Source organism: Corynebacterium sp. HMSC070H05, from assembly GCF_001837615.1.
GTDB lineage: Bacteria > Actinomycetota > Actinomycetes > Mycobacteriales > Mycobacteriaceae > Corynebacterium > Corynebacterium coyleae.
This window is the reverse complement of sequence record NZ_KV833317.1, coordinates 100,560-155,908: the sequence shown is the minus strand read 5'-3', so window position 1 is coordinate 155,908 and position 55,349 is coordinate 100,560. Positions and strand designations below refer to the sequence as shown.

General features: G+C 60.8%; 61 protein-coding genes and 6 tRNA genes. 41 read left to right on the top strand and 26 right to left on the bottom strand.

What is annotated here, in order from left to right:
• Positions 1-483 precede the first annotated feature (483 nt).
• The gene (locus tag HMPREF2617_RS12465; protein ID WP_167615820.1) at positions 484-720 is read right to left on the bottom strand and encodes a helix-turn-helix domain-containing protein; all 237 of its coding nucleotides are present in this window, start codon (positions 718-720) and stop codon (positions 484-486) included.
• Positions 721-1,353: 633 nt separating this feature from the next.
• Between HMPREF2617_RS12465 and HMPREF2617_RS11885 the strand changes: the two genes are divergently transcribed.
• From HMPREF2617_RS11885 to HMPREF2617_RS05815, 3 genes are all read left to right on the top strand, one after another.
• Complete coding sequence (locus HMPREF2617_RS11885; RefSeq protein ID WP_224213554.1) at positions 1,354-1,503, top strand: ATP-binding protein; 150 nt, start codon at positions 1,354-1,356, stop codon at positions 1,501-1,503.
• A 650-nt stretch (positions 1,504-2,153) separates the two neighbouring features.
• Complete coding sequence (locus HMPREF2617_RS05820) at positions 2,154-2,906, top strand: ABC transporter ATP-binding protein (RefSeq protein ID WP_070840302.1); 753 nt, start codon at positions 2,154-2,156, stop codon at positions 2,904-2,906.
• A gap of 18 nt (positions 2,907-2,924) precedes the next feature.
• A complete protein-coding gene (locus tag HMPREF2617_RS05815) occupies positions 2,925-5,468 on the top strand; it encodes an ABC transporter permease (RefSeq protein WP_070840303.1) in 2,544 nt (847 codons plus the stop codon).
• 3 nt (positions 5,469-5,471) lie between these two features.
• On the opposite strand, the gene HMPREF2617_RS05810 is transcribed toward HMPREF2617_RS05815, so the two are convergent.
• From HMPREF2617_RS05810 to HMPREF2617_RS05790, 5 genes are read right to left on the bottom strand one after another with little or no spacing between them, the layout of a single operon-like run.
• Positions 5,472-5,837, bottom strand: coding sequence for a FluC/FEX family fluoride channel (locus HMPREF2617_RS05810; RefSeq protein WP_070422609.1), 366 nt, complete (start codon positions 5,835-5,837; stop codon positions 5,472-5,474).
• Positions 5,830-6,180 carry a CrcB family protein gene (locus HMPREF2617_RS05805; RefSeq protein WP_083284794.1) on the bottom strand — a complete coding sequence of 117 codons (351 nt, stop codon included), beginning with the start codon at positions 6,178-6,180 and terminating at the stop codon, positions 5,830-5,832. The genes HMPREF2617_RS05810 and HMPREF2617_RS05805 overlap by 8 nt, the downstream gene beginning before the upstream one ends.
• Positions 6,181-6,198: 18 nt before the next feature.
• The gene (locus HMPREF2617_RS05800) at positions 6,199-6,573 is read right to left on the bottom strand and encodes a fluoride efflux transporter FluC (protein WP_070569137.1); all 375 of its coding nucleotides are present in this window, start codon (positions 6,571-6,573) and stop codon (positions 6,199-6,201) included.
• Positions 6,566-6,913 (bottom strand): CrcB family protein, encoded by a 348-nt coding sequence (locus HMPREF2617_RS05795; protein WP_070829378.1) that lies wholly within the window; start codon positions 6,911-6,913, stop codon positions 6,566-6,568. Before HMPREF2617_RS05795 ends, HMPREF2617_RS05800 begins: the two co-directional genes overlap by 8 nt.
• Before the next feature lie 10 nt (positions 6,914-6,923).
• Entirely contained in the window at positions 6,924-8,342 is a 1,419-nt protein-coding gene (locus HMPREF2617_RS05790; protein ID WP_070422606.1) for an alanine/glycine:cation symporter family protein, read from the bottom strand.
• Positions 8,343-8,457: 115 nt separating this feature from the next.
• On the opposite strand from HMPREF2617_RS05790, the gene pgm reads away from it, so the two are divergent.
• The 9 genes from pgm to HMPREF2617_RS05745 all read left to right on the top strand — a co-directional run bounded on the left by pgm (position 8,458) and on the right by HMPREF2617_RS05745 (position 13,867).
• A complete protein-coding gene (gene pgm, locus HMPREF2617_RS05785) occupies positions 8,458-10,083 on the top strand; it encodes a phosphoglucomutase (alpha-D-glucose-1,6-bisphosphate-dependent) (protein WP_070840291.1) in 1,626 nt (541 codons plus the stop codon).
• Between the two features lie 18 nt (positions 10,084-10,101).
• Complete coding sequence (locus tag HMPREF2617_RS05780; RefSeq protein WP_256365999.1) at positions 10,102-10,584, top strand: MauE/DoxX family redox-associated membrane protein; 483 nt, start codon at positions 10,102-10,104, stop codon at positions 10,582-10,584.
• A gap of 67 nt (positions 10,585-10,651) precedes the next feature.
• Positions 10,652-11,443, top strand: coding sequence for a DsbA family protein (locus HMPREF2617_RS05775; protein WP_070422604.1), 792 nt, complete (start codon positions 10,652-10,654; stop codon positions 11,441-11,443).
• A gap of 152 nt (positions 11,444-11,595) precedes the next feature.
• Positions 11,596-11,668: transfer RNA gene (locus HMPREF2617_RS05770), tRNA-Ala, on the top strand.
• A gap of 27 nt (positions 11,669-11,695) precedes the next feature.
• Positions 11,696-11,771 (top strand) — tRNA-Ala (locus HMPREF2617_RS05765).
• Positions 11,772-11,822: 51 nt separating this feature from the next.
• The gene (locus tag HMPREF2617_RS05760; protein WP_070422603.1) at positions 11,823-12,269 is read left to right on the top strand and encodes a methylated-DNA--[protein]-cysteine S-methyltransferase; all 447 of its coding nucleotides are present in this window, start codon (positions 11,823-11,825) and stop codon (positions 12,267-12,269) included.
• Positions 12,262-13,023: a fructosamine kinase family protein gene (locus HMPREF2617_RS05755; protein ID WP_070840290.1), complete on the top strand. Its 762-nt coding sequence runs from the start codon at positions 12,262-12,264 to the stop codon at positions 13,021-13,023. The genes HMPREF2617_RS05760 and HMPREF2617_RS05755 overlap by 8 nt, the downstream gene beginning before the upstream one ends.
• Before the next feature lie 47 nt (positions 13,024-13,070).
• Complete coding sequence (locus HMPREF2617_RS05750; protein ID WP_070483516.1) at positions 13,071-13,451, top strand: type II toxin-antitoxin system prevent-host-death family antitoxin; 381 nt, start codon at positions 13,071-13,073, stop codon at positions 13,449-13,451.
• Positions 13,451-13,867, top strand: coding sequence for a type II toxin-antitoxin system VapC family toxin (locus HMPREF2617_RS05745; RefSeq protein WP_070816477.1), 417 nt, complete (start codon positions 13,451-13,453; stop codon positions 13,865-13,867). Before HMPREF2617_RS05750 ends, HMPREF2617_RS05745 begins: the two co-directional genes overlap by 1 nt.
• On the opposite strand, the gene nadE is transcribed toward HMPREF2617_RS05745, so the two are convergent.
• On the bottom strand, positions 13,864-14,691 hold the full coding sequence (gene nadE / locus HMPREF2617_RS05740) for an ammonia-dependent NAD(+) synthetase (protein WP_070422599.1): 828 nt from the start codon (positions 14,689-14,691) through the stop codon (positions 13,864-13,866). The two genes, HMPREF2617_RS05745 and nadE, sit on opposite strands and share 4 nt — an antisense overlap.
• A gap of 132 nt (positions 14,692-14,823) precedes the next feature.
• Here nadE and ykgO point away from each other — a divergent pair, with 132 nt between their 5' ends.
• From ykgO to nrdE, 4 genes are all read left to right on the top strand, one after another.
• Positions 14,824-14,946, top strand: coding sequence for a type B 50S ribosomal protein L36 (ykgO, locus tag HMPREF2617_RS05735; RefSeq protein WP_038612879.1), 123 nt, complete (start codon positions 14,824-14,826; stop codon positions 14,944-14,946).
• Between the two features lie 321 nt (positions 14,947-15,267).
• A complete protein-coding gene (gene nrdH / locus HMPREF2617_RS05730) occupies positions 15,268-15,498 on the top strand; it encodes a glutaredoxin-like protein NrdH (RefSeq protein WP_070422598.1) in 231 nt (76 codons plus the stop codon).
• Positions 15,499-15,576: 78 nt separating this feature from the next.
• Complete coding sequence (gene nrdI / locus HMPREF2617_RS05725; protein ID WP_083279447.1) at positions 15,577-16,113, top strand: class Ib ribonucleoside-diphosphate reductase assembly flavoprotein NrdI; 537 nt, start codon at positions 15,577-15,579, stop codon at positions 16,111-16,113.
• Positions 16,114-16,124: 11 nt separating this feature from the next.
• Positions 16,125-18,290, top strand: coding sequence for a class 1b ribonucleoside-diphosphate reductase subunit alpha (nrdE, locus tag HMPREF2617_RS05720; protein ID WP_083284793.1), 2,166 nt, complete (start codon positions 16,125-16,127; stop codon positions 18,288-18,290).
• A gap of 63 nt (positions 18,291-18,353) precedes the next feature.
• Here nrdE and HMPREF2617_RS05715 read toward each other — a convergent pair whose 3' ends face one another.
• A complete protein-coding gene (locus HMPREF2617_RS05715) occupies positions 18,354-19,070 on the bottom strand; it encodes a FadR/GntR family transcriptional regulator (RefSeq protein ID WP_070422597.1) in 717 nt (238 codons plus the stop codon).
• Between the two features lie 122 nt (positions 19,071-19,192).
• On the opposite strand from HMPREF2617_RS05715, the gene nrdF reads away from it, so the two are divergent.
• The 3 genes from nrdF to HMPREF2617_RS05700 all read left to right on the top strand — a co-directional run bounded on the left by nrdF (position 19,193) and on the right by HMPREF2617_RS05700 (position 22,928).
• Complete coding sequence (nrdF, locus tag HMPREF2617_RS05710) at positions 19,193-20,182, top strand: class 1b ribonucleoside-diphosphate reductase subunit beta (RefSeq protein ID WP_210400822.1); 990 nt, start codon at positions 19,193-19,195, stop codon at positions 20,180-20,182.
• A 228-nt stretch (positions 20,183-20,410) separates the two neighbouring features.
• On the top strand, positions 20,411-22,111 hold the full coding sequence (gene ctaD, locus HMPREF2617_RS05705; RefSeq protein WP_070422595.1) for an aa3-type cytochrome oxidase subunit I: 1,701 nt from the start codon (positions 20,411-20,413) through the stop codon (positions 22,109-22,111).
• Between the two features lie 91 nt (positions 22,112-22,202).
• Entirely contained in the window at positions 22,203-22,928 is a 726-nt protein-coding gene (locus tag HMPREF2617_RS05700; protein WP_070422594.1) for a peptidyl-tRNA hydrolase, read from the top strand.
• Here HMPREF2617_RS05700 and HMPREF2617_RS05695 read toward each other — a convergent pair.
• Together HMPREF2617_RS05695 and HMPREF2617_RS05690 are read right to left on the bottom strand one after the other, a co-directional pair.
• Positions 22,918-24,876 carry an ATP-dependent DNA helicase gene (locus HMPREF2617_RS05695; protein WP_070422593.1) on the bottom strand — a complete coding sequence of 653 codons (1,959 nt, stop codon included), beginning with the start codon at positions 24,874-24,876 and terminating at the stop codon, positions 22,918-22,920. The two genes, HMPREF2617_RS05700 and HMPREF2617_RS05695, sit on opposite strands and share 11 nt — an antisense overlap.
• Positions 24,877-24,879: 3 nt before the next feature.
• The gene (locus HMPREF2617_RS05690; RefSeq protein ID WP_070422592.1) at positions 24,880-26,205 is read right to left on the bottom strand and encodes a nicotinate phosphoribosyltransferase; all 1,326 of its coding nucleotides are present in this window, start codon (positions 26,203-26,205) and stop codon (positions 24,880-24,882) included.
• A 94-nt stretch (positions 26,206-26,299) separates the two neighbouring features.
• Here HMPREF2617_RS05690 and clpS point away from each other — a divergent pair, with 94 nt between their 5' ends.
• From clpS to HMPREF2617_RS05640, 10 genes are all read left to right on the top strand, one after another.
• Entirely contained in the window at positions 26,300-26,599 is a 300-nt protein-coding gene (gene clpS, locus HMPREF2617_RS05685; RefSeq protein ID WP_070422616.1) for an ATP-dependent Clp protease adapter ClpS, read from the top strand.
• A 9-nt stretch (positions 26,600-26,608) separates the two neighbouring features.
• Positions 26,609-27,148: a DUF2017 domain-containing protein gene (locus HMPREF2617_RS05680; protein WP_070422591.1), complete on the top strand. Its 540-nt coding sequence runs from the start codon at positions 26,609-26,611 to the stop codon at positions 27,146-27,148.
• Positions 27,149-27,157: 9 nt separating this feature from the next.
• A complete protein-coding gene (locus tag HMPREF2617_RS05675; RefSeq protein ID WP_070483527.1) occupies positions 27,158-28,117 on the top strand; it encodes a P1 family peptidase in 960 nt (319 codons plus the stop codon).
• A 216-nt stretch (positions 28,118-28,333) separates the two neighbouring features.
• Positions 28,334-28,996, top strand: coding sequence for a rhomboid family intramembrane serine protease (locus HMPREF2617_RS05670; RefSeq protein ID WP_070840301.1), 663 nt, complete (start codon positions 28,334-28,336; stop codon positions 28,994-28,996).
• On the top strand, positions 28,993-29,811 hold the full coding sequence (gene murI, locus HMPREF2617_RS05665) for a glutamate racemase (protein WP_070840289.1): 819 nt from the start codon (positions 28,993-28,995) through the stop codon (positions 29,809-29,811). The genes HMPREF2617_RS05670 and murI overlap by 4 nt, the downstream gene beginning before the upstream one ends.
• A gap of 63 nt (positions 29,812-29,874) precedes the next feature.
• Positions 29,875-30,642, top strand: a complete 768-nt coding sequence (locus HMPREF2617_RS05660; protein WP_070840288.1) for an MBL fold metallo-hydrolase — start codon at positions 29,875-29,877, stop codon at positions 30,640-30,642.
• A 155-nt stretch (positions 30,643-30,797) separates the two neighbouring features.
• Positions 30,798-31,796: an Abi family protein gene (locus HMPREF2617_RS05655; protein ID WP_070840287.1), complete on the top strand. Its 999-nt coding sequence runs from the start codon at positions 30,798-30,800 to the stop codon at positions 31,794-31,796.
• Positions 31,797-31,841: 45 nt separating this feature from the next.
• Positions 31,842-32,570: a ribonuclease PH gene (gene rph, locus HMPREF2617_RS05650; protein ID WP_070422586.1), complete on the top strand. Its 729-nt coding sequence runs from the start codon at positions 31,842-31,844 to the stop codon at positions 32,568-32,570.
• Positions 32,564-33,163, top strand: coding sequence for an RdgB/HAM1 family non-canonical purine NTP pyrophosphatase (gene rdgB / locus HMPREF2617_RS05645; RefSeq protein WP_070840286.1), 600 nt, complete (start codon positions 32,564-32,566; stop codon positions 33,161-33,163). The genes rph and rdgB overlap by 7 nt, the downstream gene beginning before the upstream one ends.
• A 22-nt stretch (positions 33,164-33,185) precedes the next feature.
• On the top strand, positions 33,186-33,560 hold the full coding sequence (locus HMPREF2617_RS05640) for a hypothetical protein (protein ID WP_070772002.1): 375 nt from the start codon (positions 33,186-33,188) through the stop codon (positions 33,558-33,560).
• Positions 33,561-33,604: 44 nt separating this feature from the next.
• On the opposite strand, the gene HMPREF2617_RS05635 is transcribed toward HMPREF2617_RS05640, so the two are convergent.
• Positions 33,605-33,976 carry a DUF3817 domain-containing protein gene (locus HMPREF2617_RS05635; RefSeq protein ID WP_070422583.1) on the bottom strand — a complete coding sequence of 124 codons (372 nt, stop codon included), beginning with the start codon at positions 33,974-33,976 and terminating at the stop codon, positions 33,605-33,607.
• Positions 33,973-34,431: a hypothetical protein gene (locus HMPREF2617_RS05630; protein WP_224213568.1), complete on the bottom strand. Its 459-nt coding sequence runs from the start codon at positions 34,429-34,431 to the stop codon at positions 33,973-33,975. Before HMPREF2617_RS05630 ends, HMPREF2617_RS05635 begins: the two co-directional genes overlap by 4 nt.
• 98 nt (positions 34,432-34,529) lie before the next feature.
• On the opposite strand from HMPREF2617_RS05630, the gene HMPREF2617_RS05625 reads away from it, so the two are divergent.
• A tRNA-Leu gene (locus HMPREF2617_RS05625) sits at positions 34,530-34,614 on the top strand.
• A 23-nt stretch (positions 34,615-34,637) separates the two neighbouring features.
• On the opposite strand, the gene bcp is transcribed toward HMPREF2617_RS05625, so the two are convergent.
• A complete protein-coding gene (gene bcp, locus HMPREF2617_RS05620; RefSeq protein WP_070569037.1) occupies positions 34,638-35,123 on the bottom strand; it encodes a thioredoxin-dependent thiol peroxidase in 486 nt (161 codons plus the stop codon).
• An 80-nt stretch (positions 35,124-35,203) separates the two neighbouring features.
• Here bcp and HMPREF2617_RS05615 point away from each other — a divergent pair, with 80 nt between their 5' ends.
• Positions 35,204-35,479 carry a DUF3618 domain-containing protein gene (locus tag HMPREF2617_RS05615; protein WP_070820220.1) on the top strand — a complete coding sequence of 92 codons (276 nt, stop codon included), beginning with the start codon at positions 35,204-35,206 and terminating at the stop codon, positions 35,477-35,479.
• Positions 35,480-35,598: 119 nt separating this feature from the next.
• On the top strand, positions 35,599-36,246 hold the full coding sequence (locus HMPREF2617_RS05610) for a DUF305 domain-containing protein (protein ID WP_224213570.1): 648 nt from the start codon (positions 35,599-35,601) through the stop codon (positions 36,244-36,246).
• Here HMPREF2617_RS05610 and HMPREF2617_RS05605 read toward each other — a convergent pair whose 3' ends face one another.
• Entirely contained in the window at positions 36,247-36,822 is a 576-nt protein-coding gene (locus HMPREF2617_RS05605; protein ID WP_070422580.1) for a nicotinamidase, read from the bottom strand.
• Between the two features lie 92 nt (positions 36,823-36,914).
• Positions 36,915-36,987 (bottom strand) — tRNA-Lys (locus HMPREF2617_RS05600).
• 205 nt (positions 36,988-37,192) lie between these two features.
• Between HMPREF2617_RS05600 and HMPREF2617_RS05595 the strand changes: the two genes are divergently transcribed.
• A complete protein-coding gene (locus HMPREF2617_RS05595; RefSeq protein WP_070422579.1) occupies positions 37,193-38,392 on the top strand; it encodes a L,D-transpeptidase in 1,200 nt (399 codons plus the stop codon).
• A 34-nt stretch (positions 38,393-38,426) separates the two neighbouring features.
• On the opposite strand, the gene HMPREF2617_RS05590 is transcribed toward HMPREF2617_RS05595, so the two are convergent.
• From HMPREF2617_RS05590 to HMPREF2617_RS05555, 8 genes are all read right to left on the bottom strand, one after another.
• Complete coding sequence (locus HMPREF2617_RS05590; protein ID WP_070451154.1) at positions 38,427-39,287, bottom strand: siderophore-interacting protein; 861 nt, start codon at positions 39,285-39,287, stop codon at positions 38,427-38,429.
• A 146-nt stretch (positions 39,288-39,433) separates the two neighbouring features.
• Positions 39,434-39,509, bottom strand: a tRNA-His gene (locus HMPREF2617_RS05585).
• A gap of 46 nt (positions 39,510-39,555) precedes the next feature.
• Complete coding sequence (gene orn / locus HMPREF2617_RS05580) at positions 39,556-40,185, bottom strand: oligoribonuclease (RefSeq protein WP_070483541.1); 630 nt, start codon at positions 40,183-40,185, stop codon at positions 39,556-39,558.
• Complete coding sequence (gene cmrA, locus HMPREF2617_RS05575) at positions 40,186-40,992, bottom strand: mycolate reductase (RefSeq protein ID WP_070840285.1); 807 nt, start codon at positions 40,990-40,992, stop codon at positions 40,186-40,188.
• 10 nt (positions 40,993-41,002) lie between these two features.
• A complete protein-coding gene (locus HMPREF2617_RS05570; protein WP_070614490.1) occupies positions 41,003-41,323 on the bottom strand; it encodes a transcriptional regulator in 321 nt (106 codons plus the stop codon).
• Positions 41,320-41,745 carry a hypothetical protein gene (locus HMPREF2617_RS05565; protein WP_070614489.1) on the bottom strand — a complete coding sequence of 142 codons (426 nt, stop codon included), beginning with the start codon at positions 41,743-41,745 and terminating at the stop codon, positions 41,320-41,322. Before HMPREF2617_RS05565 ends, HMPREF2617_RS05570 begins: the two co-directional genes overlap by 4 nt.
• A gap of 39 nt (positions 41,746-41,784) precedes the next feature.
• Entirely contained in the window at positions 41,785-43,167 is a 1,383-nt protein-coding gene (locus HMPREF2617_RS05560) for an MFS transporter (protein ID WP_083291979.1), read from the bottom strand.
• A 317-nt stretch (positions 43,168-43,484) separates the two neighbouring features.
• Positions 43,485-43,558: transfer RNA gene (locus HMPREF2617_RS05555), tRNA-Arg, on the bottom strand.
• A 54-nt stretch (positions 43,559-43,612) separates the two neighbouring features.
• On the opposite strand from HMPREF2617_RS05555, the gene HMPREF2617_RS05550 reads away from it, so the two are divergent.
• The 5 genes from HMPREF2617_RS05550 (at position 43,613) to HMPREF2617_RS05530 (ending at position 49,170) form a co-directional block, all read left to right on the top strand.
• Positions 43,613-45,598 carry a bifunctional copper resistance protein CopD/cytochrome c oxidase assembly protein gene (locus tag HMPREF2617_RS05550; protein WP_070840284.1) on the top strand — a complete coding sequence of 662 codons (1,986 nt, stop codon included), beginning with the start codon at positions 43,613-43,615 and terminating at the stop codon, positions 45,596-45,598.
• A 157-nt stretch (positions 45,599-45,755) separates the two neighbouring features.
• Positions 45,756-46,376, top strand: a complete 621-nt coding sequence (locus HMPREF2617_RS05545; RefSeq protein ID WP_070569529.1) for a single-stranded DNA-binding protein — start codon at positions 45,756-45,758, stop codon at positions 46,374-46,376.
• Between the two features lie 80 nt (positions 46,377-46,456).
• Positions 46,457-48,127, top strand: coding sequence for an energy-dependent translational throttle protein EttA (gene ettA, locus HMPREF2617_RS05540; protein WP_070422571.1), 1,671 nt, complete (start codon positions 46,457-46,459; stop codon positions 48,125-48,127).
• A gap of 11 nt (positions 48,128-48,138) precedes the next feature.
• Entirely contained in the window at positions 48,139-48,543 is a 405-nt protein-coding gene (locus HMPREF2617_RS05535) for an acyl-CoA thioesterase (protein WP_070451147.1), read from the top strand.
• Positions 48,544-49,170 carry a DUF8185 domain-containing protein gene (locus HMPREF2617_RS05530; RefSeq protein ID WP_070840283.1) on the top strand — a complete coding sequence of 209 codons (627 nt, stop codon included), beginning with the start codon at positions 48,544-48,546 and terminating at the stop codon, positions 49,168-49,170.
• A 33-nt stretch (positions 49,171-49,203) separates the two neighbouring features.
• Here HMPREF2617_RS05530 and HMPREF2617_RS05525 read toward each other — a convergent pair whose 3' ends face one another.
• Entirely contained in the window at positions 49,204-49,617 is a 414-nt protein-coding gene (locus tag HMPREF2617_RS05525) for a globin (protein WP_083323220.1), read from the bottom strand.
• Positions 49,607-50,557 carry a mechanosensitive ion channel family protein gene (locus HMPREF2617_RS05520; protein ID WP_070569538.1) on the bottom strand — a complete coding sequence of 317 codons (951 nt, stop codon included), beginning with the start codon at positions 50,555-50,557 and terminating at the stop codon, positions 49,607-49,609. Before HMPREF2617_RS05520 ends, HMPREF2617_RS05525 begins: the two co-directional genes overlap by 11 nt.
• A gap of 71 nt (positions 50,558-50,628) precedes the next feature.
• Here HMPREF2617_RS05520 and HMPREF2617_RS05515 point away from each other — a divergent pair, with 71 nt between their 5' ends.
• Entirely contained in the window at positions 50,629-51,777 is a 1,149-nt protein-coding gene (locus tag HMPREF2617_RS05515; RefSeq protein WP_070772043.1) for a cystathionine gamma-synthase, read from the top strand.
• Here the strand turns inward: HMPREF2617_RS05515 and pepN are convergent.
• Positions 51,774-54,161, bottom strand: coding sequence for an aminopeptidase N (gene pepN / locus HMPREF2617_RS05510; protein WP_070840282.1), 2,388 nt, complete (start codon positions 54,159-54,161; stop codon positions 51,774-51,776). The two genes, HMPREF2617_RS05515 and pepN, sit on opposite strands and share 4 nt — an antisense overlap.
• A 33-nt stretch (positions 54,162-54,194) precedes the next feature.
• On the opposite strand from pepN, the gene HMPREF2617_RS05505 reads away from it, so the two are divergent.
• A complete protein-coding gene (locus tag HMPREF2617_RS05505) occupies positions 54,195-54,812 on the top strand; it encodes a mycothiol-dependent nitroreductase Rv2466c family protein (protein ID WP_070451254.1) in 618 nt (205 codons plus the stop codon).
• A gap of 5 nt (positions 54,813-54,817) precedes the next feature.
• Positions 54,818-55,294, top strand: a complete 477-nt coding sequence (locus HMPREF2617_RS05500) for a ribose-5-phosphate isomerase (protein WP_070451143.1) — start codon at positions 54,818-54,820, stop codon at positions 55,292-55,294.
• Positions 55,295-55,349: the final 55 nt, after the last annotated feature.

Sequence of the window (55,349 nt, the reverse complement as noted above, 5' to 3'; positions counted from 1 at the left end):
GACAGCTCCAGCTTTGACGGCTTTACCGTGATCGCGACGGCGGCAATCCCGCGTTAACGGGGATGGGATGTCGACGACACAGTGGCTGTGGCAGGGCCCTCGGGCGAGGCAGTTGAGGCCACCCTCGGCGGGCTATTGCAGAGTTCCAACATCCTGCAGTCGTTCGTAGTGTCGGACGAGGCGGCTGCGGCCACAGGCTTTCGGGGCTAGGGCCGTGTCTTCATGATCGGGGTGAACAACGACGGCACAGTTGACTAAGCGCAGCTGCGGGCGAACCTCGAAGATGCGGTCCGCCTGGATATTGTCGTCCAAGTCCGCTCGACCGAGGACATGACCAGGGAAGTTGCTGCCCTGATCGCTCAGATGCCGTTTATCCTCTACGCGCTGCTCTCCTTGGCAGTGGTCATCGCCGTCCCACACAGTCAGTGGAACCTGCTGGCGGTGGCCGCCCCTGCATTTTCCAGGGCCCACCATCAGCAAGCGTTACACCACACTAAGGGACGCAACCGGAGTTTCAGCCAGTAGCGCGCGTACTTGTGGTTCAAAGGCATCGAAACTCGTGGTCTTTGCCCGACGCGGCGGATATTGCGGAGGTGAATCCGAAGCGAGTGCTCGCTCGACAGTTTTCTTCGCGCAGCCAACCTCGTTGGCGATCTTACGTATCGATAACCCCTGCCCACGCAGATACCGGATCTGTGCCCATTGTTCCAAAGAAATCACCCATCCAATCTTTTTCGGATGGGCTACTTTTCGAGGAGCGTTTTGGGCTACTTTTCAAAGAGCGCTGATAGGCAGGAACATCGTCGGAGGAAATTGAAGCGGCACTGAAGGGTGGCAGCATACCCACTTCACTTCCAACAATCCGAGAAGAAGAGACCCCCACGCCAAGTGACGCCACGACCGATAGTTACCCGGATCCCATTCAGGTAACACAGGGAACCGAGGTTCCGGAATAAGATCGAACGAAACGAATGTCGTGGACACCCCTAAAGGAACTTAGAGAGAAACATGATCTATGTGGTTTTTGGTGCAGTGGTCGCGCTATTCATCTCCTTATGCATCATGGCAATCGGGTACCTAGTCCACCTTTCAGCTAAGCGGAAGGTGCTTTCTCCATACCGTTTCTTAGTCGTAATGGTTTTACTAGCACCCGTTTTTCTGATTTACGACATACGTAGCGATGAGATGTGTAGCGGCCTTTTCAATTATGCGGTCAGCGGTTACTTAATTACCGCAGTCATCATTAGTTCTCTGTGGCGCAGTATTGCGGATGGCCTCAGCGAAGCGCGAGAGTAGGAGCGGTCGCTAGGAGAGGGTGTTTATCCAGAGTTTCCCGCGAGGTATTTATACAAGGTGGTCCGTCCGATCCTCAGTCGGCGGGGCACTTCAAAGTCCACCCCGGATGCTGTCATCGCCGAGTCGATACTGAATCGGCTTGTCGTTGGCGCTGAGATCATCACGCTGGAAGGCCCGAACATGCGCCTCGAAGCCAATACGCAGTAGCGGCTCATAGTCAACGCCCGGGTGTTACCCGATACTCACCCGAGCGTTACTGGATACTCACCACAGTGTTACTAAATCCATGGTCCCAACACAATGTGGAGCGGAGAAGCGCGCCACCAAATTACCGACCGCCCATTGGTTGGTGTCGACCAACTTGTCCGCAATGCAGAGCAACAATGGCTGCTACTAGGTCATCGGCAACGGAATCGTTGGTCTGTACCCACTAGTCCGCAATGCGGAGTCAGTAACCGAACGGGTTTCACTATGCCGCTGCATAGTTGGTGCTTACCCATTAGTCCGCAATGCGGAGTGAGAAAGTCCGCAACTTGGTTGACGACAGCAGATTCGTTGGGGTTCACCCACTAGTCCGCAATGTAGAGTCAAGACTCGAACCTGCCGTAGACCCCAGCCTCGCAGTTGGCGAACCGCCATCAATGCAAAATGACGCCTGATCGGCTGCAGGTTCTTACACTCCGCCCAGGTCGGCGAAAGGTGTGATGTGCGGTTTTACTCTCCCGGTTCGTTTAGAGACCTAGCCGCAGCGGTTGAGGAGCCACAAACGGTGAAGTTGCTTGCTGGTGTGGTGGTCGTCGTAGAGAAATTTCACGAAATCAGCGATGTGGGGCCTGGGCCGTATAGTCGGCAAAGGAATGAATTGCCGCAGGGAGGATCACGTGAGCGTTGCAGCAGCACGAGCAGTCAACTTGAGAAAGTCTTACGGGCAGGGCGATACGGAAGTAGTGGCTCTTGATGGGGTGAACGTTGAGTTTCGGCAGGGTGAGTTCACCGCGATCATGGGCCCGTCGGGATCGGGCAAGTCGACGCTGATGCACGTGATGGCTGGGCTAGATTCGGCGACGTCGGGCGAGGTGTTTGTCGGCGGGACGGAGTTGTCGCAGTTGAACGATAAGGAACTGACGGCGCTGCGGCGTGACCGGTTGGGCTTCATTTTTCAGTCGTTTAACTTGGTGCCCACGCTGACAGCGGCCGAGAACATTCAACTGCCAACAAATATTGCTGGTCGATCGGTGGACCGGGAGTGGTTTGATGAGATCACCGAACGCCTTGGTTTATCGAAGCGACTGAGCCATAGGCCTGCGGAGTTGTCGGGTGGTCAGCAGCAGCGTGTGGCGTGTGCCCGTGCGTTGGTGTCGCGGCCGGAGATCATTTTTGGTGACGAGCCGACGGGCAACCTGGACTCTAACTCGTCGCGTGAGGTGCTGAGCATTTTGCGGACGGCGGTGGATCAGTATGACCAGACGGTGGTGATTGTGACGCATGACGCGAGGGCGGCGTCGTATGCGGATCGTGTGGTGTTTTTGCGGGACGGGAACATCGTTAATGAACTGCGCAACCCGGATATGGATGCCATTTTGGGTGTCATGGCGACGATGGAGGACTAGGGGCCAGTGAACTCCACGATGAATAAGGTGTCGCTGCGTAACCTTGCGGCGCACAAATTGCGGCTCGCGCTGACGGTGTTGGCAGTGGTGCTTGGTACGTCGTTCCTGTCTGGTGCGCTGATGTTCACCAACATGCTGTCGTCGACGTTCGACTCTGCCGTAGACACTGTGCTTGACGACGTCGACGCGGTGGTGCGTCCAGCTGAGGGCGAAAGCGCTTTAGACAAGGAGACAGTCGACGGCATTAGGGCGAATGGGGACGTTGACCGTGTGAACCTGATGGCCGATGAGTCGGTTGTTATCGCGACTGACAATGAGGTGGCGGTGCAGACGCGTCTCGGGTCCTCGCGGCTGGGCGTGTACTACGAGCCGCAGGACACGGTTGGCCGAACGGTCGAGGTGGTCGAAGGTCACGCACCGAAAGAGATCGGCGATGCGGTGATCAACGCCAATGGCGCGCATGAGTATGGCCTGCATGTTGGGCAAGAGTTGATCGTTGTGGACCGTGATGGTCGGAATACGGTGCGCATCACTGGGCTTATCGACGACCCCCTGGTGCAGGCCACCTCTCTACGCCTCGGGGTAACCGAAGAGACTTACTTGGACTATTACTCCTATGACGAGCGTTTCCCGGCGATCACTGTCGGGGCGAAGGAAGGCGTGGGGGCCGCGGAGGTTGTGGACAACCTGCGCAGCGAGTTTCCTGGACTGAAGATAGAGGCGGGGGAGAAGGTTGCGCAGGAAACGACGGAGCAGATTCGGGACGCTCTGAGCTTTGTTACGTACTTCTTGGTTGCGTTTGGTCTGGTTGGCCTGTTGGTGGGTACGTTCCTGATTGCCAACACGTTCTCGATGATCGTGGCGCAGCGCACGAAGGAGTTTGCGCTGCTGCGGGCTCTGGGGGCGTCGCGCGGGCAGATCACGCGGTCTGTGGCGCTGGAAGCGGCTTTGGTCGGGTTGTTGGGCTCGGTGCTTGGCGTGGTGGCTGGTGCCGGGCTGGTGTTGGTGATTCGTGCGGGGATGAACACGTTCGGCATGCCCCTTCCGCAATCGGGGATTGGGTTGTCGGTTGATGCGGTGGTGGTGCCACTGGTCGTCGGCACGGTGGTGACGGTGCTTTCGGCGCTGGCGCCGGCGCGGAAGGCAGGCAAGGTCCGGCCGGTGGAGGCGATGCGTGCGAGCGAAGCGGCGACGCCACAGCCGCTGTTGTGGCGCACGGTTGTCGGTGCGGTGTTGGTCGTTGTGGCGGTTGCCGCTGCGGGTTACGCAATGACGTGGGATGACGGTGCGACTCGCCACCGGGCGATCCTGGTTGGTGTGGCTGCGCTGAGTGTGATCAGTGGGTTGTTCCTTGCGGGGCCTGCACTGAGCCTTCCGGTTGTGCCGCCGTTGGGGCGCCTGATCGGGGCACCGTTCGGTGAGGTGGGCAGGCTTGCGTCGACAAATACGCGGCGCAACCCGCGCCGGACCGCAACGACGGCGTTCGCGCTGATGCTGGGGATTGCGCTGGTGACCATGATTGGCATGCTTGGCGCGTCGATGAAGCAGTCGGTGGATGACGTGGCCGCAAGCGAGGTCAATGCGGACTATGTGCTGATGGGCCCGGAGATGGGTTCTTTCCCGGTCCCGGGGGATCTGCCGGACAGGCTCGCTGAGGTAGACGGTGTGGGCAGTATCGCGTCGTATACCCAGGCACCGATCACGGTCGACGGAGAGTTTGGCTACCAGTTCGGGCCGGTTGGGATGACGGATGTGCTGCGCGGCGACCCGTCGGATCTCATCGACCTCAACGTCGTCGACGGCGACGTATCACTAACGGGTGACTCGCTGATCGCGCCGGATCACATTGCCAAAGAGCGCGGCTGGAAGGTCGGCGATACAGTCCAAGTGGCCGCACCGAGTGCTCCGGGAAAGACCGTCGACGTGACGGTTGCCGGCCTGTTTACCGGGTCGAATGTGTTGCAGATGTTTGTGGTGTCGGATTCGGCGGCGGCGAAGGTGTCGTCGATAAGCAATACGCGCCTGCTGATGGTGGGCGTTGACAGCGACGGCTCCACCGATCTGGAGACGCTGCGCGCGCGGCTGGAAGATGAGGTGCGCGGCGACATTGTGGTGCAGGTGCGCTCCGCGGAGGAGATGAGTGGCGAGGTCACTGCATTGATCGATCAGATGCTGTTCATCCTGTACGCGCTGTTGTCGCTGGCGGTGGTGGTGGCGGTGCTTGGCATTGTGAATACGCTGACGCTGTCGGTCATTGAGCGCAGGCAGGAGATTGGTATGTTGCGTGCGGTGGGCTCGCAACGCAGGCAGATCCGCACGATGATCCTGCTGGAGTCGGTGCAGATGACGGTTTACGGCGCGGCGCTCGGTGTGCTGCTGGGGCTTGGGCTTGGCTGGGCGTTCCTGACGGTGCTTGAGAGCCAAGGCTTGACGACGATTGCCGTACCCACCGGGCTCATCGCCACCGTCCTGGCTGCCTCGGTAGTGGTGGGGCTGCTTGCCGCCGTTTGGCCGGGCCAGCGTGCTGCGAAGACACCGCCACTGGATGCGATTGCGGAGTAGGGCTTAGCGGGTGGCGAACGACGCCACCTGCGCACCGATTCCGGCCGCGAGCACCGCGAACGCCGCGGTGCTTATCCCGTACTCGGCGGCGAGGCGGAACTTGCCGTCTTTAATCAACGCCCCGAGTTGGCGGGCCAACAGTGACAGTGTTGAAAGTGCGCCGGCAAACCCAACACCAACGGCGGTTTGCCACATGGAAGGCAGGAAGATTGCCACGCCGATGATGCCGGAGGCGGCGATGTTGGCAATGAAGGTTGCCATCAACAGGTTGTGCACGACGGCCATGATCGCCCAACGCACAAACCCGCCGAGCATGCCGCCGAAAAAGACACCGAGGACGGCGCCGAGCATCCACGTTGCATCAGACATGGTGCTTCACCCGTGACGCATCTCCGGCCATCCACGCCAATGTGGCAGAGACAAGCCCGAGCGTGATGATGAACGCCGCCCACAGCACCGACGAGTGGGATGAGGCCAATGCCACTGCGGAAAGGGTGCTGAACCCGCCGAGGAAACCCACGCCCCAAAACGGCCCCGGCGCGAAGTAGCCCATGGCGTAGCAGGCGGTGAGGTTCACTGCGAAGGTGACGGCTAGGGCGAGCGCTTCCGGGGTGGCGGGGTTGACCCAAATGAGCAAAATGAAGCGTGCAAGCGCCCCGCAGCCAGCACCGAGGGCAACGATGAGGCCGGTTTTCAGGGATGTTATCTGCACGTCTGTCCAGTGTAACCGTTAAGCGCCAAAGGCTCGAAGGCCCCAGCGCAGACCGAACCAGGCAGCCAGGATGCCGATCACGGCGGTAGACAGGCCGTAGCGCAGGGCCTCGCTGTGCTTTTTCGCCTTGATGAGCTCGCCGAGTTCTTTGGCAAAGGTGGACCAGGTAGACAGCGCGCCGGCGAACCCGACGCCGAGGGCTAACTGCCAGGCCACCGGGGTGGTGACGGCGAAGCCTGCGACGGTGGAACCGACGACGTTGGCGGCGAAGGTGGCGGCGTGGGCGTTGTGGATGATGCGGGACAGTGCGTAGCGGGCGGTGCCGCCGAACAGTGCGCCGGCGAAGACGGCGGCGAGGGTGAGGGCGAGGCTAAGCGCGGCGATGTTAAGCATTGCGGCGGCTCCTGAGTGCGTCGCCGGCGAACCACGCGCCGATGGCGGTGGCGTAGCTCAGCGCAATGATGCCGAGGGCCTCGATGGCCTGCGATTGCATCGCGGCTACAGAGACGGCGGAGTAGGTGGTTAAGCCACCGAGGAAGCCCGTGCCCCACAGCGGGCCGGGCTTGAACAGGCCCATGGCGAAGCAGCCAGCGATGTTCACCGCGAAGGTCAGGGCCAGGGCAGCGGTGGAGCCGGGGGCGGCGCCGAGGATGACGAGGTGTCTGACCACTGCCCCCAACGCCGCGCCGAGGGCGACGGTGAAGGTGGTGGTGAGGGTGTCGTCGATACGCATGGGCGCGAGCCTAGTGCCAATCCATCTTCTGGCGTTCAACGAACGCCGCGACCTCCTCCGGCGACTTCTTCAGGTGCGGATCCCACGCGAGGTACTCGCGGGTCTCGCGCACCACAATGCCGGACAGCAGGAGCAGACCGATCAGGTTCGGGATGGCCATGAGCCCGTTGGACAGGTCGGAGAACGTCCAGGCCAGCTCCAGCGACGCCACCGCGCCGACGAAGGACAGCGCGGTGAAGAACATGCGGTAGGGGATCGACGCCCACTCGCCGAACAGGGCGACGATGGCGCGCTCGCCGTAGTAGGACCAGCCCAGGATGGTGGAGAAGGCGAAGAAGATCAGGGCGACGGAAACGATCAGGCTGCCCCACTCGCCGGGAAGTGCCTGGCCGAAGGCGGAGGCGGTCATGATGGCGGCTTCCTCGCGGCCCATGTCCCAGGTGCCGGCGGTGACGATGACGAGGCCGGTGATGGTGACGACGATGATGGTGTCGATAAACGTCTGCGTCATGGAAACGAGAGCCTGGCGCGCCGGGTGCTGCGTCTTGGCTGCCGCGGCGGCGATGGCGGCGGAACCCATGCCGGATTCGTTGGAGAAAATACCGCGGGCGACACCGAACTGGATGGCCAGCATGATGCCGGAGCCGACGAAGCCGCCGGTGGCAGCGGTGCCGGTGAATGCGTCGGTGAAGATGGTGGCAATCGCGGCCGGTACGCGGTCTGCCATAAGTACCAGTGCGGTGATGCCGCCGCCGACGTAAATGACAATCATCAGCGGTACGAACGCTGCGGTGATCTTGCCGATGCCCTCAATGCCGCCCAGGACGGCAGCGCCAACGGCGAAGAAGATGATCACGCCGGCCACGTTGGCGCTGATGCCAAACGCGTCGTGCATGCCGGCGGCGATGGAGTTGCCCTGCGCGAGGTTGCCAATGCCGAAGGACGCGAAGATGGTGAACAGGGTAAACGCGGCGGCGAGGAATTTGCCGAAGCCGCCGCCGACACCAGTCTTCAGGTACTCGTGCGGGCCGCCCTGCTGCTTGCCCTTCTTGTCGGTGGTGCGGAAGCGCACACCCAGGTAGGCCTCGGAGTACTTCGACGCCATGCCGACGATGCCGGTGAGCCAGATCCAAAACAGTGCACCAGGGCCACCGATGGAGATCGCGGTGGCCACACCGACGATGTTGCCGGTGCCCACCGTCGCCGCCAGCGCGGTGGTCAGTGCCTGGTAGTTGGAGATGTCGCCCGCGCCCTCTTCAGCCTTATCGACGAACGCATGACGCGTCGCCCGACCCAGCGTGCGGAATTGGATACCGCGCAGCCGGACAGTGAGGAACAAACCAGTGCCCAGCAGCAGCGGAATGAGGACGAAAGGCCCCCAAACGATGGACGAGATAGTGCTCAAAATGTCGTTGAGGGTGGAAGCCATGCGGAAGAGTAAAGCATACGCATAGCCGAATAATATAAAACTGGCAGAGTTTAGATTCACGGACGATGATGGAGCTGTCCATACACACCCTCAGCCCGCAACAAAAGGAGCCCCCATGGCACACGAGCGCGCCGGCCAACCCGCCCGCGACGAGGACCTCATCGACATTGCCGAGCTGGTCACCGCCTACTACACCCGCGATATCGACCCCGACAATGTGGACCAGCAAGTGGTGTTCGGCACCTCGGGTCACCGCGGGTCGTCGTTAGATAATGCATTCAACGAAGCGCATATCTTGGCGACGACGCAGGCGATCGTCGATTACCGCCGCGGCGAAGGCATCACCGGTCCGGTCTACATCGGCCGTGACCCCCACGCCCTGTCGGAGCCGGCGATGGTTTCCGCGCTCGAGGTGCTCATTGCCAACGAGGTACCAGTGCGTGTCGACGCCGCCGGGCGCTACACCCCAACCCCAGCCGTCTCTCACGCGATTTTGACCCACCCCGGCGGAAGCGCCGACGGCATCGTGGTTACCCCATCGCACAACCCACCGCGCGACGGCGGCTTTAAATACAACCCGCCAAGCGGCGGACCCGCACCGGCGGAAGCTACGGACTGGATTGCGCGCCGGGCGAACGAATACGTCGCCGCGGGGCTCGCCGGTGTGAAGCGAGTGTCAGTCAGTGGCGTGCTGGACGAGCGTGCGGAGAAGTTCGGCTACCTCGATCACTACGTCTCCGACCTGGACAGCGTGGTGGATATGGACGCCATCAAGGCATCTGGCCTGCACATCGGCGCAGACCCGATGGGTGGGGCGAGCGTGGACTACTGGGGAGCGATCGGGGAGCGCTACGGGCTCAACCTCGTGGTGGTCAACCCACGCGTGGACGCCACCTGGCGATTTATGACGTTGGACACCGACGGCAAGATCCGCATGGACTGCTCCAGTGCAGACTCCATGGCATCGCTCGTGCATAACCGCGACAAGTACGACCTGGCCACCGGCAACGACGCCGACGCGGACCGCCACGGCATTGTCACCCCGGACGCCGGGCTGATGAACCCGAATCACTACCTCGCCGTGGCCATCGAGTACCTGTTTAGTCACCGCGACGGCTGGGCGAAGGACACGGCGGTGGGCAAGACCTTGGTGTCCTCGTCGATGATCGACCGCGTTGTCGCATCGCTCGGGCGTGACCTCGTCGAGGTCCCGGTTGGATTCAAGTGGTTCGTGCCAGGACTCGTCAGCGGCACCATCGGCTTCGGCGGCGAAGAGTCCGCCGGCGCATCCTTCCTGCGCAAAAACGGCAAGGTCTGGTCCACCGACAAGGATGGCCTGATCATGGACCTGCTCGCCGCTGAAATTACCGCGGTGACCGGCAAAACTCCGTCGCAGCGCTACGCCGAGCTCGAAGCGCAGTACGGCTCGCCTGCATATGAGCGTATCGACGCCCCCGCAAACCGCGAGGAAAAAGCCACCCTGAAGGCCCTGTCGCCCGACCAAGTGCAGGCGAGTGAGCTGGCGGGTGAGGTAATCGTCGCAAAGCTAACGGAGGCCCCAGGAAACGGCGCGGCCATCGGCGGACTGAAGGTGACCACCGAAAACGCCTGGTTTGCCGCGCGCCCCTCCGGCACCGAAGACAAGTACAAGATCTACGCCGAATCGTTCCTCGGCGCGGAGCACGTGGCGCAGGTACAAGAAGAAGCCAAGGCGCTTGTTTCTCAGGTGTTGGGCAAATAGGGGAGTAGAATCAGCCGAGTGAGCACAACGACAGCCGCGCCTGCAACGCGCGACACAAAAACACTGGTCCTGGACGTGTTGTCCGCGTTAGCGCGGTTCTACATGGCCTACATTTGGATCTCTGCTGGGTGGGCAAAAATTGGTGTCCACCTGGATACCGCCAAAACCATCGAGGCCTACGAAATCTTCACCCCAGCCTGGTCCGACTTGCTGGCCCATATCATCGGGCCGCTCGAGCTCGCAGGTGGTTTGTTGCTGCTGCTGGGCATCAACCTGCGCTGGTCGGGCAAGGTGTCCATCTACGTGCTCGTGCTGTTCATCATCGGCATGCTGTCCGCTTGGCAGCGGGGACTCGTTATCGACTGTGGCTGTTTCGACCCGTCCGCAGCCGGCGAAGGGGAGACGAATCTGCTCGCTACGGTGTTCCGCGATGTCATCTACATCGCCATCACAGGCTTCATGATGTGGCGCCCGTTTAAGAAGTTTGCAATTTACCCCTAAACTTGACCGTTGTACGCAGTACCCGTCCACCGCGCCGTGATCGCGGCGCCAACAACAGGAGACACGTGTGACCACACGCAAAGTGCAAAACCCGAACCAGAGCGGTAGCAAGGCCTTCATCTGGGCCGTCGTCGCTGTTATCGCGATTGCTCTGCTTGTCATCGGCATCATTGTCTACAACGGCAAGGCAAACCGCAGCGCTGCAAAGCAGGCGGAGATGATCGACGTCACCGGTATCAACGTCGAGTGGAACCAAGAAGAAGACATCATCCACATCACCGGCGAAAACAAGGATGCCAACAAGGCTGAACTTTTCGAAGACTTCTCCTGCTCCCACTGTGCAGACCTGCACGTTGCTACCGATGAGCAGATGCTGGAGAAGGTCCGCGCGGGTGAAATCAACGTGGACCTGCGCCCGATGACCGCACTCGATGGCGGCATGACGGGCCACTCCACCAAGGCACTGGCTGCCGAGCTGGCGCTGCTGGCCCACGGCGATTTCTCTTCCGCGTTCACCTTGCGCAACTTCCTGTTTGAGAACCAGCAGTCGGCGTACAACAAGTACGACGAGAACGGCTTCGCAGATCTGGCCGCAGACTACGGTGCAAGCGATGAGGCTGTGAAGGATATTCGCGACGGCAAGTTCATCGACACCGCGAAGCGTCTTGGCGACGACAACCGCAAGTACCAGGAAGACAAGACCGGCGAGGCATGGACCCCGCGCGTGCTTGTCGATGGCGAGGATGTGGAAAAGCTCGTCGATATTGAGGAACTCCGAGAGATCACGGGCAACCCGAACCTCGACGAGAAGGAGGACTCTCCGCGTGACTTCTGGCCGGAGGTCCTGGCCAGCCGCTAAACACAAAGACCAATATCGGCTTTTAGCCCCAAGCGGCCTGCATTTGCCCAGGTCGCATCCTGAAGCGGTGGCTAAAAGCCGATATCGCCTTTTGTGGGGGCTGGCGATTTGGCCGGGGGCGGGCTGGCCCGGTATATTGACCAAAGTTCCAAGGGGCTATGGCGCAGTTGGTAGCGCACCACACTGGCAGTGTGGGGGTCACGGGTTCGAATCCCGTTAGCTCCACTCCACAACTACATACCGTTTACACGCGGGGCTATGGCGCAGTTGGTAGCGCACCACACTGGCAGTGTGGGGGTCACGGGTTCGAATCCCGTTAGCTCCACCACGAAGGCTGTCCGACCGTTTGGTCGGGCAGCCTTTCTCGTATCGTGGGCCCATGGATACTTCAATCGGTCAGCTTGGGGTGGTGACCTCAGCAGGTGCCGTTTCGAGGGTGCTGTTGCCCGGGGATGCAGGGCAGTCGCGTATCGACGACACCGTCACCGCTGCCCTCGCCACCCAACAGATCGCCGAGTATTTCGCCGGGGAGCGCAGGGCGTTCGACGTGCCACTGAACCTGGATGGCGTGACCGAGTTCCGGGCTGAGGTGCTGCGGGCGCTCATGGAGGTCCCGTACGGTGAGACGACGACGTATGGGGAGTTGGCTCGGGCGGTGGGCCGCCCCAAAGCAGTGCGCGCAGTGGGAAGCGCCTGTGCGACGAATCCGCTTCCGATCCTGATCCCGTGCCACCGCGTGCTGCGCAGCGATGGCGCGCTTGGGGGCTACCGTGGCGGGACAGAAGCAAAACGTTTCCTACTGGCATTGGAGAGCATTGATGTCTGACACGTTTGTGAAGCACGGCAGCGCGCCAGGAGCGGCGGCAGCCGAGGCCGCGTACCTGCGCTGGCTGCGTGAGGGCTCGGCTGCCGTCGTGGAGGTGTTGGACCTTGACGAGGAGGCGAACACGCTGACCATCGAGCGGGTCGACAGTGCCCGCCCCACCAAAGACGCAGCGAGACAGGCGGGACGCGAGTTGGCGGCCATCCACGCGATGGGTGCGGATGCGTTTGGTGCGCCGGCAGACGGCTGGGAGGGGCCGAACTTCATTGGCACCCGCGAGCAGGCCTGTCGGCCAGAGAAACGGTGGGCGGTGTTCTATACCGAGCAGCGCGTCCTGCCGTTCGCGGAAAATGCGGTGCGTGCGGGCAACCTGAACCGGGAAGGACTGGAGACGGTGCGGCGCGTCTGCGACGCACTGGTGCGGGAAGACGGGGAGGCTCCCTTGGCGCGCATTCATGGCGACCTGTGGACGGGCAACCTGCTGTTTTCGCCAGAAGGTCCGCGTTTTATCGACCCGGCCGCGCACGGCGGGCACCCGTTGACCGACTTCGCGATGCTGGAGCTGTTCGGAGCGCCGTACCTCGACGCGATCGTCGGCGGCTACATCGACTCCGGAGGCAAGCTCGGACAGGATTGGCAGCGGCGCATCGCGATCCACCAGATGCACCCGCTTGCGGTGCACGCCTGGACACACGGTCCGTCGTACGGATCGGCGCTGGTGCGGGCGGCAGAAGAGTCCTTGCGGGTTGTTGGGTAGCACACTATCCTGCAATGTAAGACATGTAATACATCGGGAGGTGTCGCATGAACATCGAGGAACGCCTACAGGCGCTGTTAACGAGACAAGCCGACGGCACCACGGTGTCGATGCGCCAACTAAATCAGAAGACGCGTGCTGTGATCGACCGTGTTTCGAAGGAGGGGGTCACGTTGACCGTGACCGACAGGGGAGTGCCAATCGCGGAAATTCGGCCGGTGAGCCAGAAAACCGGACTAGATCGACTCGAGGAGCTTGGGCTGCTTGCGCAGAAGGGAAAAGTCTTCGAAGAAGGGTGGAGGCCCGCAGCGTCTGCAGTATCGCTTGAAGAGTGGTTGGAAGAAGAGCGCGGGGAAGATCGCTTAGAACGGGTGATGGCGGATCTGCAGGCTCTCGACTTGGCGCGTACCGAAAAGGGCGAAGGGTGATGACTGGGGTGGAGCCGCTTGTATATGTCGATGCATCTGTACTGATTGCCTCCTCTGGCAGGGAGGCGCATAGCGAGTGGGCTTTGTCTGTGCTCTGGGGAAAGGCTTTGGTGAGCTCGGCCATCGTGCGTGTGGAGTTAGCTCGTTTTGCGCATCGAATGGGCTACGGCGCCGAAGATTTGAGCGAATTGGAATCTAGAGTCTCGTTCCTCAGTATCGATGATCGCGTCATTGAGGCGGCAGTTGCAGTGAGTGGAGAAGCGAAAGCCTTGGACGCCCTGCATGTTGGGACTTGGGCAAGGATGCAATCACTAGGGCTGAACTGCCCATTCATTACGGCGGACCGGAAACAAGCAGCAGCTGCACTATCGGTAGGGGCGACGGTGGTTCACCCCTATGGTGGAGATCTGCTCTAGCTGCGCCACCAGGTGTCGGCAGGGCCCGGCGGCATGTGGCGCTTGTGCTGGCCGATGCGCCACAGGTGCTCGAGGCGCTTCTGGGCGTCGGCGGGGATGGTCTTGCCTTCGAGGTAGTCGTCGATGTGTGCGTAGGTGATGCCAAGCGCTTCCTCGTCGGGAAGGGCTGGGCGGTCCTCCTCCAGATCGGCGGTGGGCACCTTCTCCCACAGGCGCGGATCGGCGTCGAGGTGCTTGAGCATTGTCGCACCCTGGCGCTTGTTCAAGCCTGCCAGTGGGATGAGGTCGGCCGCGCCATCGCCGTGCTTGGTGAAAAACCCGGTGACGTTCTCCGCTGCGTGATCGGAGCCGATGACCAGCAGGCCACGCTCACCAGCGATGGCGTACTGGGCGATCATGCGCATACGTGCCTTGACGTTGCCTTTGTTGAAGTCGCCGAGTCCCTCCACACCGAGCGCGCCTGCGACGGCTCCGGACAGCGCGGTGGTGGCCGGCTCAATGTCCACGGTTACCGTCTCGTCCGGAGCAATGAACCGCAGCGCCAGTTGCGCGTCGTCCTCGTCGGCCTGCACGCCGTGGGGGAGACGGACAGCGACAAACTCGGCAGCCGAGCCAGCCTCGCGTCGCTTCACTACCGCGAGCTGGGCCAACTTGCCGGCGAGGGTGGAGTCCTGCCCGCCGGAAATGCCAAGCACGTAGCCTTTTGCGCCGGTGCGGTCGAGGTAATCGGCCAAGAATTGCACGCGGCGGTCGATCTCTGCGGCAGGGTCGATAACGGGGGACACGCCGAGTGCGGCGATGATCTCGGATTGCATAGCGCTCATCGTATATGGGAGGGGGATACGTGAGGGTTTTGATTCAGCGCGGGTGATGTGTAACATTTATCCCCGTGTTGCGACTCGGCAGTTCGCCGTGCGTCGCTAATTGCAGGTAATCCGAGCAGAAAGGAGCGCCCGATGAAGGTCCGCAAGTCGCTTCGGTCGCTGAAGAACAAGCCGGGCGCCCAGGTTGTGCGCCGCAACGGCAAGGTTTACGTGATCAACAAGAAGGATCCGCGCTTCAAGGCCCGTCAGGGTTAATTGTCGCGAGCAGGCGCCCCGTCACCGTGTGGTGGCGGGGTTTTTGCGTTCCCAAAAACAGGCGAAGTTCTAGGGCGGGATGAATCTATTTCGAGGAAATTACACCCGTGAAACAACAAAACTGTGTGTTGCGGATGAGCGTGCGGACTACATGTAGGTAATTCTGGGCACCTATCCTGGGAATATCACCCATGTAACTACTACATGTAGTAGCAGTTGCCCTTCTCAGCCCCAAGGTATAGTGTCTCTTGGTGTTGCCCCGCGGAGACGGGGACAGAAGAAAATCTCCCCAAAGAACCCGCAGAGAAGGGACCACAAGCGATGTCGATCACCGTTTACAGCAAGCCGGCGTGCATGCAGTGCAAGGCAACCGAGAAGGCGCTGAAGAAGGCCGGCCTTGAGTACACCACCGTCGACATTTCTGTGGACGAAGAGGCCCGCGATTACGTGATGGCCCTCGGCTATGTTCAGGCTCCGGTGGTTGAGGCTAACGGTGAGCACTGGTCCGGCTTCCGCCCGGAGCGCATCAAGGGTCTGCTCGCAGCGGCTTAAGCGTCGCGCGCATACCGGCGCCATGAGGCGCACAACTGGCAGTAGCCTTCTGAAATCTGCACAAGAAAGGTAGTGGCCATGCTGGTCGTCTACTTCTCCTCCGCCACTGAGAACACGAAGCGGTTTGTGGAGAAGCTCGGCCTTCCTGCGAAGCGGATCCCCCTGCGCAGAACCGATCCGGAACTCGTCGTCGACGAGCCATACATCCTCATCTGTCCCACTTACGGAGGTGGGGTGAGCGTGAGTGGTGGTAATTCCAGGCCGGTGCCGGCGCAAGTGATCCGCTTCATGAACAATGAGGGCAATCGCACCTTGATGCGGGGTGTGATCGCCGCCGGAAACTCTAACTTTGGTGCGGATTACTGCCTTGCTGGGCCGGTGATCGCTGACAAGTGTAAGGTCCCGTACTTATACAGGTTTGAGCTCATGGGCTCGGCCGAAGATGTCGCGCATGTGCGCAACCAACTGATTGAAAACGCTGAACGATTGGGTTTGCGTGGGGGACCGGAGGTCGTCGATACGCAAGCGCACGTGCAGCAGGCTCCGGATGAGTCGGAGCGATTGGCAAAACTGCGCGAAAAATACGCCGGTAAATACAAAAGAACTACGAACTGAAAGGCCTCGAAGTGTCTACTCTGCCCCTCGGTAAGAATGTCCCGGAGCCGGCTCATGAAAAGGACCAGCTGGATTACCACGCGTTGAACGCGCTGCTGAATCTTTATGACGAGAACGGTCAGATTCAGTTTGATAAAGACCGTGAGGCTGCGAACCAGTTCTTCCTGCAGCACGTGAACCAGAACACGGTCTACTTCCACGATCTGGAAGAGAAGATCGATTACCTGGTTACGAACAAGTACTACGAGCCGGACACGATTGAGAAGTACGCGTGGGAGTTTATTAAGGACACGTTCAAGCGCGCCTACTCTTACAAGTTCCGCTTCAAGTCGTTCCTCGGCGCGTACAAGTACTACACCTCCTACACGCTGAAGACCTTTGACGGCCGCCGCTACCTGGAGCGTTTCGAGGATCGCGTGGCTATGACGGCGCTGTTCCTTGCCGATGGCAACCAGGATCTTGCATTCGCGCTTGTCGACGAAATCATGACCGGCCGTTTCCAGCCCGCCACCCCAACCTTCCTCAACGCAGGTAAGGCACAGCGCGGCGAACTTGTGTCCTGCTTCCTGCTGCGTATCGAGGACAACATGGAGTCCATCGGCCGCGCCATCAACTCCTCGCTGCAGCTGTCCAAGCGTGGCGGCGGTGTGGCGCTGCTGCTGTCGAACATTCGCGAGTCCGGTGCGCCGATTAAACACATTGAGAACCAGTCTTCCGGCGTCATCCCTGTGATGAAGCTTCTGGAGGACGCATTCTCCTACGCCAACCAGCTCGGTGCCCGCCAGGGTGCAGGTGCTGTGTATCTGAACGCGCACCACCCGGACATCATGCGGTTCTTGGACACCAAGCGTGAGAACGCCGACGAGAAGATCCGCATTAAGACGCTGTCGTTGGGCGTTGTCATTCCGGACATCACCTTCGAGCTGGCTAAGCGTAACGACGATATGTACCTGTTCTCCCCGTACGACGTCGAACGTGTCTACGGCGTGCCGTTCGCAGACATTTCTGTGACGGAGAAGTACGAAGAGATGGTCGAGGACCCACGCATCCGCAAGTCCAAGATCAACGCCCGTAACTTTTTCCAGACCCTGGCAGAGATCCAGTTCGAGTCCGGCTACCCGTACATCATGTACGAAGACACCGCGAACCGTGCGAACCCGGTGAAGACCGGCCGCATCAACATGTCCAACCTGTGCTCGGAGATCCTGCAGGTTAACTCTCCGTCGGTGCTGAACGAGGACCTGACTTACGCGGAAGTCGGCCACGACATCTCCTGCAACCTGGGCTCGCTGAATATCGCAATGGCGATGGATTCCGAGGACTTCGGCCGCACGGTCGAAACGGCAATCCGTGCGCTGACAGCCGTGGCGGACAAGACCTCCATCGAGTCGGTGCCGCCGGTACGCGACGGCAACGAGTCCTCCCACGCCATTGGTCTGGGGCAGATGAACCTGCACGGATACCTCGGCCGCGAGCACATTGAGTACGGCTCCGAGGAAGGCCTGGACTTCACCAACGCCTACTTTGCCGCGGTGATGTACGAGTGCATCCGCGCATCCCACAAGATTGCAGTGGAGAAGGGCAGCGCATTCAAGGACTTTGACAAGTCCGAGTACGCAACCGGTGAGTTCTTCGACCGCTACGATCCGGCTGATTTCGCACCGAAGACTGACAAGGTCAGGGCACTGTTTGAAAAGTCCAACATTGCTGTGCCGACGGCGGAGCAGTGGGCGCAGCTCAAGGCCGACGTGGCGCGTGACGGCATCTACAACCGTTACCTGCAGGCTGTGCCGCCGACCGGTTCGATTTCCTACATCAACAACTCGACCTCGTCGATCCACCCGATCGCATCCAAGATCGAGATCCGTAAGGAAGGCAAGATCGGCCGCGTCTACTACCCGGCGCCGCACATGAACAACGAGAACATCGAATACTTCAAGGACGCGTACGAGATCGGCTACGAAAAGATCATCGATACGTATGCAGTTGCCACGAAGTATGTGGATCAGGGCCTGTCGCTCACCCTGTTCTTCAAGGACACGGTGACCACTCGCGACATCAACCGCGCACAGATCTACGCATGGCGCAAGGGCATTAAGACCCTGTACTACATCCGCCTGCGTCAGATGGCGTTGGAAGGCACCGAGGTCGACGGTTGCGTCTCCTGCATGCTCTAAGCACGTAGGGAGGGGCTCGGGGGTTGGGGTTCCCGCCTGTAGGAGGCGGGAACCCCGGGGGTTTTAAATCTCCATGAACTCGTTGACACCGCGCAGGAGTCGTCGAGAAGCATCTTCTGCACGATCCGGATCGTTGTTGGCGATCGCGTCAGCGAGCTCGATGTGAATCTTCATGGTGTTCATCTCCGGATCGTCCGGCATGATGCCGTACTCGGAGCGCCCCTTCATCACATCCATGATCGGCTGGGTCAACTGGACAAACATTTCGTTGCGTGACGCGGTAAGCAGCAACGAGTGGAAGCGGGCGTCGGCCTCTTGGAACTCCTCAGAGTTACCGGCGACCTGACCGGCGAGCTCCACGATGCGCTCGGCGAGGGCGCACAGCTCGCGTGCTTCCGCAGGGGTGGCATTCGTCGCGGCGAGGCGCGCGGCGGACGGCTCGATTGCGTCGCGAAGTTCGCGCAGGGAAGTGATTTGGGCGTGCCGTTGTTCGTCGCTACGCAAACGCCAAGAAATGATTTGGTGGTCGAACACATTCCACTCGGACTGGGGGAGCACCTTCAAGCCCACGCGGCGTGACGACGACACCAACCCCAACTGCTCAAGCGCACGCATCGCCTCGCGCGCGACCGTGCGAGAGATACCGAAACGCTCGGACAGATCATGAAGGGTGAACGTGTTGCCTTCCGGCTGGACACCCGAGACGATCTCTTCCCCTAACACATCCAGGATGGACGAGAGTAGGGGTTGCGTGGGTGAGCGCTTGTCGCTCGAAGTCACAGTGCCCTCCTTCAGGCAGCTAATTGTGTGTAATTCGTCAGTATCTTAGGCCATTGAGACGCTCATTCAATGCAATTTCAAGCCCGATTTCTCTTATGGGGGTCTCGGGTAGGATGGTCGCCATGACTGACGAATACGCGAGTTACCTTGAGTCTCACACCAAACCGGTGAAGGCGATTAACTGGAACAATGTGCCCGACGACAAGGATCTCGAGGTTTGGGATCGCTTGACGGGCAATTTCTGGCTGCCGGAGAAGATTCCGGTGTCCAATGACATTCCGAGCTGGAACACGCTGACTGAGGATGAAAAGGCCGCGACCATGCGTGTGTTCACCGGCCTGACGCTCCTGGACACAATCCAGGGCACGGTTGGTGCGGTGTCGTTGCTTCCGGATGCGACGTCGATGCACGAAGAGGCAGTGTTGACCAACATTGCCTTCATGGAGTCGGTGCACGCGAAGTCCTACTCCAACATTTTTATGACGCTTGCGGATACCCCTTCTATTAATGAGGCATTCCGTTGGTCTGAGGAAAACGAGTACCTGCAGCGCAAGGCGAAGATCATCCTGTCCTACTACGAGGGCGATGATCCGCTGAAGCGCAAGGTTGCTTCCGTGATGCTGGAATCGTTCCTGTTCTACTCGGGCTTCTACCTGCCGCTGAACTGGTCGGTGCACTCGAAGCTGACCAACACGGCCGACATTATCCGTCTGATCATTCGCGACGAGGCCGTGCACGGCTACTACATCGGCTACAAGTATCAGCTCGGTGTGCGCAACGAGTCCGAAGAGCGGAAGGAAGAGCTTAAGGATTACGCCTTCGATCTGCTGTACGACCTGTACGAGAATGAGAATCAGTACACCGAGGATATTTACGACCCGCTCGGCTGGACGGAGGACGTGAAGCGCTTCCTTCGCTACAACGCGAATAAGGCGCTGAACAACCTTGGCTACGAGGGGCTGTTCCCAACCGATGAGACGAAGGTCTCCCCGGCAATTTTGGCTTCGCTTTCGCCAAATGCCGACGAGAACCACGACTTCTTCTCCGGCTCCGGCTCCTCCTATGTCATCGGACGTGCGGAGGATACCCAGGACGACGACTGGGACTTCTAATCGCACTTTGCTTGTCGACGACGCCTCGCCAACCGGCGAGGCGTCTCCCATTTGCAGACAACGCAGCAGGGTTGACTGCATGGGTTCACCCCGCAAGGGGGAACAGTATTCGGAGAGGCTGGAAAAACAGTGTGCAGAACGTTATGCTGATCCGGTATCACTCGTGGCAGCTGTGCGTGATTCGAGGCAATTCGGGTCAAGTGCAGTTGTCGAAATCAGGAGGATTCAATGACCGCTGTGGCACCTAGGCTGGACAATCACGTCCCGCCGACACGCCCCGAGCCGACGGGCCATGCCCGCAAGGGTTCGCAATTTTATAAGCAACTCATCACGACCGACCACAAAGACCTCGGCATCATGTACATCATCATGTCGTTCGTGTGGTTCTTCGTGGCTGGCCTGATGGCCCTGCTGATTCGTCTGGAGCTCTTCAGCCCAGGCCTGCAGTTCCTGTCCAACGAGCAGTTCAACCAGCTGTTCACCATGCACGGCACCGTGATGCTTCTGGCATTCGGTACCCCAATCGTTTGGGGTTTTGCTAACTACGTTCTGCCGCTGCAGATCGGCGCCCCTGATGTGGCCTTCCCGCGTCTGAACGCATTCGGCTTCTGGGTCACCACCGTTGGTGTTATCGCCATGCTGGCCGGCTTCGTTACCCCGGGTGGCGCTGCTGACTTCGGCTGGACGATGTACATGCCGCTGGCTGACGCAACGCACACGCCGTCCGTTTCCGCCAACCTCTGGATTGTCGGTGTAGGCGCTACCGGTGTGGGCACCATTGCTTCCGCCGTGAACATGCTCACCACTGTGCTGACCATGCGTGCGCCGGGTATGACCATGTTCCGTATGCCGGTGTTCACCTGGACGGTGTTTGTTACCTCGATCATCGCGCTGATGATCTTCCCGCTGCTGACCGCAGCTGCAATGGGTGTGCTCTTCGACCGTCTCATCGGCGGCCACATCTACGACACCGCTAACGGCGGCACGATCCTGTGGCAGCACCTGTTCTGGTTCTTCGGCCACCCTGAGGTGTACGTCCTCGCACTGCCGTTCTTCGGCCTGGTGTCCGAGATCGTCCCGGTGTTCTCCCGTAAGCCGATCTTCGGCTACATCGGCCTGGTCTTCGCAACCCTGGCTATTGCAGGTCTGTCCATGGCTGTGTGGGCACACCACATGTTCGCCACCGGCGCTGTCCTGCTTCCGTTCTTCTCGTTCATGACCTTCCTGATTTCGGTTCCGACCGGTGTGAAGTTCTTCAACTGGCTCGGCACCATGTGGAACGGTCACCTGACGTTCGAGACCCCGATGCTGTGGGCAACGGGCTTCCTGTTCACCTTCCTCTTCGGTGGTCTGACCGGCATTATGCTGGCTGCTCCGCCGTTGGACTTCCAGCTGCACGACTCCTACTTCGTGGTTGCGCACTTCCACTACACCCTGTTTGGTACCGTGGTGTTCGCTTCCACCGCTGGCGTGTACTTCTGGTTCCCGAAGATGACCGGCCGCATGCTGGACGAGAAGCTGGGCAAGATTCACTTCTGGCTCGTTGTTATCGGCTTCAACCTGACCTTCATGGTTCAGCACTGGCTGGGCAACATGGGTATGCCGCGTCGTTACGCTGACTACCTCGACACCGATGGCTTCACCCTCCTGAACCAGGTGTCCACTGTTGGCTCCTTCATCCTGGGTATCGGCTTCCTGCCGTTCATCTGGAACGTGTTCAAGTCCTGGCGCTACGGCGAGATCGTCACCGTCGACGATCCGTGGGGCTACGGCAACTCCCTCGAGTGGGCAACCTCCTGCCCGCCGCCGCGCCATAACTTCACCTCCCTGCCGCGTATCCGCTCCGAGCGTCCTGCGTTCGAGCTGCACTACCCGCACATGGTGGAGACCCTGCGTCGTGAGGCCCACACTGGCCACCGCGAGGCATAACACCCCAGCCAAGTAGCAACGGACTACTGGCCTCCTGAACTCAGCCCCCGCTTCGGCGGGGGCTTTGTTGTGCCCACTACCCTGAACCAGGATGAATGCCGAGACAACCGAAATCACAAGCGCATACGAGCTGCTGCGGGAACGCGTCGCAGATGACTACCGCCAACGCAGCGAGGATCCAAACGACCCATCGACAGTGCAGGCGATGCAACTCGCCATCAATCTGCCCAAGCAGGATCCGCCCAGCCGCAACGCGGTGCTTGTTTGCGCCGCCCGCGCCGTCGTCGCCGTATGCCTCGACTCTCGTGCGGGCATCGATGGTTTCTGGCGCGACGGGGTAGAGCAGTGGTATTCACACCGCATCCGTAAGGTTGCCCGGAGGGCACGGAACAAGGCTTGGGATGACGTGCAGGCGTTACCTGGGGTGACAGTGGGATCGGTACGCGCGTTTGTTCCGTCTGCTGTAGGGGATGTGCCACATGCGATAGCCAAGTTGCAGATCAAGGGCACAGAACTCGAGGAGGGCGAAGACCTGCCGCTCGTCGAGGGTGCTCCGTTGATCGCAGTGGACAGTTCGCTTGCGATGTCCGCGGGCAAGGCGGCCGCACAGGTAGGACACGCCTCAATGTTGCTTGCTGCGGCGCAGGACCTCGAGTGGGTGCTGGACTGGGCCGAGCAGGGGTTCCCGCTAAACGTGCGTGAAGTGTCTGCTGATCAGTTCCGTGAGTACTGCGATCGGCCAGGTGCGGTCGCGGTGCGAGACGCGGGCTACACGGAGGTCGCGCCCGGTTCCACCACCGTGGTGGCTATCCCTTAGCCACCAACCTCTTCAACGCGCCGCGAACGACCTCGGGGTCGGTGGTATCCCAGAAGGCGGGGAGGCTGCGGCGGATAAACGAGCCGTAGCGCTTCGTCACTAAGCGATTGTCCAGCACTGCCACGACCCCGCGGTCATTGACGGAGCGCAGCAAGCGGCCGGCACCTTGCGCCATGAGCAGCGCCGCGTGGGTGGCGGAGACCTCCATGAAGCCCGACCGGCCGGCGGCATCGGCGGCGTTCGCTCGGGCCTGCAACAGGGGATCGTCGGGGCGGGGGAAGGGGATGCGATCGATGATGACCAGCGAGCACGAGCTCCCTGGAACGTCGACGCCCTGCCACAACGTCAGTGTGCCGAACAGACATGAGTTCTCTGACTTGGCAAAACTATCAACCAGTACACCGGTGGAGTCCTCGCCCTGCAACAAGATGTCGAAGGGGAGGCGGGCCCGCATGGCTTCGGCGGCCTGTTCGGCGGCTCGTCGAGAAGAAAACAGTGCCAGGGTGCGGCCACCGGCGGCGGTGATAAGGTCCGCGATCTCATCGAGCGTTTCCTTCGCAAGCCCATCGCGGCCCGGGGTGGGCAGGTGCTTCGCGGTGTAGAGGATGCCCGACTTGGCGGGGTCGAACGGGGTGCCAGCGTCGAGCGAGTCCCAGGTGCCCTTCGGCAAGCCCCAGGCGCTGGCCATGGCGTTGAAGTTGCCGCCGACCGTCAACGTGGCAGAGGTAAGCACCACGGTGCGCTCCCCGAAAAGCCGTTCGTGGAGCAGCCCCGCGACCGACAGGGGCGCGACGGAGACGGAATCGCCGTGGCGGTCGGAGCGGGTGAGCCACACAACGTCGGTGTGCTTGGCCGGATCCGGCTCGTCGAACACACCGAGGATGCGCACGATCGCGTCGTGGAGATCCTCCAAGTGGTTGGTCAGGTTGCCACGCTCCGCAAACTTCTCCGGATCGTTCTGGGCCTCACCCTCGGGCGGTTCGCCGATGGACTGGCGGGTCTTCCACAACGCGTCGCGCAGAGCGACAAAACCACCACGTGCCGGGTCGGAAATGGTTTCCCACCGGCCGGGGGCTTCGAGGTCGATGGCGGCAGTGAAGTCGTCGATAACGTCCTCGAGTGTTTCGCGTTTCGCGCCAAGCTTGTCGGCACGGCGAGCTGCCATGGCGAGTGCGCGTGCGGAAATCTCCGCGGTAGCGACCGAGGTGATGCGTCCGTCGAGTTCGTGGGCCTCGTCGATAATCACAGCATCGTGCTGGGGGAGCACGTCCACATCGGCGAGGGCATCGATAGCCAGTAGTGCGTGGTTGGTGACCACGATGTCCACGTCCTTGGTGCGCTCCCGGGCGATCTCCGCGAAGCAGTCCTGGCCGTGCGGACAACGCGTCGCCCCCAAGCACTCACGGGAGGTCACCGAAACTTGGCGCCACGCCTGATCTGGCACACCAGGAACCAGATCGTCGCGGTCACCGGTCGGGGTGTCTTGCGCCCAATCGGCGACGCGCTTGACGTGTTTGCCCAGCCAGGTCAGATCCTCTTCCTCGATGAGGGTGTCGCTGGGGTCCTCCGCAAGCACCTTGTGCAAACAGACGTAGTTGTTACGGCCCTTTTGGATGGCAAAGGTTGGTCGCTGGGGCAGGAGAGGCTCAAGCGCGTCGGCAAGGCGCGGCAGGTCACGGTCGACCAGTTGGCGCTGCAGCGCGATCGTCGCAGTGGAGACCACAACGGTTGTGTCGTGCATCTGTGCATAACGGAGCGCAGGAACCAGGTACGCCAGGGACTTACCCGTACCAGTGCCTGCCTGAACGGCAAGGTGACGTTCGGAATCCAACGCACGAGTGACCGCGTCGGCCATCTTGACCTGGCCAGGCCGGCGCGAGCCGCCGAGCGACTCGACGGCAGCCGAAAGCAACTCACCTGTGCTGTGCGAAAGCGGTTCGTCTGCCACGGCCTACTCGGTGGGCTCCGGAAACCCGATAAAACGGGTCGGGATGGCAACCTCGCCGCGCGACAGAGCGAGGCCCTCCCAGGGCAGGGTGGTGCGTGCTTCGGCGTGCAGCTTTCGGCTGTCCTCGATGCTTGGCTGGTTGTCCAGGACCTCACCGTCGCGGATCATCGGCACGGTCAGCTCGCGGTAGTCCAGGTTCGGCTTGCGGGGGATTTCGGCGCCCATCGGGTGGATAATCTCGCCCACCGCAACGCCGGAGGAGCGGTACGCGCGAAGCGCAGACTTGCCGCCGCCGTAGGTGACCTTGCCGGAAGAACGCTTGGCCACGGGGTGGCCTTCGACCTCGACGAGCTTGTAGACCAGGCCAGCCGTAGGCGCGCCGGAGCCTGTCACCACAGAGGTGCCGACGCCGAAGCCATCGACTGGGTCGCCGCGCAGACCTGCGATGGCGAACTCATCCAAGTCGGAGGAGACGATGATCTTGGTGTTGAACGCACCTGCCTCGTCGAGTTGCTTGCGCACGCGGCGTGAGACGATGCCGAGATCACCAGAATCGATACGCACCGCGCCGAGTTCGGTGCCAGCAACCTCGAGCGCGTTGTCCACGCCCTTGGTGATGTCAAAGGTATCCACCAGCAGCGTGGTGTCCTTACCTAGGGACTTAATCTGGCCGGCAAAGGCGGCCTTTTCATCGGGCTGGCCGTTCTCGTCGACATGCAGCAGCGTCCACGAATGGGCGGCAGTACCGGACGCCGGGATGCCGTGGCGTAGCGACGCCTCCATGTTGGAAGTTGCGTCAAAACCCGCGATGTAGGTCGCACGTGCAGCCGAAACGGCAGCCTCTTCGTGGGTACGGCGCGAACCCATCTCGATAATCGGCCGGCCGTCTGCCGCGGAGACCATACGCGACGCGGCGGAGGCAATCGCGGAGTCGGCATTCAGGATGGACAGGATGACAGTTTCCAAGATGACGCACTCGGCGAACGTGCCGCGCACCGTCATGATTGGGGAGTACGGGAAGTACAGATCGCCCTCCCGGTAGCCGTCCACCTGGCCGGAGAAGCGGAAGTTGCGGAGATATTCGCGTGCTGCATCGGAAAGGAAATCGGCGGTTGCGATCTGCTCTTCGGTGAAGCGGAAGCGGGTAATTGCGTCGAGGGCACGCGCGGTACCTGCGACGACGCCGTAGCGGCGCTCGTTGGGCATGCGGCGGCCAAAGACTTCGAAAACACACTCGCGTTCGGCTGTGCCATCTTGGATGGCGGCGTCGAGCATGGTGAGCTCGTACATGTCGGTTAAAAACGCGGTAGAGGGCAGCGGTTGGTTCATGGTGTGCAAGCGTACCCTCCCGTCCCCTCCCGTCCGACGGGGTAAGGTGGTTCACATGTTTGCTTCAGCTCGCAACGCTGCCGAACCGGCGCATATGAGTTCGCCGATGGCGACCCCGGAGCTCGACGAGGCCGTCGATGTCGAGGTGGCCACGAGCGAGAACCTGCCATGGTTGTGCATTGTGTGGGACGACCCGGTGAACCTGATGAGTTATGTCACCTATGTGTTCCAGACGGTGCTGGGCTACGACCGTAAGCGCGCCCAGGAGCTGATGATGCAGGTCCACACTGAGGGCAAGGCTGTGGTCTCTTCTGGCGAGAAGGACAAGGTAGAAACCGACGTGAAGAAACTGCATACCGCCGGTCTGTGGGCGACGATGCAGCAGGCAGGGTAGGGGAGACGAATGCAGCCTTGGCGTAAGAAGAAGGGGTTGATGCGTTCAACCCCGAAGTACACGACCACGTTTGATCCGATGGAGCGTGAGGTCATTGGGGATCTCACGGCGACGGTGTCGGAGGCGTTGATTGCACGTGCGCAGTCGGCTCCGAAGGATGAGTTCGCGGAGATGATGGGGGTTTCCACCGGGCACACGGAGGCGCCACAGGATCCGAAGTTGGCTCGATTGTTGCCCGACTTTGAGCGTGAGGGCGACGAGGAGTTCGAGGGCGACAACGGTTTGTTGCGCAGCTTGCATGAAAACGACATCATTCGTGCGAAGTTGATCAACCTGCAGGTGGTCAACGAGGCGCTCGGCCCCACTGGTGGCGTTGAGGTCACCATCGAGGAAGAAGACGCGCACAAGTTCATCGCTGCGGTCAACGACATGCGCCTCTACATTTCCGCTGACACTTCGGGTGGCGAGGGCGCTCAGCAGGAGCGCGCGATGCTCGTGGAGTGGCTCGCGTACTGTCAGGATTCTTTGCTCGACGCATTGATGGGCTAGCTCGAGCGCATGCGTATCGACGACCCCTTGGCCCGCATCGGCCACATCTCACTCGCGGACACTGGCGTGACCGCGATCCTTGCACCGCACGAGGCAGGCATGGTCGCGGCAGTGGATGTGCGTGGCGGTGGCCCCGGTACACGTGAGACTGACCTGCTCGAACCCCACAACACAGTTGAGCGGGTCCACGCGATCATGCTCTGTGGCGGCTCCGCGTTTGGACTTGCGGCCGCCGATGGAGCGATGGCCGAGCTGGAACGCCGCGGTTGGGGCTTTCCGGTGTTCGGCGAAGACATGCCGGGCCCCCGGGTGCCGATCGTGCCTGCGGCGGTGATCTTCGACCTTGTCGTCGGCGACCCGGCACACCGCCCCACTGCGGCCGATGGTGCAGCCGCGATCACCGCCGCCTTCGACGGTGGTACAGGAGCGACCGGCAGTGTCGGTGCTGGCTGTGGCGCAACCGCTGGCGTGCTGCGGGGTGGGTTTGGCCAGGCCACGGTGAGCACGATGAGCACGGACGGCTACACGGTTGAGGCGTATGTGGTTGCCAATCCGGTTGGGATGGTCGTCGATAAGCACACCGGGCTCCTCTACGGCGATGGCGCGAAACCCGCGGTGGACCTGGAGCGGTTTAACGCGCTTGAGCGCCCCACACCGAAACTGAACACCACGATCGGTGTGATTGCCACGAATGCGCCGCTCACAAAGCCACAACTCAAGCGCGTGGCAATGACCGGGCACGACGGCATCGCGCGAGCCATTCGCCCCGCGCACTCGCCACTCGACGGCGACACGTTGTTCGCAGTGTCCACCGCTCAACCTGGTGCGCAGCCGGTCAGCGATGTCGAAGCTTTCGGACGCATCGGAGAAGCCGGCGCCCAAGCAGTGCAGGCTGCAATCGTGGACGCTGTAGTAAACGCAACGGGTGACTTTGGTATCACCGCCTGGCGCGACATCGCACGCGCCTAGCGCAGGCAGCTAAGCTGCACCACGATGAACAATAACAACCACCACACCCCTGAAGGCTGGGGCTACGGACGCACCGAACAGCCCGGCTACGGCAAGCCGTTCCAGCGTCCGTTCTCCCACCCAGAGACCCAACCACCCGCGTTCGGCGGCATGCCCGCGCCGGGTGTGCCACACAACCCCTATGCCAACCAGCGTCAGCCGTACGGCCAGCCGGGCATGGGGTTGCAGGGACAGGGTTACCCGGCGAGCAGGTCGCTCAAACGCAGGCAGCAGCGCAAATCCGGGCTGCGCTTTGCAGGTGGCTTCCTGGTCCTGATTTGGGCTGTGTTTATTCTGCAGCTCTTCTTCCCGTGGCTGCAGGGCTTTGGCATACACCCGCTGGACATCAACGGTCTGCCGATGATTTTCACCTCGCCGCTGCTGCACGCGAATCTGGAACACATCATTTCCAACTCGCTGCCGGGTGCGCTGTTTGCCTACCTCATCGGTTACTCCGGCAAGCGCGTGTTTTGGGAGGTGACAACGTTCGTTCTGCTCATCGGCGGACTCGGCACCTGGGTGTTCGGCGGTATTGGCACGAACCACATTGGCGCGTCCGGCCTGGTGTATGGCTGGTTGGCGTACCTGTTGGTGCGTGGCTTTTTCAACCGCTCGATTGGTCAGATTCTTACCGGCTTAATCCTCGGCTTCTTCTACTCCGGTTTGATTTGGGGTGTGCTGCCGGGCACTGAGGGTGTCAGTTGGCAGGCGCACCTCTTCGGCGCGATCGGTGGCATTGTCGCCGGCATGATCATCACGTCTGACGATCCGCCGGAGCTCGCCGCGAAAAAGCATGCGAAGAAGCAGGCGAAGGCTGCGGAAAAGCAGGCGCGCAGGTGAGTAACCAGGTAAGCAACCAGGTAAGTAACAACGCGCCGATTGGGTTGTTCGACTCCGGTGTCGGCGGGCTGACCGTGGCGCGTGCGGTGATGGATCAGTTGCCGGGCGAATCCTTGATTTATATCGGCGATACCGCCAACAGCCCGTACGGTCCGCAGCCGATCGCGGATGTGCGCGCTCATTCGCAGCGCATTGCCGACGATCTGGTGGAACGTGGCTGCAAGATGCTTGTCATTGCGTGTAACACCGCCACCGCCGCGTTTCTTCATGATGCCCGCGAGCGCTACAGCATCCCTGTCCTCGAAGTGATCCAGCCTGCAGTACGCCGTGCGATGGCGACCACCCGAAACAATAAGATCGGCGTCATTGGCACCGAAGGCACCGTCACCTCTGGTGCGTATCAGGACTTCTTCGCGGTCAACCCCGCCGTCGACGTTACCGCGGTTGCCTGCCCTGATTTCGTCCCCCTCGTGGAGCAGGGCGTGACCTCCGGCAAGCATGTGCTCGAGGTCGCCCGCGGCTATGTGGAGCCGCTGCGCGAAGCAGGCGTGGACACGCTTGTGCTCGGCTGTACGCACTATCCGCTGCTTTCCGGCGTGATCCAGCTGGCCGTGGGCGATGATGTCACGCTCGTGTCCTCTGCGGAGGAAACCTCGAAGGATGTGTTGCGCGTGCTCACGGAGAGCGATTTGCTTAGCGACGACACCACCGCTCCAATCCGCATCTTCGAATCCACCGGAGATCCTGGCACATTCGATGAGCTCGCCCGCCGATTCCTCGGCCCTCAGGTGCATGCGGTGGGCAACAGACTGTAAAACTCGCCGTGCGCTTCGGCGATCCAGTGTGAAATTAGGGCGCATTCATGGCACAGTGTTTCCATGAAGTTGACCATCCTTGGGTGCTCCGGAAGCCTTGCCGCGCCGGGGAACCCCGCCTCCTCCTACGTCATTTCGGTGCCGGGTGAAACCGATGTGGTGATGGACTTTGGTCCGGGGGCGCTCGCCGCGATGCAGGAACGGTTCGATCCTGCTGCGGCCCACGTGATCTTCAGCCACCTGCACGCTGATCATTGCTCGGATTTCCCGTCGCTGTTGGTGTGGCGCCGATACCACCCGGAGGCACCGGCGAAGCAGCGCCACCGCCTTATCGGGCCTTCATACGCGGTTGAGCACTTTGGCCGCATGAGTGCCGATGGTCCGGATGATGTCGACGATTGCACCGACACGTTCGAGTTCACCACCTGGCGCACCCGCGAGCCGGAGACGTTGAGTGGTCTGACGGTCACGCCGTTTGAAGTGATCCACCCGGCCCAGGAGTCGCATGCGCTGCGCGTGGAGGACGCGCACGGCAAGGTGCTGACGTTCTCGGGAGACTCGAGCTACACGCCGTCGCTTATCGACGCCGCCCGTGGCGCCGACCTGTTCCTCTGCGAAGCAGCCTGGGGTGCGTCGTCGGAAGGCAAAGCCGAAGGCATGCACATGTCTGGCAAGGAGGCGGGACGCCTCGCCCGCGAAGCCGGGGTGAAGACGCTGGTGCTGGTGCACATTCAACCGTGGACTGACCCGCACAGTGTGCTTGAGGCAGCCCGTACTGAGTTTGATGGCGAGATTCTGCTGGGGCAGGCCGGCGCCGTCTACGAGGTGTAAGGGTCGGGCCTTACTGCGTTACCCCTTTTAAGGGGTGGAAGGTGACCTAGGGGGTCGGGTGCGCTAAATTGGCCACCACAACGACCGGTTCCGCTAGGCTACATCTTGAGTAGTCAGTCCAGGGCCGGTTTTCAAAATCTTGGGGGTAGGGGATCGTGGTATCCACGAAACCGTTTCAGAACTATGAAGACTTGCTCACGCTATTGGGCGAACGGGGGATGCGAATTGCAGATCTTGCGTCTGCGGAAGAGTCGCTGCGAAACATCGGATATTACCGTTTGAGCGGATACTGGTACCCGTTTAGAGAGCCATTCCCGAATCAACAAAAACTTCACGGATACGAACTCACACGCAAGAATGAATTCCGTGAGGGAACGAATTTCGACGACATCATTCGACTCGTGAGGTTCGATACCCGATTGCGTAAGGCAGCCTTGAGTGCGTTGGAGCCCGTGGAGATTTGGCTCCGTAACGCCATTGCACACGCGATTGGTAGCGTGCACCCGCTGCTTCATCTTCATCTTGACGACCCGTCAATGCTTGACCTGCAGATGCAGCCTCCCATTAAGGAACCGAACCAGGTAGAGCGGTATGCAAAGTGGTTGGACCGCTTTGACGCATCTATTGGTTACTCCAAAGAGGATTTCGTACACCACTACCGGGATCGCAACGAAGATCTTCCAATTTGGGCTGCAGTGCAGACCTTCGAATGGGGAACGCTGCACAACCTGTACGATCTGCTTCCAAAGTGGATGCGCGAGCAGATCGCTGCTGATACCGGGCTCACGTTCAAGGAGCTCGGGTCATGGCAGCGATCGCTGGCTTATTTGCGAAATACGTGTGCACATTACGCGAGACTGTATAACCGTGTAGACGATGCACCGCTTGTGCCAAGAAAACCAAGTTCCACACTCAGCTGGATTCGGGCGTATCCGGAATCGTTGCGAGACCGGACATTCTTCAAATTGTCCATGTTGCAGTACCTGCACGGTGTGATCGAAGGAGAGCCACATTTCGGGCTCACCAAAATTGCTCACGAATTCCTGATGGCCAATTTCCCGGGACACGATCTTTCGCCACACTCACACTCGTTGCCCATCCTCACCGCAATGGGGTGCCCTCCGAACGTGATTAATAAATCGCCTTGGGTCTAGTTGGCTTGCAGGGACGCGACGCCCGCCTGCGTTACGCTTGGGGCTATGACTGATTTTTCGCGTTTTGACGGTCGCGCCGTCGACGAGCTTCGCCCTGTCCGTATCACTCGCGGTTTTACTTCGAACCCTGCTGGCAGCGTGCTGGTGGAGTTCGGTAACACCCGCGTGATGTGCACCGCTTCGGTGGAGGAGGGCGTTCCCCGTTTTAAGAAGGATTCCGGCGAAGGCTGGCTGACCGCCGAGTACTCCATGCTTCCTTCCGCGACGCACGAGCGTATGCCGCGTGAATCGATGCGTGGCAAGGTAAAGGGCCGCACGCACGAGATTTCGCGCCTGGTGGGTCGTTCCCTGCGCGCTGCGGTGGATCTTTCTGAACTCGGTGAGAACACCATCCAGCTCGACTGCGACGTGCTCCAGGCCGACGGTGGTACCCGTACCGCGTCGATCACAGGCGCGTACGTCGCACTTGCGGACGCGATCGCTGTGCTCAAGGAGCGCGGCGTGGTGCCGGGTGAGCCGCTGCTGAAGCCGGTAGCGGCGATCTCTGCTGGCATCATCGACGGCCACGTCTGCCTTGACCTGCCGTACGAGGAGGACTCCCGCGCGGAGGTGGACCTCAACGTGGTGATGCAGGAGGGTGGCAACTTCGTCGAGATCCAGGGCACCGGCGAGCACGGCCTGTTCGGCCGCGAGCAGCTCGGCGAGATGCTCGACGTGGCAGCCAAGGGCTGTGAGGAGCTTTTCGCAGCCCAGAAGGCGGCGTTGGGATGGTAAGAGTCCTCGTCGCTTCCCGTAACCCGGGCAAGGTCCGCGAACTCGACCAGGTGCTGCGCGAGCTGGCCATCGAGGGAGTGGAGCTTGTGTCGCTTGATAACGCCCCCGCCTACCCCGACCCTGTCGAGGACGGCCTGTCCTTTGAGGAAAACGCAGTGCTGAAGGCCCGGGCTGGTGCTGCCGCGACTGGTCTTCCGTGCGTCGCTGACGACTCCGGCCTAAGCGTCGAAGCCCTCAACGGCATGCCGGGCATCCTGTCCGCTCGCTGGTCCGGTAACCACGGCGACGACGCTGGTAACAACGCTCTGCTGCTCAAGCAGATGGAGGATATTAACCAGCGCCGCGCAGCGTTTGTGTCCTGCTGCGCGCTTGCCACCCCAGAAGGCGACGTGCACGTCGCGGAGGGACGATGGGAAGGGGAACTGCTTCGCGAGCCGCGCGGCGACAACGGTTTCGGCTACGACCCGCTCTTCGCGCCGGATGACGCGCCGGGGCGTTCCTCGGCGGAACTGACCTCGGAGGAGAAGAACGCACGGTCCCACAGGGGCAAGGCGTTGCGGGAGTTGGCAAAGCACATCGCGGCGCTGAAGTGACGAATTTCGTTACAGTGGCTGCATGAAGAAAACAATCGCATTCGCAGCAACTGTTCTCGCCTCCAGCGCTCTTTTGACCGCTTGTGGGCAGGACGGTGACTTCGACGGCACCTGGTCGGGCGACGTCACCGCAACCCAGGAGGGGACCGGCGGTGGTCAGGCCACTGTGACCATTGACGGTAAGGATTGCTCCTGGGAGCTGACCGAAACCGACGGTGAGACTAACGAAGCGAACTGCCTGCGCGACGATAAAGAGTTCAAGCTGGAAGATCCGCTGACGCACCAGGATCTGGAGTACGACGCTGAGCGTGCAGGCGACACGTTGACACTGTCGCCGCAAAACGATCAAGCGGAGAAGGTCGGCGTCATGGTGCTAACAAAAACCGACGACGAATAAGTTTCGCCGCCGGTTTCATCCCCCGAAGTTCCAGTTCGCCGGCGTTAGGCGAGCTGGAACTTTTCTTTAACTTCCTTGCGGCGCTTCTCTTCCACAAAGAAGGACATAAACGGCACAACACCGGAGATAGCTGTTGCTACCCAGGTGCCGCCGGACCAGCGAGCCTTTGAGCCGAGGTTCAGCGACGTCATCAAAAACGCGACAAACGCAAAGCCGTGCACGCGCGCAACCCAGGACAGGTAGTCGACGTTCATGTCGAAGCCGTACTGCATGATCATGCGGGCAATCAGCAGAAGCAACAGGACACCGGTGATCCACGCCGCGATGGAGAACCACAGCAATGCCTGCTTGACGCGGCGCTGGCGCTCCGGGTGGATGCGCTCTGGCTGTGCTGCTGGCTGAGTTTGCTCGGTCATGCGTGTTCACCTTTACCTTCCGGGTGGGTTTCGCGGCGCGGTGCCACAAGTTTGTTGTATTCGTCGACGTCGATCTCCGGACGTGCGGGCAGGAAGTCCTCGTCGATTTCCGTGACGGGCTTGTGCTTGCCGTAGCGGGCGAGATCGGCCTCGTACAGGTCATCCATGGTCAGCCCTGCGTTCTCGGCGTCAATCTTGTCGTTCTCCATGCGCATACCTACGCGGTAGGCGTAGATGAAGAACAGCGCGAAGCATGGCCACTGCAGGGCGTAGCCCAGGTTCTGGAGAGTGCCGGTGCCGGATTGGTAGCGTTCCCACTGCCACCGGGCGAGCAGCAGGCACGTCACTGCGGCTGCGATGAGGAGCAGGATGTGCCACCATCGCACGCGGAGACGCTCACGCTGCGGAATCGGGGTGGTCCCGTCCGCGTCCGTGTGTTCCAACTTTTCGCTCACGAGTGGTGATCTTACCCGGTAAAACCATGGTGCCAAACTAAAGTTTGATACCGCGGTTTCTGTGGATGGGGGCGCGGCGTGTAATATCCGTTCTCGACGCGCCCGTGGCGGAATTGGCAGACGCGCTGGATTTAGGTTCCAGTGCCTTATGGCGTGAGAGTTCAAGTCTCTCCGGGCGCACCAATTCTTTATGGGGGAGTGGGGACTTACAGGTTCCAGTCGCGCAGGATGCGGCCAACGTGGCCAGTTGCCCTGACGTTGTACTGGGCTTGCTCCACGGTGCCCTTACCGTCAGCGTCGACGGAGACAAGGAACGTTGAGCGGATAACGCCTTGGACGATCTTGCCGTAGTTCTTCTTTTCCCCGAAGGCACCGTATGCCTCGAGGGTTTCCTTGGATTCGTCGGAAAGCAGCTGCACGGTCAGGTTGTGGTCGTCGCGGAACTTTGCCAACTTCTCTACCGGGTCGGGGCTAATGCCGAGTACGGCGACGGAGGCCTCCTTGAACTGGTCCATATTGTCGCTAAAGTCGCAGGCTTCGGTGGTGCAGCCGGGTGTGTTGGCCTTCGGGTAGAAGTACACGATGACTCGCTGGCCAGCGAAATCGGCAAGCGAAACGGTTTCGCCCTTGTCGTTTTTCAGGGTGAATGCGGGGGCAACGTCCCCTTCTTGCAGTCTGATGGGTTCAGTCATGCCTCCCCGTTTTACACTACTGTTGGTACGAAAAGACGTGAGTCTAGAAAAGTCCCAAGTAAACGTAGGAGTTTGAAACCGTGGCACGAGATATTCACGACATTGAGCGTGACCTTGCACGCACCCGCAGCCAGCTGGCCAGCACGCTTGATGAGCTTGCAGACCGCACGAACCCGTCCACCTTGGCCGATACGGCTAGGGATCAGGCAAAGACCTGGCTCGAGGACGAGACGGTGCAGAAGGTCATCGGCGGTGTCGTCGTCGGTATCGCAGCGCTGATCGGTATCAAGGTCTACAACGGCCGTAAGCGCAAGAGCGAGCTCAAGGAGCTGCAGAAGCTGCTGTCGCGTAACTAAGCGCGAGCGTCTGTACGCCGGTACCTGCAATGTTGTGGGTGCCGGCGTTTTGTCGTCGATACGCTCGTGTCCTTGTTGAATTCAAGGTAATCTCTCTTTACGACCGAAAGGGAGCATCAATGGTTAATGATCAGGCCGACCACGAACTCGAGCGGATGCGCGGCAGTAAAAAGCCGCTGTTGATCGCATTAGCGGTCATTGCGGTGATTGTGCTTGTGCTGACGGTGGCGGGGCCGTCGATACGCGCTGCGTTCACACCGGATGAAGAGACCGCCGCAACGTCGACGGACACCGACGCCGAGTACAACGGCACTGACGTCCACTTCCTGGGCATGATGGTGCCGCACCACCAGCAGGCGATCGACATGTCGGATGTGCTGCTGGACTCCGACGTCGACGATGCGCAGGTGCGTGATCTCGCCCAGCGCATCAAGGACGGTCAGGAGCGCGAAAACGAGCAGATGAACGCCTGGGCCGACGAGTGGGGCATCGATCAGGACATGGAGCTCCACTCGAAGCACATCGCCAATGGCATGTTCCCGCCCGAGCAGTTGGACGAGTTCGCGCAGTTGCGTGGCGACGACCTGCGCACCGCTTTCCTCGAAATGATGCACTTCCACCACGCCCACGTGATCAAGATGACGCAGGACGAGGTGGACGGCGGCGCCTACGAGCCGCTTCGCGAGTTGGCCCAAGACATGATTGAGGTGCAAACCGCCGAAATGGGCGAGATGGAAGAACTTCTGGGCTACAACCCGACGAAGTAACTAGACAATCTCGGCGCCAGCCTCAAACATTTCCTGAAGCGCTGCGGCACCGCCCTTGTCATCGACAGGGGAGCACATCGCGCGCAGGACGCGCACCTTGAAACCAGCCTTCAGGGCGTCCAGGACGGTGGCTCGCACACAGAAGTCCGTTGCAATGCCACAGACGTCTAGCTGGGAAACCTCGCGCTCGCGCAACCAATCCTCAAGCGATGTGCCAGCCTCAGTTGCGCCCTCGAACCCGGAATAAGCGGCGGTGTACTTGCCCTTGCGGAAAAACTCCTCAATCAGCGAGGTATCCACCGGTCCGCGCATCTGCGCACCATAGGAATCAGCGACGCAGTGCGGCGGCCAGGTGTTGACAAAGTCCGGTGTCTCGCCTTCCTTGGCAAAGTGGTCACCTGGCTCGATGTGCCAATCCTGTGTTGCCACAATGTGGTCGTACTCCAAACACCTGTTATCAGGGGTGGAGATCAACTCCGCGATTTTTGACGCCACCTCATCGCCGCGGGCGGTGGCAAGGCTACCGCCGGGGCAGAAGTCATTTTGCACGTCAACAATTACCAAGGCTGTTTTCATGAAGATCAGCCTAGTCTCAGCTGCGAGAAAAAGTGACGGGTACACAAAAAGCGAGGCTGGCGGGTAAAATACCTGCCAGCCTCGCTGTGCTGTGCGCCATCAGGGAATCGAACCCCGAACCCACTGATTAAGAGTCAGTTGCTCTGCCAATTGAGCTAATGGCGCGTATTTTGTTTTGTTGGTGTTGCTCTCTGCAACGAGGTAATACATTAGCAGCGTGTGTTGAATGTGTGAAATCGGCAGGTAAGAGCATATTTTTCGGCGATGTTAAACGTTGTATAACGCTTTGTTTGTGGATGGTGGCTTTTTATCCGTTAACGGTTAAAGTATTGGCGTTTGAGTTTTGGATTTGAGTTGTGAGGGGTCCATCGTGCTCCACCTTCGCGCGGTTCGCCGCTGCACCGCGGTCCTGACGGCGCTGGCTGCAGGAGCGATGATTTCGGCCTGCTCACCGGGGGATGGGTCGAGCCGTCTCGAGCAGGTTGCGGAGACAGACCAGGCTGCAGAGACGACGCCTGCGGCGAAGCCGCCGAAAGTCTCGGTGAGCAATAACGCCACTGACGTCGAGCCTGGCCAGCCGGTGAAGGTGCTTTCGGAGGTCGGACTGGCCTCGGTGAAGATGACCAACGAGGCCGGCAAGGAAGTCGAGGCGGAGTTCAACGACGACAAAACCGAATGGTCTACGGCGGAACCGCTTGGTTACGGACGCGAGTACACCATTGAGGCGCGTGATGTTGAGGGCCAGAAGGTGGTGTCGTCGTTTACTACGGTGTCGCCGGCTGTGACGGTTAATGCGTACGTTGGTCCGCTTGACGGCTCGACGGTTGGTGTCGCCCAGGCGGTAACCATCCGCTTTGATAGCCCGATCCAAGACACCAAGAAGATGGAGAAACTCATCTCGGTGGAAACCTCGAACGACACCGAGGGTGGATTCTTCTGGCTGGATCCTTACGAAGTGCGCTGGCGCCCGAAGGAGTACTGGGAGCCCGGTACTGAGGTCACTGTGAAAGTGGATCTGTATGGGCGCAAACTTGCCGAAGGCGTCTACGGTTCCGACGACACCGAAATCAGCTTCACCATCGGTGACAAGGTGGAGACTGTCGTGGATAACTACGACAAGATGCTGCGCGTCTACGCTAACGACGAGTTGGTGAAGGAGTTCCCGATCTCACTGGGGACCGACGGTAGCTACGACACCCCGAATGGCACCTACGTGGTGGGGGATGAGCACCCCAGCCTTGTCATGGACTCGCGTACCTACGGCTTGGCGTTGGATGCGGGCGGGTACGTCACGCCGGTGGATTACGCCACCCAGCTGTCGTACTCGGGCATCTACGTCCACTCCGCGCCGTGGGCGCTGTGGGCGTTGGGGTCCCAGAACCAGTCGCACGGCTGCATCAACGCTTCCTATGAGAACGCCAAGTGGTTCCAGGAGTACGTCAAACGGGGTGACCCGGTAGTGGTGAAAAACACTGGCGGATCGACCCTGACCCCGTACGACGGCTTGGGCTACTGGAACCTTGATTGGGAGCAGCGCTCCGGCGGCAGCGGCGAGCAGCTCTACTCCTAGTGCCCCTAGGTGCAGTTAGTGCCCCCAGGCGCAGTTAGGCTTTCGCGCGTTCCTCCTCGGCTTCAATCTCGGCGTTGAAATCGCGCTTGGAGGCCTGCCACTGATCCTCTGTCATGCCGATGCGCCAGTATCCAGAGATGGACACGTCTTGCTTGGGGACCTCGGATTCGACGAAGAGGAAGCGCCGCATTTCCTTGATCATCTCGGCAACGCCGTGGATGAACCAGCTGGTGTTCTTTCCGTCCGGCACGCCGGCCTGTCGCACGACGCGGGATAGCTCCGTGCCATGGGTCGCGCCGTTGCGGATCACCCAATGGATGTCCACGCCATCGCGGGCTGGGAGCTCAAACTTGCGGTCTTCGGCTTCGATCTCGATGTACGCGGTCGCAGTTGCGCCCTCGGGGAGGCGCTTTAGGCCCGCGCCGATGGCCGGTGCTGCGGACTCATCGCCGGCGAAGATGAAGTGCTCGTAGTCGACCGAAGGGCCCCACGCGCCACCTGGGCCGAAGAAGCCGATCTTCTCTCCAACCTCGGCTACGCGAGCCCACGGACCGGCCAGGCCTGCATCGCCGTGGGTGACAAAGTCAACATCGAAATCCCCGGTCGATGAGTCGAGGTTGATCAGCGTGTAGGTCCGGGTCACCGGTTGCTTGTCGCGCGGCTGTTGTTCACGGACCTGTTCGACGTTAAATGGCCAGGAGTAGTCGGCGCCCTCCGGCACGAACAACAGCTTGAGGTAGTGGTCCGTAAACTCCAGATCTTTACCAACAAAAGCGGGGGCGTTCAGGCTTAAGCGAACCAGATCGGGGGAGAGCTGGCGGCGACCGGTCACGGTTGCCTCATTGGCCTTCCGGGGTTTACGCCTCGCGGCCGCTTTGTTGGCTTGTTCGGTCATCGTTGTCCCTGTCCTTCAACAACTCGTGGCTGCTTCGGGCGGCGGAAGTTCGCACGCCAAATAGTTAGGTAAGGCTAACATATTCAAGGAGGGGGTGGAATCGCAATGTGCCCCGTAACCTGTTGTGCAGGTTACGGGGCACGCTTTGGGGTGGCTGACGGGGCTCGAACCCGCGACACCCAGGATCACAACCTGGTGCTCTACCAGCTGAACTACAGCCACCATTGCTGTTTTGCAGCGGATTACACCTTAGCCGTTCATCTGAAGTTTACAAAAACCGCTGGTAGAACTCGGTTGCAGCGGCAGAAGCCTTCGTTGCGGTGTCGGTGTCCGGGCCGGGGGAGTCCACAAATACGGCGCGACGGTAGTAGTCCAGTTCGCGGATGGATTCCACGATGTCCGCCAAGGCGCGGTGAGCCATGCCCTTTTCGGGCTGGTTGTAGTACGCCTTAGGGAACCAGCGGCGCGACAGTTCCTTCACGGTGGACACGTCGATCATGCGGTAGTGCAGGGCGTCGTCGAGACGAGGCATCTGCGCACGGATAAACGCACGGTCGGTAGCAATCGAGTTGCCCGCAAGCGGGGCAGGATGAGCAGGATCGCAATGCTTTGCGACGAGCTCCAGCACCGCATCCTCCGCATCCCGGATACTGGTCGTGGAGGCCTTAATGTCGTCGAGCAGCCCGTTGGAGGAGTGCATCTCGGTGACAAAGTCATCCATCTCCGCCAGTTCGGCGTCGGTGGCGTGGACGACGAGGTCGACTCCGTCGTCGATAATGTTGAGCTCCGCATCCGTGACAAGCGCTGCCACCTCCACGATGACGTGGCGTGACGGGTCAAGACCGGTCATCTCCAGGTCGACCCACACGATGCGATTGTCCTTGTCTGCGATCTCCATTTATTCCTCTCCCATCTTGGCGTAAAACTTGCCCATAATCGGCGGCAGAATCCCGCGCGGGGCGTAGGTAGACACGACATCCATCGCCTTCGATAGCGGCCCCGGAACGACGCGTCGACGGTTGCGGCGCATCGCCTTCAGGGTGTCGGCAGAGCAGGACTCGTAGGTCGTCCACAGGAAATCGGGCACGACCTTATCCACGATCGACTGCTCCTCCTCCGGAATGTGCGCCTCACGCACCGGACCCGGCGCGAGCAGGGTGACGTGCACGCCGGAATCCTTCAGCTCGTAGTGCAGTGCCTCGGTGAACATGTTGACGCCCGCCTTGGTGAACACGTAGGTGGCGTTGTTCGGGATCGGCAGGTTGCCCGCGGCGGAGCCGACGTTGCACAGCGCGCCCTCGCCGCGTGGCACCATCTGATCCAGCACCGCCTTGGTGATGCGAAACACTGCCGTCGCGTTCAGGTTGAACTGGTTCGTCTCGTACTCCCAGTCCTGCTTCATAAACGGGCCGAACGACGCGATGCCGGCAGAATTGACGCAAATGTGAATCTTGCGGTTCGCAATGTGGTTAAGCAGTGCGGTGACGTCGCGTTCCTTAGACAGATCCGCGGCGAAGACTTCGACGGTGACGCCGTGGGCGGCCGCGAGTTCGTCGCCAAGCTTCTGCAATACCTCCTCGCGCCGGGCAACAAGGATGAGGTTGTGGCCACCTTTGGCCAGGTCGCGCGCGATCGCCTCGCCGATGCCTTGGCTCGCGCCAGTAATCAACGCGAACGAGTCGATGGATGGTCCTGGAAAACTCATGCGTCCGAATCTACCCGCCCGCGATCTCTCGCAACGCTGCCGTGTGTCGCTCGAAGGCCTGCGCACCCCTCTCGGTGAGCGTGACCCACACCGTGTCCTTCGCCCGGGATGAGCCGTACTCGCGGAAGCGCGTGATATAGCCGTGCTCCTCGAGCCGGTCCAACTGCTTGGATAGCGCAGAATCCGACAAGTCTATTTGGTCCCGCAGCGAGCTAAAGCGCATCTCGTGCCGGGACGTTTGCTTCTCGACGGCACCGCCGTGGTACAACGCCGCACAAATCTTCAACCGCGCCAGGGGGTGGATGACAGGGTCGATTTTAGGGGCGCTCATCGGTTCCTGCTTTCGTAGATCATGACAGCCGTGACCACGATCGCTGTGACCACGCCGGCGATGACCCCGCCGACCACGCTTCCTTCTGGGACGAACCAGATCAGCGGCATCATGAACGCGGGGGTGAGAGCGGCGGCCCAGTTCGTCTTCGGGTCTTCCTGGATCGGCTGCTTCATGCTCGGGCGTACGTTGCGGTTGTGATCTCGCACGGCGAGTGCGATGCAGGCGATGATGATGACCGCAAACAGTGCCCACCAGTACTTCCAGCCGATGATCGTGCCGGCGATCGTGACACCGAAACTGGTGCCGAGGATGGCGTAAGCCCACGGCGGTGTGGGTGGTTTACGTGCGTCTTGCTCGATCCCGTCGATCTGCTCGAGGGCGGCGCGGGCCTCTTCCTTCGAGATCTTATTGCTTTCCATGCCGGCAAGTATGTCACTTGTCGGCATGGAAAGCAAGGGCTAAATCTCGTGCATCTCCTGGTGCTTGGTCTCCGGGGAGGACAGGATCGCCCACAGAGAAATCGCGGTAACGATAACCAGGTAAATGCCCACAGCCTGCGGTCCGTACTTTGCGTTCAGCGCCGTTGCGATGAACGGGGCGATAGCCGCACCCAGGATGGAGGACACGTTGTACGCGATACCGGAGCCGGTGTAGCGCACGTTCGACGGGAACAACTCCGGCAAGATCGCAGACATCGGGCCGAAGATGAAGCCCATCAACACCATGCCGATGAACAAGAAGATGCCCAGGGAAACCATGGTGAACGTCTCCGGATTCAGCAGCCACTTGAAGCTCAGGCCGTAGACGATGATCGCAACCGATGTCAGACCCAACACCGGGCGACGGCCGTAGACATCCGACCAATGCGCCGCAATCGGGATGCCAGCGATGAACCCGAAGATGCACACCAGCTGCAGCTTCAGGAACGTCGGGTACGCAATACCCAGGCCAACGCCCTCTTCCGCCGAACCAATTCCGTAGGAGAGGAACCAGGTGGTCACGATGTAGAACAGCGTGTAGCAACCAACCATGACAAACGTGCCCTGGATCAGCGGCTTCCAAGCGGTCTTGAATACCTCCGCCAGTGGGGAAGCGGCCTTCTGGTTGTTCTGCTCCACCTGCTGGAACACCGGAGTCTCCTCAACCTGCAGGCGAACCCACAGGCCGATGATGACCATCACGATGGACAGCAGGAACGGAATGCGCCAGCCCCAGCGCATGAACGCGCCCTCGAAGTCGCCAGTGGTGTGGCCCAGCACGGTGACCAGGATGAGGAACAGGCCGTTTGCCAGCAGGAAGCCGAACGGTGCGCCGAGTTGGGGCCACATGCCCGCCCAGGCGCGGCGTCCCTTAGCTGCTGTTTCTGTGGACAGCAGGGCCGCGCCGGACCACTCGCCGCCCAGGCCAAGGCCCTGGCAGAAGCGCATCAGTGCCAGCAGCGCCGGCGCCCAGATACCGGCTTGGGCATAGGTGGGCAGCAGGCCGATAACAAAGGTGGCGATGCCCATCGTCAGCAGCGCACCGACCAAGGTGGCCTTGCGGCCGACCTTATCGCCGAAGTGGCCGAACAGCACTGAACCTAACGGGCGAGCGATAAACGCCAGGCCAAACGTGGCGAACGACGACAGCAGCGCCACCGTGCTCGACTCCGACTTGGGGAAGAAGAGGAACGGAAATACCGCGACGGCTGCGGTGGCGTAGGCGTAGAAGTCGTAAAACTCAATCGTCGTGCCAATTGTCGACGCAAGGCGGACCCGGTTTCGCTCCTGTGGCGTTGTCTCCCGGATGGCAGCAGGGGCCGCTTGTGGGGCAGGGGGTTGATGCTCGACGCTGGTGGTCATTGCCCGTCCTCTCATTCCATTGTGTGAAACTGCTGTGTCGCAGAATGGAAGAAACTGTATCACGCTATGGGACGCGTCTCCCAAAAATGGGTGAAGTGTGGTCTGCGGAGGCCAAACGACACATCCAACACGGCATATATCGCTGAAAATCAGCGGAGTATGCCGTGTTCCATGTGTCGTTTAGCTTTGCGGCACGCCTCTTTCCCCGCACATGGTGAGAACGCATTGGTGAAGACGGCCAAAAATCGGCATCTTCACCAATGCGTTCTCACCAAGTACGCGGCGCGCCCCTCATCCCAACCCCCAGAAACACAAAGCGCCCCCAGCAGGATTCGAACCCGCGACCAGCCGGGTAGAAACCGGATGCTCTAATCCACTGAGCTATGGGGGCAGTGCGAATGATTGTAGTTATGGCCGTTTCGCGGGCGAAAGTAGGGTATGCAGCATGACTGAGACTGCCCGAAAGCCTGCTGTTGTTTCCGCTTGGCCGCTCTATCTTGCCGCGCTCGCTGCGGCGGCGGTGGTCGCGGGTGCGGTGGCGCAGTCGTTCTCTGGTGGGTCGCTGGCGGCGCTCGGTATTCCGGACCCTGGCGTGACCACCACGTTCGGTTTGCCGGCGCTGCGCGGTGTGGCGTGGATTCTTATGGCGTTGGCGGTGGGGTCGTTCATGCTGTCGTCATTCTTCATCCCGCCGCGCAGGCAGGGGGAGGATCTCAACGGTGCGCAGTTGACGGTGGACGGGCACATCGCTTCGCGTACTGGTGCGCACGCGAGTGCGGGCATCGTGCTGATTGGGTTGTTGATGATTCCGCTGGTGCTGTCGGATGTGTCGGGCCAGCCGATGAAGACTGTCATGTTTGAGGCGGCCGCCTGGACGCAGGCCTTGGAGCAGGTGAAAGAGGCTCGCGTGTGGTTGATCGTCGCTGCGTTCGCGGCGGTGGTGGCCGTCGGCGGCTACGTTGCGACGAGTTGGTGGTCGCAGGTCGCGCTGTTTTTCGGTGCGATTGTGGTGGTCATGCCGATTGGTCTGACCGGCCACTCGGCGACGGGCGGCTCCCACGACTTTGGCACTAACTCGCTCATTTGGCACCTTGTGGCCATGTTGTTGTGGGTTGGTGGGTTGATGGCGCTGGTAGCGCATGCTTTACGACGAGGCCCTCACCTCACCGAAGCCTCCCGCCGCTACTCCATGGTTGCCCTGTTTTCCATTCTGGCTATGGCGCTTTCCGGTGTGATTAACGCGCTGGTGCGCGTGCGTATTAGTGAGTTGATGGAGTATAGCTACGGCATTGTGCTGATCGTGAAGACGGTGGCGATTGTGCTGCTCGGCATCATTGGTTACGCCCACCGCGAGCGCACCATCCCGCTGCTGAACACCCAGCCGAAGGCGTTTGCTCGCCTCGGAGCGGTGGAAGTCCTGATCATGGCTGCGGTGTCCGGCCTCGCGGTGACCCTTGGCCGCACGCCGCCCCCGCCGCCGCTCGACCCGAACCTCACCCGCATGCAGGTGAAGATGGGCTACAACCTTTCTGAACAGATCTCCTGGACCAACTGGATCACCCTGTGGCGCCCGGAGTTGCTGTTTAGTGTCATTGCGATTCTCCTTGCCGTGTACTACCTGCGCCTGGTGCGCCGCGTGGACGGGTGGAAGACGTCACGGACGGTGTGGTGGTTGCTTGGGTGTGTGACGGTCGTCGTCACGCTGAGCTCGGGATTGGGCATGCACATGCCGGCGTCGTACTCGGTGCACATGACCGTCCACATGATCCTGTCGATGGGCGTGCCAGTGTTTATGGTGCTCGGCGCCCCGCTGACCCTGATCAGCAAGGCGTACCCGGCAGGCGAGTTCAACCCGCGCATGTGGGTGGAGAGCTTCCAGCGCTCGAAGTTCTTGCGCATCGTGACGTTCCCGCCGGTGTCCACCATTCAGTTCCTGGTGTTCTTCTATGCCATGTATGTGTTCATCCCGCTCTACGAGCTGATGATTTCCGAGCACGCCGGCCACGTCATCATGAACGCCGTCTTTATGGTGTCCGGATACTTCTACTTCTGGGAGCTGATCGGCCCCGACCACATTGAGGGCCGCGCCACCGCGAAAACGCGCCTGGCCTGGTTGTGGGTATCCATGCCGTTCCACCTGTTCATGGGTGTTTACCTCATGCAACTCGGCGTGGTTATGGGCGAGGACTTCTACAACAACCTCGAACTGCCGTGGAACCCTGACCTGGCGCAGATTCAGAAGGAGGGCGGCGGCATCGCCTGGGCGTCTGGCTCCTTCCCGCTGCTGATCGTCTTCGGTGAGTTGTTCATGCAGTGGCTGCGCGAAGACCGAGCCGAAACGGAAGAGGCCGATCGCCGCGCGGAAGAGACCGATGACGAAGAATGGCGCCGCTACAACGAGATGCTCGCTCAGTACGGAAATCGCTCCTAGCAGCGGATTGTGGAATCTGGTTTCAAAGTTATCCACAGAAACGGCTTCCCCCTTTACCGGCTTTAAAAATCGTGCGAACCTCGAAGTGTGCAGGGCGTTGCTTCACGACGACACCCCGCACACCATCATCCGCACTATGGAAAGGGGGGGCTCTTCCATGAGCCAAAACACCATCCGCCTAATTGGCAACCTGACCGACGATCCGAAACTTGTGTTGTTTGCGAGTGGGGCGACGGTAACCAAGATGAGGCTGGCGTCGTCGAAAAGAAGGCGCGTCACCGACGACAACGGCAAAGAGGTCTGGGAAGACGTCGACCCGCTGTTCATCGACGTTGAATGCTGGGGGCAACTCGCCGTGAACTGTGGAGCGTCGCTGAAGAAGGGATTCCCCGTCATCGTCGACGGCTCGCTGGTCACCGACTTCTGGCAAGAAGGCGAAGGCAACAACGCCGTCACCCGCTCGAAGATCATGCTCAAGGCCCGCAACGTGGCCTTTGACATGAACCACTACCAGCTCAACTCGGCGCGCACCTCCAACTCCGGACACAGCCTCGACGGACACGACGCGGTACCTGTTATGGATGCCGAGGCCGTGTTCGAGCGGCTCACCGGCCAACCACCCAGCTTTGCCGACCCGGTCGACCCGGCCGAGCCGGTGGCCGCCGAAGCCGATGGGGGAGACAATGCTCTCGACGGAGCCCCCGACGGAGCCCCCGACGGCACCGACGAGGCCCGCTACAGCGCCGAAGACCTCAGCGCCGCCAAGGCACCGTTCTAGGAGGGCGTCGTACTCAGCCACGTGATGTACCCTGATTGCGGTATTTAACGTCCGCATTCACCAACAAAAGGGGAAACGTAGTGGCTGAGTTCATCTACACGATGAAAAACGTCCGCAGGGCCATTGGCGAAAAAGTCATCCTGGACAACGTCACCATGGCCTTCTACCCAGGCGCCAAGATCGGCGTTGTGGGTCCGAACGGCGCCGGTAAATCGTCGCTGCTGAAGATCATGGCGGGCATCGACCAGCCAAACAACGGCGAAGCCTTCCTGCAGCCAGGAGCCACCGTTGGCATCCTGCTGCAGGAGCCGCCGCTCAACGAAGAAAAGACCGTCCGCGGCAACGTCGAAGAAGGCCTCGGCGAGCTGTTTGAAAAGAAGCAGCGCTTCGAGGAAATCGCCGAGGAAATGGCGACCAACTACTCCGACGAGCTCATGGAAGAAATGGGCAAGCTGCAAGAAGAACTCGACGCAGCTGACGCGTGGGAGATCGACTCCAAGATCGAACAGGCCATGGAGGCCCTGCGCTGCCCGCCGTCTGATGCGCCGGTGACCAACCTGTCGGGTGGTGAGCGTCGTCGAGTAGCACTGGCAAAACTGCTGCTGAGCGAGCCGGACCTCCTGCTTCTCGACGAGCCCACCAACCACCTCGACGCCGAATCCGTCCTCTGGCTGGAGCGCCACCTGCAGACCTACCCGGGTGCCGTGCTCGCGATTACACACGACCGCTACTTCCTGGACAACGTCGCAGAATGGATCTGTGAGGTCGACCGCGGCCAGCTCTACCCGTACGAAGGCAACTACTCCACCTACCTGGAGAAGAAGGCCGAGCGTCTGGAAGTTGCCGGCAAGAAGGACCAGAAGCTGCAGAAGCGCCTGAAGAAGGAACTTGAGTGGGTCCGTTCCTCGCCGAAGGCACGCCAAGCCAAGAACAAGGCACGTCTGGAGCGCTACGAAGAGATGGCAGCCGAGGCGGAGAAGTACCGCAAGCTCGACTTCGAAGAAATCCAGATTCCGACCCCGCCGCGCCTCGGCAGCAAGGTCGTCGAAGTGGAAAACCTGAACAAGGGCTTCGACGGACGCGTCCTGATCAAGGACCTGTCGTTCACCCTGCCGCGCAACGGCATCGTCGGCGTCATCGGCCCCAACGGCGTGGGTAAGTCGACGCTGTTCAAGACCATCGTTGGTCTGGAAGAGCCGGACTCCGGCAACGTGACCGTCGGCGAGACCGTCCAGATCTCCTACGTGGACCAGAACCGCGAAAACATCGACCCAGAGGAGACCGTCTGGGAAGTTGTCTCCGACGGCCTGGACTACATCCACGTTGGCCAGAACGAAATGCCGTCGCGCGCCTACCTGTCCGCCTTCGGCTTCAAGGGAGCTGACCAGCAGAAGCCGTCCAAGGTCCTCTCCGGCGGCGAGCGCAACCGCCTCAACCTGGCGCTGACGCTCAAGCAGGGCGGCAACCTGATCCTGCTCGATGAGCCCACCAACGACCTTGACGTGGAAACCCTCGGCTCCCTCGAAAACGCACTGCAGGCCTTCCCGGGCTGTGCCGTGGTCATCTCGCACGACCGCTGGTTCCTCGACCGCACCTGTACCCACATCCTCGCGTGGGAAGGCAACGTCGAAGAAGGCAAGTGGTTCTGGTTCGAAGGTAACTTCGGCGACTACGAGAAGAACAAGGTCGAACGCCTCGGTGAGGAAGCCGCCAAACCGTCGCGCGTCACCCACCGCAAGCTCACCCGTTAGGAGCAAACCCCATGGCAGAAATCCACGTGCACACCATTCCGGTGCGTTGGAGCGACTTTGACCGCTACGGTCACGTGACCAACTCGGCCTATGTCGAGCTGGCGCAGGAGGCGCGCCTGGCGTTCGCGGAGAAGTTCTTCTACTCCGAAGGCCACGAGTTCGTGGTGTTCGTGCGCCGGCTCGAGGTGGACTACGTCCGTCCGATCCTGCCCAACACCACCGCAGTGACCGTGGAGACGCAAGTGGTCAACCTGGGCAACACCTCATTTACCACCCGTCAGGAGATCAAGGACGCGCAGGGCAAAACTTGCGCGGTAGTGGAGTGCGTGCAGGTCACGGTTGATACCACGACCACCTCGCCGCGCGAGATCACCAAAAAGGAGATCGGCATCCTGTCCAAGGCGGCCGAAAACTAGGTGATCACCCTTGACATCGAATCTGGCGCGCGCGGCCTGACCACTCTGGTCGGCCGCGCCGTCGGCTTAGATTCACAGGCCTCCGCACGCTTCCAGGAGGTTGGCGGGGGTGCGCTCGACGTGTTCGTGACCACGCCCTTCGAGGCCATTGCTTCTCGACGAATCACCGGCACCACCTCCCACAACACCGGCACCGTCAGCGCCCGCGACTTGCTTGCCGCGCTGCAGTCCGGCTCGGTGGAGGTCGGGCCGGCGCGCGATGCCGTCTGGCCCGGGGCGCTGCCACCCGCCACCGGATTCGTTGCGCGTGAGCAAGTCCCCGTCGGTGTGGCCCGCAGACTTGCCGACGAAGGCCGCAACCTCGCCCGCCAATTCTCCGGACCAGCCGGCCCACCGAAATCCTTGCTCGACGGGATCGTGCTCACCGCAGACGCCGACAGCGACAACCCAGTGGAGATCCCCATGCGGATGATCTTCGCCTGCACCGCACTCGGGCTCATCCCCGGCTTCGAAGCACCCGCGGAGATCCCGCGTCACCTGCGCGTATCCAGCTGCGGGCGCTGGACCCGCCTAGACGCCCCCTTCGGATCCGTCTACCGCAACGCCGGACTCGGCCTGCTGTTCTAACGGGCCGCGCTTCGCTGGCGGCCCGGGCTGGGACTAATAGGCCCGCGGGCCCTGGTTGATCATCATGTACGCCACACGCTGCATGTGATTCCACATCTGGGCGCGGTACGGTTCGGGCAGCTCGTCGTCGTCAAACTGCTCCATCGACTTGCCCATCAACTCGAGCCAACGATCCGCCTCCGGCTCACCGATCGCGAAAGGGAAGTGGCGCTTGCGCAACATCGGATTGCCACGCTGCGCCTGATACTCGCGCGGACCACCCCAATACTGGACAAGGAACCAGCGCAGACGGTTCTCCGCGCCCTCCCAATCCTGATCCGGGTACATCGGGCCAATGAGGTTATCCTCCTTGACCTGGTCGTAAAACCCGCGGACAAGGCGGATGAAGAACGGTTCGCCACCGACGGCGTCGAAAAGCGTCTGCTCCTGCTTCGGGCTAATCTCCAACGTTTTCCTCCTGCTGTTTCACCAACACAGACTCCCGCGGCGTCAACACCACACCCTCACGGTGCAACGCCGCCAAAATCCGCTGATTCAAATAACGCGCAACCGTCCACTGCATGCCAGGCATCGTCTGCACCTCCACGCGGAACGACATGTAATCCGGCGTCACCTCGCTCGGACCCAACATCCGCGGAGTGCCCATCACCAGCTCGGCGACTTCCTTGTCCTGGCAGCCCGCAACAGCGGTCTCTTCGATCAAACGCGACACCTCATCCGGATCCACCATCAACGACACCGGCACCTGCACACGCGCGGTAGAGAAGCGGGCCGAATGATTGCCAACCCGATCGATGTCGCCATTGCGGATGTACCACAGAGCGCCGTCGATATCGCGAAGCGTGGTGATGCGAAGCGTCATCTCCTCAACATCACCCACAACATCGCCGACCTCAATCGTGTCACCCACCCCGAACTGGTTCTCAATCAAAATCGCCACACCGGAGAAGAAATCCTTCACCAACGACTGCGCACCAAAACCAATCGCCACACCGACAACACCAGCCGACGCAATCAGCGGCGCAACATTGACCCCCAACTGATCCAGCACCGCAAGCACCGCCCACGCCCAAATCACAATCGCAGCCACCGACCGGCCCACATTGGCCAGCGTCTTCATCCGCTGCTGACGACGCTTCTCCTGCGCACGAATCTGCTGCGCATCACGCCCCTCATACTTCAACACATTCGAGCGTTTAATTCCCTGGCGCGTCGCACGCCGAATAATGCCATTCGCCAGCCAATTCAGCACAATTGCAACCAGCAAAATGAGCACGATCTTCACCGGGCGCTCAATGAACAATTCATGCGTTTGCGGATTGTTCCACCACGACGCCACGCCCTCGACAGCTTGGTCAACCTTTTCAGAAGCATCTTGAGTATCCATCACCGCACGAGTGTACGCGCGATGCATAAAAATGACCGAGGGGTGTACCGCTTGGTCTAGTGTCTGTGCACATGACTGTCTACGGATTCACCACCAACGCCATCCACGCAGGCTACGAGCCCGACAGCCTCTACGGGCCAATCAACACCCCCATCTACGCCTCCACCACCTTCGCCCAAGACGGCCTCGCCGAACTCCGCGGCGGCTACGAATACACACGCGTGGGAAACCCCACCGTCACCGCCCTGGAAAAAGCCGTTGCGGCGCTTGAAAACGCCGACTTCGCCGTCGCCTACTCATCCGGCATGGCAGCTATCGACGTCGTCCTGCGCATCCTGCTCAAACCCGGCGACCACGTCGTCGTATCCAACGACGCTTACGGCGGCACCTACCGCCTCATCCAACAAGTCTTCACCCTCTGGGGTGTGGAAAACACCGTCGTCGACATGACCAACCCCACAGAGGTCGCCGCCGCCGTCCAAGACAACACCAAGGTCATATGGGTGGAAACGCCGACAAACCCAATGCTGGACGTCGTCGACATCGAAGCAATCGCGGCAGTGAAGAAGCAGGCAGCGCTGGTCGTCGACAACACCTTCGCATCCCCCTACCTGCAAAAACCATTCGAACTCGGCGCCGACGTCGTCCTCCACTCAACGACGAAATACATCGGCGGCCACTCCGACGTCGTCGGCGGCATCGTCTGCGGCCGCAACGACCGCGTCGACGGCTTCCACGAACAACTCCGCTTCTTCTTCGGCTGGGTCGGCGCCAACCCATCCCCGTTCGACACCTACCTCACCGGCCGCGGCCTGAAAACCCTCGCCGTGCGCATGGACCGCCACTGCGACAACGCCGAAGCCGTGGCCAAATACCTCGACGCCCAACCGCAAGTTTCCCGCGTGTGTTACCCGGGACTCGAAACACACCCGGGCCACGAGGTGGCGAAAAAGCAGATGACCCGCTTCGGCGGCATGGTCTCCGTACTGTTCCAAACCACCGAGCAGGCCAAGACGTTCTGCAAGTCGACGAAACTGTTCTGCCTCGCCGAATCCCTCGGCGGCGTGGAAAGCCTGCTCGAGCACCCCGCCACCATGACCCACGTGTCCGTCGCCGGCTCGGCGCTCGAGGTGCCGGGGGAGTTGGTCCGCATTTCCGTGGGCATTGAGGACGAGGCCGACCTGATCGCCGACCTCGAACAAGCCCTCAAGCAGCTTTAATTTGCTGCTGCGTCGGCCGCGCGGTTGCGCACAGCGCGTGCGGAGCGGTCCTGGCCTTCGGCGATAACACGCTTCAGGCCATTGGGGACGTCGCTGTTCAGCAGGGCGTTTGCCTTCTCAACAGCCTCTTGCGTGACGTCCCAACGCGGGTACATGCCCTCCAGGGTGCGCTGCGCCATCTCGTTGGTCAAACGGTCCCACAGGGCCGGCGCGGCGCGGAAGTACTCGTCGGTCAACCCCTCGAGCCCAGCGTCGGTGAAGGTGAGCCCGTCCATGAGGTAGCGGGCCTCGAGATTGGTCAGGTCGTCGTTAATGAGCTTGTCCCAAGCCCAACGCTTATCGACGACCGCCTTCGCCCTCAACCGCGAAATCGCACCCTCCGACGTCTCGTCCTTCTCCTCGTCAACGGCCTCCAACGGCAAGGCGCCAGCAGCAAGAAGGTTCGTGATCGCCAACCAACGAACCTCCTGATTCTCGGAGGTCTTCAGCAAATCCTTGAAGTACTCAACCGTCTCCTCAGTCGGCTCCAGACGGGCAAGCGCACGGTCGAACACCGCCTTCGGCTCCTGACCACGGAACGCCTCGTTCAACAGATCGAAGCCGGTGCGGCGCCACGCCGGATCAACGTAGCGCTTCACAGCCTCAGTAGCCTGAGCGGCGATCCGCTCCTGCATATCCGGGCCAACCTCACGCGCCACCAACTCCACATACTGACGAGCAGGCAGACGACCATCGCGCACAGACTCCCACAGGGAAGACCACACCAACGTCTTCGCCAGCGAATCCTCAATCTGGCCCAAGTGCTCCACGGCAAACTGCTGCTGCTGCGCATCGAGGCCCATCAGGCAGTACGTGAGGTCGTCGTCGTTCACCAGGGCGAGATCGTGTTTCACGCCTGAAAATTCAGGAATCTCAGTGCGCTCGCCGGAGATATCGAGTTCGACTTGGTGGGTGCGCTGCACGGTGCCGTCGATAAGCGAATAAAGCCCCACGCGAACACGGTGATCGCGCAACACCGGCGACTCCTGCACCACGGTAAACGTGTCCGAAATCTCCGGGTAAAGACGCGACACACCGGTAGTACGCAGCCACTGCTCAGCCCAGTTAGACAAGTCGCGACCCGAAGCCTCCTCGAGCGCGCCAAGCAGATCATCGAACGTGGCATTGGAGTAAGCATGGTTATCGAAGTGCTTACGCACACCCGCGAAAAACTCCTCATAACCCACATACGCCTGCAACTGCTTCAACACAGACGCACCCTTGGCGTACGTAATGCCGTCGAAATTCTGCTCCGCCGTCTCAATATCCGGCGCATCCGCAGCAATCGGGTGCGTCGACGGCAACTGATCCTGCGAATACGCCCACGCCTTCTCCACCGTGGCAAACGTCGTCCACGCCTCCGGATACTCACCGATACCCACCTGCGCCGTCGCCGCCGACCACGTAGCAAACGACTCATTGAGCCACAGATCGTCCCACCACTCCATCGTGACAAGATCGCCGAACCACATGTGCGCCATCTCGTGCAGAATCGTGTCGTTGCGACGCTCCAGACGATACGGCGTCGGCTCAGACGTGAAAATGTACTCATCGCGGTACGTCACACAACCAACGTGCTCCATCGCGCCCATGTTGTACTCCGGGCAAAACACCTGATCGTACTTGTCGCCAAACGGGTACTTGCGGCCGAAATTCGCGTGATAGAAATCGAAGCCGTCCTTCGTCTGACGGAACAGTCGCTCCGAATCCATATGCGGAATCAAACTGGCACGCGCGTACAGACCAAGCTCAATCGTGCGGCCATCACCCGCGTCGTACGTGTCGGTGACCTTCTCAAACTCACCCGCGCAAATCGCAACCAGGTATGTCGACAGCGGGTAATCAATCGTCGTGGTCCAAGTCGCGGTGCCATCACCGTTTTCCTCGCGTGAAACCGCCTCATTCAGAATCACCGTGTAACGCTCCGGCGCCTTCACACCCACCTTGTACGTCGCCTTCAAATCCGGCTGATCAAACGAGGCAAACACCTTCATCGCCATCGCCGGCTCAAACTGCGTGTACAGGTAGTCCTTGCCATCCACCGGATCCGTGAACTTATGCAGACCCTCGCCCGTGCGGTTGTACGGCTCCGTCGACGTCACCCGCAGCTCATGGGAACCCGCCGACAACGTGATCTCCTGGCCAGTCGCCTCACCATCAAGCGTCGCCTCGAACGACTCCGCCACCAGGTCAAAGTGCGTCGTTCCCGCCTCGGAATCGAACTGGATTGTCGACACCGTCGTGAACGTGTCCTCGCCAGTGATATCCACCAGGATGTCGTAACGAACGTTGGAAATGAGCTTTGCGCGCAACTGCGCGTCTTCACGCGTGAGATTAGTCTTCATGTGACTCAGGCTACACGCGCTATTGTGGGCGGCATGAAAGAGCAAGTGACTTTTTGGTTTGATGTTTCCTGCCCGTTTTGCTGGTTGACTTCGCGTTGGATGAAGGAAGTGGAGAAAGTCCGCGATGTTGAGGTCGAGTGGGTGCCGATGTCGCTCTCCGTGCTCAACGACGGCCGTGACATCCCTGCCGACTATGCCGAGTTGATGAAGGCGAACTGGGGTCCCGCGCGTGTGTTCGCGAAAGTGAAGCAGGATGCCCCGGACAAGATCGACGCGCTGTACACGGCGATGGGCACGATCATCCACACTGGCGGCCAGGATCACAAGAAAGGTTTCGGCGCCTACGACAGTGTTATTGCGGAGGCGCTTGCCGAGGTCGGTTTGCCCGCGGAGTACGCGGATGTGGCGAATACCGACGAGGTTGATGAGGCCTTGCGCGGTTTTCACGCGTCGGCAATGGCTGAGGTTGGCGACGACGTCGGCACCCCCGTGGTCAAGCTCGGCGACAGTGCGTTTTTCGGCCCGGTGATCACGCGTGTGCCGGAGGGCGAGGATGCTGGGAAGTTGTTCGACCATGCGGTTGGTGTGGCAAGTTTCCCGTATTTCTTTGAGCTCAAGCGCAGCCGTACGGAAGCCCCGCAGGTACGCTAAGCCTTATGCGTATTTACCTTGGAGCAGATCACGCCGGTTTCGAGCGGAAGAATCAGATTAAGGCCCATCTTGAGGCGCAGGGTCATGAGGTGACTGACTGCGGCGCCCACGAGTACGACGCCGCGGATGACTACCCGGCGTTTTGCATCGCCGCAGCGGAGGCTGTTGTTGCGGATCCGGGTTCTCTGGGCATTGTGCTTGGTGGTTCGGGCAATGGTGAGCAGATTGCGGCGAATAAGGTCAAGGGTGCTCGTTGTGCGTTGGCGTGGTCGGAAGAGACCGCGAAACTGGCCCGCGAGCACAACAACGCGCAACTCATCGGCATCGGCGGGCGCATGCACACCGAGGAAGAGGCGCTCGCGATTGTTGATGCGTTTGTTTCCCAGCCGTGGAGTGAGGAGGAGCGTCATCAGCGTCGTATCGATATTCTCGCGGAGTACGAGCGCACTGGTGTCGCGCCGGAGGTTCCGTCTGCGAAGTAGTGTGTAGGCATGACGATTGGCCCGCTTTTTGGCGGGCTTTTTCGTTATGTGAAGA

Coding starts and splice junctions, on each gene's coding strand:
- rph (WP_070422586.1), top strand. CDS start 31,842: ATGACTGATTTTTCGCGTTTTGACGGTCGCGCCGTCGACGAGCTTCGC.
- pepN (WP_070840282.1), bottom strand. CDS start 54,161: ATGAAGACTAATCTCACGCGTGAAGACGCGCAGTTGCGCGCAAAGCTC.
- HMPREF2617_RS05550 (WP_070840284.1), top strand. CDS start 43,613: ATGACTGAGACTGCCCGAAAGCCTGCTGTTGTTTCCGCTTGGCCGCTC.
- HMPREF2617_RS05570 (WP_070614490.1), bottom strand. CDS start 41,323: ATGAGCGCCCCTAAAATCGACCCTGTCATCCACCCCCTGGCGCGGTTG.
- cmrA (WP_070840285.1), bottom strand. CDS start 40,992: ATGAGTTTTCCAGGACCATCCATCGACTCGTTCGCGTTGATTACTGGC.
- HMPREF2617_RS05810 (WP_070422609.1), bottom strand. CDS start 5,837: ATGTCTGATGCAACGTGGATGCTCGGCGCCGTCCTCGGTGTCTTTTTC.
- HMPREF2617_RS05670 (WP_070840301.1), top strand. CDS start 28,334: ATGGGGTTGCAGGGACAGGGTTACCCGGCGAGCAGGTCGCTCAAACGC.
- HMPREF2617_RS05750 (WP_070483516.1), top strand. CDS start 13,071: ATGAACATCGAGGAACGCCTACAGGCGCTGTTAACGAGACAAGCCGAC.
- HMPREF2617_RS05675 (WP_070483527.1), top strand. CDS start 27,158: ATGCGTATCGACGACCCCTTGGCCCGCATCGGCCACATCTCACTCGCG.
- HMPREF2617_RS05755 (WP_070840290.1), top strand. CDS start 12,262: ATGTCTGACACGTTTGTGAAGCACGGCAGCGCGCCAGGAGCGGCGGCA.
- HMPREF2617_RS05605 (WP_070422580.1), bottom strand. CDS start 36,822: ATGAAAACAGCCTTGGTAATTGTTGACGTGCAAAATGACTTCTGCCCC.
- HMPREF2617_RS05800 (WP_070569137.1), bottom strand. CDS start 6,573: ATGCTTAACATCGCCGCGCTTAGCCTCGCCCTCACCCTCGCCGCCGTC.
- HMPREF2617_RS05515 (WP_070772043.1), top strand. CDS start 50,629: ATGACTGTCTACGGATTCACCACCAACGCCATCCACGCAGGCTACGAG.
- nadE (WP_070422599.1), bottom strand. CDS start 14,691: ATGAGCGCTATGCAATCCGAGATCATCGCCGCACTCGGCGTGTCCCCC.
- HMPREF2617_RS05560 (WP_083291979.1), bottom strand. CDS start 43,167: ATGACCACCAGCGTCGAGCATCAACCCCCTGCCCCACAAGCGGCCCCT.
- HMPREF2617_RS05520 (WP_070569538.1), bottom strand. CDS start 50,557: ATGGATACTCAAGATGCTTCTGAAAAGGTTGACCAAGCTGTCGAGGGC.
- HMPREF2617_RS05680 (WP_070422591.1), top strand. CDS start 26,609: ATGCAGCCTTGGCGTAAGAAGAAGGGGTTGATGCGTTCAACCCCGAAG.
- nrdH (WP_070422598.1), top strand. CDS start 15,268: ATGTCGATCACCGTTTACAGCAAGCCGGCGTGCATGCAGTGCAAGGCA.
- HMPREF2617_RS05820 (WP_070840302.1), top strand. CDS start 2,154: ATGAATTGCCGCAGGGAGGATCACGTGAGCGTTGCAGCAGCACGAGCA.
- HMPREF2617_RS05690 (WP_070422592.1), bottom strand. CDS start 26,205: ATGAACCAACCGCTGCCCTCTACCGCGTTTTTAACCGACATGTACGAG.
- HMPREF2617_RS05640 (WP_070772002.1), top strand. CDS start 33,186: ATGAAGAAAACAATCGCATTCGCAGCAACTGTTCTCGCCTCCAGCGCT.
- HMPREF2617_RS05760 (WP_070422603.1), top strand. CDS start 11,823: ATGGATACTTCAATCGGTCAGCTTGGGGTGGTGACCTCAGCAGGTGCC.
- HMPREF2617_RS05505 (WP_070451254.1), top strand. CDS start 54,195: ATGAAAGAGCAAGTGACTTTTTGGTTTGATGTTTCCTGCCCGTTTTGC.
- nrdI (WP_083279447.1), top strand. CDS start 15,577: ATGCTGGTCGTCTACTTCTCCTCCGCCACTGAGAACACGAAGCGGTTT.
- nrdF (WP_210400822.1), top strand. CDS start 19,193: ATGACTGACGAATACGCGAGTTACCTTGAGTCTCACACCAAACCGGTG.
- rdgB (WP_070840286.1), top strand. CDS start 32,564: ATGGTAAGAGTCCTCGTCGCTTCCCGTAACCCGGGCAAGGTCCGCGAA.
- clpS (WP_070422616.1), top strand. CDS start 26,300: ATGAGTTCGCCGATGGCGACCCCGGAGCTCGACGAGGCCGTCGATGTC.
- ykgO (WP_038612879.1), top strand. CDS start 14,824: ATGAAGGTCCGCAAGTCGCTTCGGTCGCTGAAGAACAAGCCGGGCGCC.
- HMPREF2617_RS05590 (WP_070451154.1), bottom strand. CDS start 39,287: ATGACCGAACAAGCCAACAAAGCGGCCGCGAGGCGTAAACCCCGGAAG.
- bcp (WP_070569037.1), bottom strand. CDS start 35,123: ATGACTGAACCCATCAGACTGCAAGAAGGGGACGTTGCCCCCGCATTC.
- HMPREF2617_RS05815 (WP_070840303.1), top strand. CDS start 2,925: ATGAATAAGGTGTCGCTGCGTAACCTTGCGGCGCACAAATTGCGGCTC.
- HMPREF2617_RS05745 (WP_070816477.1), top strand. CDS start 13,451: ATGACTGGGGTGGAGCCGCTTGTATATGTCGATGCATCTGTACTGATT.
- orn (WP_070483541.1), bottom strand. CDS start 40,185: ATGGAGATCGCAGACAAGGACAATCGCATCGTGTGGGTCGACCTGGAG.
- ctaD (WP_070422595.1), top strand. CDS start 20,411: ATGACCGCTGTGGCACCTAGGCTGGACAATCACGTCCCGCCGACACGC.
- HMPREF2617_RS05660 (WP_070840288.1), top strand. CDS start 29,875: ATGAAGTTGACCATCCTTGGGTGCTCCGGAAGCCTTGCCGCGCCGGGG.
- HMPREF2617_RS05500 (WP_070451143.1), top strand. CDS start 54,818: ATGCGTATTTACCTTGGAGCAGATCACGCCGGTTTCGAGCGGAAGAAT.
- HMPREF2617_RS05795 (WP_070829378.1), bottom strand. CDS start 6,913: ATGCGTATCGACGACACCCTCACCACCACCTTCACCGTCGCCCTCGGC.
- HMPREF2617_RS05790 (WP_070422606.1), bottom strand. CDS start 8,342: ATGGCTTCCACCCTCAACGACATTTTGAGCACTATCTCGTCCATCGTT.
- HMPREF2617_RS05565 (WP_070614489.1), bottom strand. CDS start 41,745: ATGGAAAGCAATAAGATCTCGAAGGAAGAGGCCCGCGCCGCCCTCGAG.
- HMPREF2617_RS05635 (WP_070422583.1), bottom strand. CDS start 33,976: ATGACCGAGCAAACTCAGCCAGCAGCACAGCCAGAGCGCATCCACCCG.
- HMPREF2617_RS05700 (WP_070422594.1), top strand. CDS start 22,203: ATGAATGCCGAGACAACCGAAATCACAAGCGCATACGAGCTGCTGCGG.
- pgm (WP_070840291.1), top strand. CDS start 8,458: ATGGCACACGAGCGCGCCGGCCAACCCGCCCGCGACGAGGACCTCATC.
- HMPREF2617_RS05545 (WP_070569529.1), top strand. CDS start 45,756: ATGAGCCAAAACACCATCCGCCTAATTGGCAACCTGACCGACGATCCG.
- HMPREF2617_RS05610 (WP_224213570.1), top strand. CDS start 35,599: ATGGTTAATGATCAGGCCGACCACGAACTCGAGCGGATGCGCGGCAGT.
- HMPREF2617_RS05535 (WP_070451147.1), top strand. CDS start 48,139: ATGGCAGAAATCCACGTGCACACCATTCCGGTGCGTTGGAGCGACTTT.